Genomic DNA, 56071 nt, shown 5'->3' with positions numbered 1-56071 from the left:
AGACCGACTGGACGGTCTCGAAGACCGCGCGCTCGTCGTCGTCGGCGAAACCGAACACGGTCATCGAGTCCTCGCGGACGACGAGCGAGGTGAAGAGCGTGACCGTGGCGCCGTGCCGCAGCGTGCCGAGGGTGCCGGGGGTCGCGTGCACGAGGTACCCGACGCCGTTCACGTCGAGGACGGCGGAGTCGAGGCGGATCCCTGCGACGGTCCCGGTCAGGTGTGCGATCACCGCTGGCTGGCCCCTCTACGAACAGGTGTACGAACGGCCACCACCCTAACGTCCCTGGACCCCCGAGGGTGTCCGACGCGCCGCCTGCTCGGCGGCGGCCCAGGCGCGCTGGGCGGGGGTGAGCTCGTGCCGGTCGCCGCCCTGCAGGGCGCCGGCGGGTCGCCAGAGGTGGCAGATGGCGAGCGCGAGGGCGTCGGCGGCGTCGGCGGGCTTGGGCAGGTCCGCGAGGCCGAGGAGCCGCGCGACCATGCGCTGCACCTGCTCCTTGCCGGCTCGCCCGTTCCCGGTGACGGCGGCCTTGACCTCGCTGGGCGTGTGCAGGGCCACGGGCACCTTCCTGCGCGCAGCAGCCACCATGGCAAGACCGGCCACCTGGGCGGTCCCCATCACGGTGCCGACGTTGTGCTGCGCGAACACCCGCTCGATGGCCACCACGTCGGGCACATGCGTGTCCATCCACCGGTCGATCGAGTCGGCCACCTCAGCGAGCCTGAGATCGACGGTCACGGTGGGAGCGGTCGTGATGACCCCGACGTCGACCAGCACAGCCTTCCGCCCGGCGGCGGAGTCGACGACCCCGACCCCGCACCGGGTCAGCCCCGGATCGATCCCCAGCACGCGCACACGCCCACCCTCTCACTCGCCCACGCCGCGCCGTCGTCCGCCACACCGCGGCGCCCGAAGCAGGGTCACCCAGGCGCGCTCCAGGGGCTCGTCCACCGAGAGCGCCCCCAGGACTCGCCGACGACGTGGACGGAGGCGGACGTGGTGCACCAAGGCGCGCGGGACGGCCGGGCCCGACCACGAGCGAGTCAGGCGACGATCACTCCTCGTCGAGCTCAGCCATCACTTCGTCGCTGGCCGAGAAGTTCGCGTACACGTTCTGCACGTCGTCGCTGTCCTCGAGCGCGTCGATGAGGCGCAGGATCTTACGGGCGCCGTCGGCGTCGACCTCCACCTCCATGGACGGGTGCCAGATCGAGTCGGCGGAGTCGTACTCGATGCCGGCTTCCTGGATGGCGGTGCGCACGGCGACGAGGTCGGTCGCCTCGCAGAGGACCTCGATGACGTCGCCTTCGTCGGTGACCTCTTCGGCGCCGGCGTCGAGGGCGGCGAGCATGACGTCGTCCTCGGTGACGCCGTCGGCCTTGGGGACGACGACGAGGCCCTTGCGGGAGAACAGGTACGACACGGACCCGGGGTCGGCGAGGTTGCCGCCGTTGCGGGAGAACGCGAGGCGCACCTCGGAGGCGGCGCGGTTCTTGTTGTCGGTGAGGCACTCGACGAGGACGGCGATGCCGCCGACGCCGTAGCCCTCGTACATGATGGTCTGGTAGTCGACGGCGTCGGCGCCTTCACCGGAGCCACGCTTGACGGCGCGGTCGATGTTGTCGTTGGGGACCGAGGTCTTCTTGGCCTTCTGGATGGCGTCGAAGAGGGTCGGGTTGCCCGCGGGGTCACCGCCGCCGGTGCGTGCGGCGACCTCGATGTTCTTGATGAGCTTGGCGAAGAGCTTGCCGCGCTTCGCGTCGATCACGGCCTTCTTGTGCTTGGTCGTGGCCCACTTGGAGTGACCTGACATCGACTACGACTCCTTGACGATCTGGACGAAGTGTTCGTGCACGCGCCGGTCCCCCGAGATCTCGGGGTGGAACGACGTGGCGAGCAACGAGCCTTGGCGAACTGCGACGATCTTACCGGCGACGGGTTCCGGGTAGTCGCCGGGGATGCGGGCGAGCACGTCGACGTCGTCGCCGACGTCCTCGATCCAGGGCGCGCGGATGAAGACGGCGTGGACGGGTCCGCCGTCGAGGTGGGCGAACGGGAGGTCGGCCTCGAAGGAGTCGACCTGCCGCCCGAAGGCGTTGCGGCGGACCGTGGCGTGGAGCCCGCCGAGGGTCTGCTGGTCGTGGGTGCCGCCGAGCACGCGGTCCGCGAGCAGGATCATGCCGGCGCACGAGCCGTAGACGGGGAGGCCGTCGGCGATCCGGGCCTGGAGGGGTTCGTCGAGCTCGAAGATCCGCAGGAGCTTGTCGATGGTGGTGGACTCGCCGCCGGGGAGCACGAGGCCGTCGACGGCGGCGAGCTCGTCGGGCCGGCGCACGGCGACCGTGGTCGCGCCGGACGCCTCGAGCGCGGCGCGGTGCTCGCGGACGTCGCCCTGGAGCGCTAGGACGCCGATGGTGGGGATGCTGCTCACGGGCGGTGGTGCTCCTTGGGGATGGGCGTGCTCAGTCGTCGTGCTCGGTGCCGAGGTGGCGGACGGTGCCGTCCCAACCGCGGGCGAGCTGGTCGAGGACGTCGGGCAGGGCGGTCGGGAAGTACTCGAGGGGCTGGGTGCGCAGCTCGTCGGCCGTGAGCCAGGCGAGCTCGTCGAGGAGCTCGCGCTCGACGTCGGTCCAACCGGCCGTGTCGGGTCCGTCGACGTGCGGCACGACGGCCGCGTAGAAGACCTCGTCCTGCCGGCACGTCTCCTTGAAGAAGTCGAAGATGCCGACGCGGGTCAGCACGGGCCCGACGAGCTGCGCGGGCTCGAGGACGATGCCGGTCTCCTCGCGGACCTCGCGCAGCGCGGCCTCGGCGGGCGTCTCGTCACCGTCGATCCCGCCGCCGACGGTGAACCACCAGGACCGTTCGGGCTGGTCGGCGTCGTGCCCTCGCACGAGGAGGGCCCGCCCGGCGTCGTCGAGCAGGATGACGCGCGCCGCGCGGCGGGACCGGACGCCGTCGGGTCCGACGGTCCAGTCCGCACCCAGCGAGGAGGTGTGCGACGACTCGTCGGCCCGCTCTTCCTCCGGGGTCACCAGCCGCGCTCGGCCAGGCGGTGCGGGACGGGGATGTCGTCGACGTTGATGCCGACCATCGCCTCGCCGAGGCCACGCGACACCTTGGCGATGACGTCGGGGTCGTCGTGGAAGGTGGTGGCCTTGACGATCGCGGCCGCGCGCTGGGCCGGGTTGCCGGACTTGAAGATGCCGGAACCGACGAAGACGCCCTCGGCACCGAGCTGCATCATCATCGCGGCGTCGGCGGGGGTCGCGATGCCGCCCGCGGTGAACATGACGACAGGGAGCTTCCCGGTCGCGGCGACCTCCTTGACCAGCTCGTACGGCGCCTGGAGCTCCTTCGCGGCGACGAACAGCTCGTCCTCGGGCAGCGACGTGAGGCGCTTGATCTCGGCGCGGATGGTGCGCATGTGCGTGGTCGCGTTGGAGACGTCGCCCGTGCCCGCCTCGCCCTTGGAGCGGATCATGGCCGCGCCCTCGGTGATGCGACGCAGCGCCTCGCCGAGGTTGGTGGCGCCGCACACGAAGGGCACGGTGAACTGCCACTTGTCGATGTGGTTCGCGTAGTCGGCGGGCGTCAGCACCTCGGACTCGTCGACGTAGTCGACGCCGAGGCTCTGGAGCACCTGCGCCTCGACGAAGTGCCCGATGCGGGCCTTCGCCATGACCGGGATCGAGACGGCAGCGATGATGCCGTCGATCATGTCCGGGTCGCTCATGCGCGAGACGCCGCCCTGCGCACGGATGTCCGCGGGCACGCGCTCGAGCGCCATGACGGCGACGGCGCCGGCGTCCTCCGCGATCTTGGCCTGCTCGGGCGTGACGACGTCCATGATGACGCCGCCCTTGAGCATCTCCGCCATGCCGCGCTTGACGCGGGCCGTCCCGACGGTGGCCGCAGAGGCCGCCTGGCCGTTCAGCGGGGCGGACGACGGGGTGGAAGAGGACGGCGCAGACGACACGGTGGGACCTCGCGGGGTGGGTGGGATGCGGGCGGGACTGCCGCCTCTTACTCTACGCCGAGCACGCCTTCGCCCGACGCGGGCGTCTGCGTCTCGAGAGGACGCAACGACGCAGGTGAGGCGTCGTCGAGCTCCGCCGTCTGGGGCATCGCGGCGTGGCCTGCGAGGCGCAGGAGACGGACGTACCACCGGCGGCGACGGCGCTGGGTCTGGTCGACGGCCTCGTTGTGGAAGCGCCGGGCGAGCTGGGCCCGGTACCAGGCGCCGGCGAGCTCGCCGAGCACGACCTCACCGTCCGGCTCCTCGCACCAGCGGCGCACGTCCTCGGGGTCCTCGAGGACGGCACGCAGCGTCGCCGACAGGTCGCTCTCGGCACGCTCGCGCTCGAGATCAGGCAGCTCGGCCGCACCCAGCACCCGGTAGGCGGCGGTCGCGACGAGCACCGAGCTGGCCGGGTCGAGCAGGCCCGACGACGCCAGGTCCCGGGCAGCGGCGGCCCGGCGGACGAGCTGGGCGTCCAGGGCCAGGCGCGACGCGTACACCTTGCGGTGCAGCCGGTCGATGTGCGACGCGCCGGCCCACGCGAGCCACAGCACCAGGAACAGGACCAGGACGCCCATCACCACGACGTCGCTCCACCTCATCGGGCACCGCCCTCGCGTCGTGCGTCACCGACGAGCCGGGGCCACAGCCCCGGGCGACCGTCGTGCAGCGCACCCGGATCCTCGTGGACCCGTCCTGCGGCCGCCTGCGCGGCGAGGACCATGTCGTAGACCGCGAGGACCTGCCCGGTCACCGTCGACCAGTCGTACTGGCGCACCCACTCGTGCGCGTGGGCGACGAGCGTGGCCCGACGCTCCGGGTCCTCGAGGACGGCCACCACCGCCCGTCCGAGCCCCTCGGGGTCCTCGACCGGGAAGAGGACGCCGGCCCGGCCGTCGTCGAGCACGCGGCGGAACGCACCGAGGTCGCTCGCGACGACGCACGAGCCCGCGCTCATCGCCTCGACGAGGACGATCCCGAAGCTCTCGCCGCCGGTCTGCGGGGCGACGTACACGTCGGCCGACGACAGCAGCGCGGCCTTCTCCTCGTCCGAGACGCCGCCGAGGAACTCCAGGGCCGACGCCTGCGGTCCGAGCGTCTCGATCGCGTCGGCCTTGCCCTGGTCCCCGCGCCCGGCGACGAGGATCCGCGCGCCCGGGAACGACGCGAGGATCGTCGGGACGGCCTGCGCGAGGATCTGCAGGCCCTTGCGCGGCTCGTCGAGCCGGCCCAGGAACGCGATCGTCGGCGCCTCGGGCGTGCCGGTCCAGCGCGGGTCCGTGGGGGCCGACTCGAACGCGTCGACGTACACGCCGTTGGGGATGACGACGGCGTCCCCGCCCAGGTGCTCGGTGAGCGTGCGCCGCGCGTCCTCGGAGACCGCGATGCGGGCCGAGAGCTTCTCCAGGCTCTGCCGCACGAGCGGGTAGGCGGCCTGCAGCGCACGGGACCGCACGAGCGACGAGTGGAACGTCGCGACGATCGGCCCCTGGGCGAGCCACAGCGCGAGCATGCTGAGCGACGGGGTCACCGGCTCGTGCAGGTGCAGGACGTCGAACTCCCCCGCCGCGAGCCAGCGCCGCACCCGCGCCGCGGTCCGGGGGCCGAACGTCATCCGCGCGACCGAGCCGTTGTACGGGACGGGGACGGCCTTGCCGGCCGAGACGACGTAGTCGGGGACGGGCGTGTCGTCGTCGGCCGGGGCCAGCACCGAGACCTCGTGGCCCCGGACCATGAGCGCCTCGGCGAGGTCGCGCACGTGGAACTGCACGCCTCCCGGCGCGTCGAACGAGTACGGGCAGACGATCCCGACCCTCATCGCGTCCCTCCCTCGGCCGCCGCCTTCTCCCCCGCGACCGTCCGCGCATAGCGGTCGGCTTCGAGGTCGGACACGAAGACCTTCTGCAGCATGTGCCAGTCCTCCGGCCGGCGGCGGATCTCCGCGGCCAGGAAGTCCACCCAGCCCTGGGTGGCCTGCGCGATCCGCTCCCGCCGCGACAGCGACGGATCCGTCTCGACGAGCGGGCTGAACGTCGCCACGATCCCCCACGGTGTGCCGGCCGCCCTGCGGCGCTCGCCGTCCAGGCGCTCGTACGTGAGCGACGTGCCGAACAGGGGTGCGCCCGTCATGACCGAGAGCGCCGCAGGCCGGGTGCGACCCGCACGCGCTCCCCGAACATGTCCACCTCGACGCCCTGGGAGCTGAGGTCGCGGTCCGCGAGCAGCGGCACGAGCCGGCCGCCCTCCTGGGCGCCGCGGACGAGCGAGCGGAACACGCCGTCGTCCCCGAACGCGAGGATCGACATGCCGAGCGACTCCCGGAACGACACGAACTCGTCGAACACGCTCGCCGGTTCGAGGCGTTCCGCCACGGTGAGCACCGGCGCGAGGTTCCGGGTCCCCCACGCGCCCGCGAGGTCCCAGTTGCCCGTGTGCCCGAGCGCCAGCAGCACCGACCGCCCCTCGTCGATGTACGGCTGCACGACCTCACGGTTCGCGAGGCGCATGCGTGCCTGGATCTGGTCCGGCGTCGCGCCGCTGAGCGTGAACGCCTCGCGGAAGTACCGCATGTACGACCGCATCCCCGCGCGCGACAGCCGGCGCAGGTCCCGCCGCGCCAGCCCGGGCGCGACGCGCTCCAGGTTGCGCTCGAGCTGGTCGACGCCCCCTTGCGCAGCGCCCACGAGACGTCGGCGACGGCGGTGAACGCCCCGCGCAGCAACGGCTCCGGAACCTTCGGCGCGACGCGCCACGCGGTCGCGTACAGCCTGCCGGCGTCGATCCCCATGCGGCCTGTCACGCTCCTTCGTCGGGCTCGGCGGGCGCCGTCGGCTCGGTGACGTCACCCGACGACGCCTCGGCGCGCGTCTGACGGCGCACGGCCGCCATGCGCTGCACCACGGTCACCGCGCTGGCCGCAGCGAGCAGGTACAGCACGACGACGAGGACGACCTGCGGCAGGCCGAGCCCCACGAGCCCGGCCGTGGTCAGCGAGATGACGAGCCGCTCGCCGCGCTCGGCGATGCCGACGTTCGCGTCGTAACCGAGCGACTCGGCCTTGGCGCGGGCGTAGGGCACGACGCCGCCGATCGCGAGGCAGGCAAGGGCCGCCACGATGCCCCACATGGCAACCGACGCGTCGGCGTGCCGGACGAACCACACGGTCATCCCGAGGAAGATCGCGCCGTCGACGACGCGGTCGAGCGTCGAGTCGAGGAACGCGCCCCAGGGCCCGACCCGGTTCGCAAGACGTGCCATGGTCCCGTCGAGCGCGTCCGAGAGCGTGAGGATCCCGATGACGATGCCGGCCGCCACGAGGTGTCCCGTCGGATACAGCCAGAGCGCCGCGACCACGGCGCCGAGGGCGCCCACGATCGTGACGGCGTCGGGACTGACGCCGTGGTCGAGCAGGAACTGGGCGACCGGCCGGAACAGGCGTCCGAACCCGGCGCGGAGCTTGCTGATCACTCGGTGTCCCCTTCCTGGGGCTCGGTCGGGGGCACCGGCTGCGCGGGCCAGGCTGCGGCCAGGCGCGCTCGCGTGTCCGCGAGCAGCTCGGGCACGGCCTTGGTCTGCCCGACGATCGGCAGGAAGTTCGCGTCCCCGACCCATCGCGGCACGACGTGCTGGTGCAGGTGCGCGGCGATCCCCGCCCCCGCGGCGACCCCGAGGTTCGTCCCGAGGTTGAAGCCGCCCGGCCGGTAGACGGCGCGCAGCGTCTCGATCGCCGTGCGCGTCCATGCGGAGAGCTCGTCCTGCTCGTCGGCCGTGAGCTCCGTGTAGTCGGAGACGTGCCGGTACGGGAGCAGCATGAGGTGCCCGGCGTTGTACGGGTACAGGTTGAGGATCGCGAACACCGTCCGGCCGCGCGCGATGATCAGCCCGTCCTCGTCGCTGCCCTGCTGGGCGCGGCAGAACGGGCACTGCTCGCTCGTCGCGTCCGCCGGCTTGTCCTGGCCGCCGATGTACACCATGCGGTGCGGCGTCCACAGTCGCTGGAAGCCGTCGGGGTCGCCCGGGTGCGCGGCGAGGTCGTCGACGCGCGCCGCGTCGTCGGGGGCGTCCACGCGTCAGACCTGCGCGTGGTCGCGGATCGCGGTCAAAATCCGCTCGATCGCTTGGTCCACTGGGATGCCGTTCTCCTGGTGGCCGTCGCGGTACCGGAAGGACACCGCCCCGGCCTCCGCGTCCTCGCCCCCGGCGATGAGGACAAACGGCACCTTCTGCGTGCTCGCGGTTCGGATCTTCTTGGCGAAACGGTCGGACGAGTCGTCGAGCTCGGCCCGCACCCCGGTCCTTGAGCTCGCGGACCACGTCGGCCAGGTAGTCGTTGAACGGCTCTGCGACCGGGACGGCCAACACCTGAACCGGGGCGAGCCACGCCGGGAAGGCCCCCGCATAGTGTTCGAGCAGCACGGCGAAGAAGCGTTCGAAGGACCCGAACAGCGCGCGGTGGACCATCACAGGACGTTGGCGCGTCCCGTCGGCCGCCTGGTACTCGAGGTCGAACCGCTCAGGCAGGTTGAAGTCGAGCTGGACGGTCGACAGCTGCCAAGTCCGGCCGATCGCGTCCTTGGCCTGGACGGAGATCTTCGGGCCGTAGAACGCCGCGCCGCCGGGGTCAGGAACGAGGTCGAGGCCGGACGCCTCGGCGACCTCGCGCAGGGTCTCGGTCGCTTCCTCCCATGCGGCGTCCTCCCCCACCGACTTCTCCGGGTTGCGGGTCGACAGCTCCAGGTAGAAGTCGGTCAGCCCGTACTCGCGGAGCAGGTCGAGCATGAAGGTCAGAGCGTTCTGGATCTCTTCGCGCATCTGTTCACGCGTCGCGAAGATGTGCGCGTCGTCCTGAGTGAAGCCACGCGCACGGGTGAAGCCGTGCACGACCCCCGACTTCTCGTAGCGGTACACGGTCCCGAACTCGAACGCACGCAACGGAAGGTCACGGTAAGAGCGCCCCCGCGACTTGTACACGAGGATGTGCATCGGGCAGTTCATCGGCTTGAGGTAGTAGTCGTGTCCCGCTCGGCGGACGCTGCCGTCGTCGTCGAGCTCCTCGTCGACGTGCATGGGCGGGTACATGCCGTCGGAGTACCAGTCGAGGTGCCCCGAGATCTCGTACAACCGCCCCTTGGTGATGTGGGGCGTGCTCACGAAGTCGTACCCGGCGTCGATGTGGCGGCGCCGGGAGTGGGCTTCCATCTCGTTGCGGATGATGCCGCCCTTGGGGTGGAAGATCCCCAGGCCCGATCCGATCTCCTCAGGGAAGGAGAAGAGGTCGAGTTCCGCACCGAGCCGACGGTGGTCGCGGCGCTCCGCCTCGGCGAGCCGCTCGGTGTACGCGACGAGCTCGTCCTTGCTGGGCCAGGCGGTGCCGTAGACGCGCTGGAGCTGGGGGTTCTTCTCGCGGCCGCGCCAGTAGGCGGCCGCGGTGCGCATGAGCTTGAACGCGTTCGGGACGATCGAGCGCGTGCTCGGTACGTGCGGGCCGCGGCACAGGTCCTTCCACGCGACGGTGCCGTCGCGGCGGACGTTGTCGTAGATGGTGAGCTCGCCCTCACCGACCTCGACGGCCGCACCCTCGGCCGCGGCGGCGGTCGCCTCACCCTTGCCCTTGAGCCCGATGAGCTCGAGCTTGAACGGCTCGGTCGCGAGCTCGTCGCGGGCCTCCTCGTCGGTCACGACGCGACGGTGGAAGGTCTGGCCCTCCTTGATGATCCGCTGCATCGCCTTCTCGAGGGCCTTGAGGTCCTCGGGGGTGAACGGGGTGTCGACGTCGAAGTCGTAGTAGAAGCCGTCGGTGATGGGCGGCCCGATGCCGAGCTTCGCGTCGGGGTTGACCTGCTGGACCGCCTGCGCGAGCACGTGCGCGGTCGAGTGCCGCAGCACCGCGAGACCGTCGGGCTCGGAGACGCTCACGGCCTCGACGACGTCGCCGTCGGCGAGCGCGACGGCGAGGTCCTTGAGCGACCCGTTGACGCGCTGCACGACGACGTCCCTGCGGTCCCCGAACAGGTCGAGCCCCGTCGTGACCGTCGTGACCTCGCGCTGCTCCCCGTCGACGGTGATGGTCAGCTGCGACTCGGGCACGGAGGTCACGTCAGGTCTCCTCTAGGGATCGGGGGCCGCCGCCTGCTGGCAGCGACCCCCGATGGTACCGACAGACCGCGCCCGGCGGCCGACGCCTTCCCGGTCGTCAGTCGTTGAGCTTCTTGGCCTGCTCGGCAGCCTTGTCGACGAACGAGTCGACGGAGTCCGGCGTGAGTCCCTTGATCTTCTCCGCGGCGCTGTCGACGTTGTCGTCCGTCAGGAACCCCTTCGCCTTGTCGAGCAGCCCCTCGATGCCGTCCTTGGCCTTCTCGGCCGCGCCCTCGAGCCCTTCCTTCGCCTTGTCGGCGGCGCCCTGTGCCTGGCCCGCCTGGTCCTCGATCCCCATGTCACCCTCCTGCCGTGCAACCGGTCCTCGGGCGCGGAAGCGCCCACCACGATGCTACCGAGCGGCGACCACCGCGCAACCCCGACCGATCACACGGGCGCGTGTGGGAACGGAGCGTAGACAGGCCCGACGCCCGGACCTTCCAGTAGCCCGCTGGCGTGCCCCGGGCACAGGCGATCACCGCCTACGACCACGACGCCCGCACCTGCACGCTGGGGGACGACCTGCACGTGATCGGCTCCTGGTCCGTGCGGATGGACCGGTGGATCGACGTCAACCAGCCCGTGCTCGCCAAGCTGCGCCGCTGCGGGATACGCGGCGACCTGCAGGTCAGCATGAGCGCCGGCCACCCCGACGGCCCTGCCCGTGAGTGGCACGGGTCTTTGACCCTGCCCAGCCGGGGCCCGCTCGCCATCTCAGCCTCCGACGACGGCCTGGGGATCGGACGCGGCAGCGTCCACGAGTGGGTCCCGACTAACCGGGCGCACCCGGGAGCCGACCCCGAGGTCCTGGCCGCGCTCGAGCACGTGGTCATGGCGGGCGCCCTGCTCGGCCTCCGGGTCGACAGGGCGCGCACCCTCGTCCAACGCGGCTGGCTGTCCGCCTCCTCGGTGTCCCTCCGCGGCGACGCGTCCGACGACTGGGCCGACACCACGCTCGTCGTCGAGCCGAAGCCCGGCAAGGGCCGGACTGCCGTCTACATCGAGCGGGACTGCTGCACGGATAGGTGACACCTCACTTGTGGTGCCGTGAGGCGTCACTGGAAGGATGTGCCTTGTGCCCGCACCCCATCCCAAGGAGTTCCGCGACGATGTCGTGGCTGTCGCCCGTCGCGGCGAGGCCCCGGTCAAGCAGATCGCGAAGGACTTCGGCATCTCCGAGTCGTGCCTGCGCAACTGGATGCACGCCGCTGACGTCGAGGACGGCGCCAAGCCCGGCGTGACCGCGTCCGAGTCGGCCGAGCTGCGCGAAGCACGTCGCCGGGTGCGTCTGCTCGAGCAGGAGAACGAGGTGCTCCGCCGGGCTGCGGCGTACTTCGCCCAGGCGCACCTGCCGGGAAAATGAGCTACCCGCTCGACCTACGCGTCGTGCCCAGACGTCCCGTAAAGTCCAGCGGCTCTTCCCCGGGAACGACGAACAGGCACCCTCGCCGTGCAACTCCCGTCTCAGTACAAAAGGGCTCTTCCCAGATGAGGGTGTAGGTCGGGCTGGCGCGTCGGTCCGCGGGTAGGTGTCGAGGTCTCCCGAAGATGGAAGTTCTGACGCTCACCATCTGGAAGACCTCGACGTGCTTGACGCTACCCCGCCGGCTGGATTCGGCCACCCCGACCTGACGACCTTCGCCCGACTCGACGGCCTCGGCCTGGTTGTGGTCGGCCAGCGCCTTGAGCTCGACCGTGCCGTCCTCGCGTGCCGCGTTGTCGAGCCCGACCGCTGGTGCCGCCGCTGCGGCGGGGAAGGTCTTGCACGTGACAGCGTGGTTCGGCGACTCGCGCACGAGCCGCTGGGCTGGCGCCCGACCGTCCTCGAAGTCCTCGTGCGCCGCTACCGGTGCCGCGAGTGCGGACACGTGTGGCGACAAGACACCACCGCGGCGGCCGAACCGCGCGCGAAGTTGTCGCGAGCCGGGCTGCGGTGGGCGCTGGAAGGGATCGTCGTGCAGCACCTGACCGTGGCCCGTGTCGCCGAAGGTCTCGGAGTCGCGTGGGACACCGCGAACGACGCCGTTCTGGGCGAAGGGCAGCGTGTCCTGATCGATGACCCGGCCCGGTTCGAGGGTGTGGCCGTGATCGGCGTCGATGAGCACGTGTGGAGGCACACCAGGCGGGGTGACAAGTACGTGACCGTGGTCATCGACCTCACCCCGGTCCGCGACGGCACCGGGCCCGCGCGGTTGCTGGACATGGTCGCCGGCCGTTCCAAGTCCGCGTTCAAGACCTGGCTCGCGGCCAGGGCGAAGGCGTGGCGTGACGGCGTGGAGGTCGTTGCGATGGACGGGTTCACCGGGTTCAAGACAGCCGCCGCTGAGGAGGTCCCGGACGCGGTCGCAGTGATGGATCCCTTCCACGTCGTGCGGCTGGCCGGCGACGCCCTCGACCGGTGTCGGCGACGCGTCCAGCTGCGGATCCTTGGCCACCGCGGGTTCAAGGACGACCCGCTCTACAAGACCAGGCGGACCCTGCACACCGGCGCCGGCCTGCTCACCGACCGTCAGGTCGAGCGGATCACTGCCCTGTTCACCGACGACCAACACGTCGAGGTCGAAGCGACCTGGGGCATCTACCAACGCATGATCACCGCCTACCGCCACGAAGATCGTCGCCGTGGCCGCGAGCTGATGGACAAGCTCATCACCGACCTGAGCGCCGGCGTCCCGAAGACGCTGACCGAGTTGATCACGCTGGGCCGGACGCTGACCAAGCGCGCCGCCGACGTGCTGGCCTACTTCGACCGGCCCGGCACATCCAACGGCCCGACCGAGGCCCTGAACGGCCGGCTCGAACACCTCCGCGGGTCCGCCCTCGGATTCCGCAACCTGACCAACTACATCGCCAGATCCCTCCTGGAGACCGGCGGCTTCAGACCCCGACTACACCCTCGATTGGGATGAGCCTACAAAAGCCGCTCGTATGCCCCGAGATCGAACCCGCGCCAGGCGAGCGCAGACCACGGCTAGAGGTCGCGAGGCACCACGAGCCTTGTTCCATGACAACAGGGATGGCCCTAACTAGGCCCTTCGTGCGGCTGTCTGCAACCAGCGGTGGAACGCGTCTGTCTCGACCGCGCGTGCCCGGTGACGAGCTGCTACGGCGTTCACATCGAGCTCGACCCCACGTACGGTGACCGTTCCATACGTAGGCACCGATCCTCTACTCTCAACGACTCTGTGCCCATAAGTTGCAACGCTACCGTCGATGTCAAGATTTGTGTGGCGCTTGGGATCTTCTGTACTGAACCCCATAATCACGTGCCGCTGGAACGCATTGCTGGTCTTTCCCCAGACGAAAAACTCCCAATGCAGCTTGGGATGACGTTCGATCATAGTGTCGCCGAGGAAGAGCCCAATGTCGTGACAGACGGAGTACCACTCTCCGCCAAGACGGCCGGGCCGATCGGGGTCAGGTTCAAGGTGCTGGAGGAACCAGTCATTGAGTTCCTGAATTCCCGAGTCGGAAGCCGCGAGCGCAATCCCGCTGGACCCCAGCAGCCGTGCCAGCATCTCGCGCCGCTGGGGCCGGGACGCCATGCAGTGCTCGTAGACCCGGCGCGCCTCCTTGCGGGAGAGCGCCTTTGGCGGTTTGGTGCTGCCGGTACGGTACGGCTGGTAGCCAGCCCAGTCGATCGTCACGGGATCACGGTCCATGGTATCCGCGCCTCCGTCAAGGCGTTCTGGAGCGGCTTGGTCGGGCCGAGGCGCCCAGTCACGCCACTCCGCGTGAAGACCCATTCGATTCCGCCGACCTCGGGGTTATTCTCCATCAGCCAGGAGTCTTTGGCGATCTGAGACCGGGTCGACGCTGAGAGAGATGTTCGCCCCACCTTGGACTCGATCCCCGTGCCAGACCCGGTGAAGACGTCAATTCGACGAACCCCAAATTCGGTTTGGAATGATTGCTCAATTGCAGAGCCTGGGTGTACCGCGGCTATCGAGTCCCGAGCAGCGTCTCCGGCAGCCTTGTTGGCCAGGACGGTACTCGTCGCCTTCTTCGCTGCGGCCTTCTCCACGACCTTGGCGGCCGTCTTGGCGCCGACCTTCTCGACTGCCTTGGCACCGATACCCTCGAGTCCGCCGATCGGGACTGTCACGACCGACGCCATGGCCATCACGCAGGAGAAGTTGGAGCCCGCGTCACACTTCTCCATGTCGTCGAAGCCGAACGCATACCAGATCGCCCACTCGAAGACGTTCTGTGGACGGTCATGGAACTCGCGATTCGGGTCGTATGCGCCCGCGGCGGACGCGGGGTACGAGACCTGCACAGGCGCCGCCGAAGCGGGCTTGTTGCCGGCGCCGCCCAGGTACGAGTTCGTCACGGTGCTGGTCCCCACGCTCGCGTTTGCGCGGCGGGCGGTACTGGTCGGGGTGTCGGACTGGTGCGTCTTGGATGCGGTGTGCTGGTTTGCGGAGGCCGTCGGTACGGGCCGCCCCGGAATCAGGGCGTCGCCGTAGGCGTAGGGCACCGGGATCCGCCCGTCGGGATCGGAGTAGGTCAGCGGGTTGTTGCGCGCGTACGCGTACCCGTTCCAGTGCTGGGGGTCCGTCGGGCTCAGCAGCGGGTCGACCGAGATGAAGGTCCCAGTGGTCTCGTCGTAGTACCGGGCCCCGAGCAACGTCAGACCGGTCGACTCGTCCCGCGTCTTGCCCAGGAACTGCCGGTCCCCGGGAACGGTCTCGATCGTCGACGGACCGCGCACGGCCCCGAACGGGTCGGTGAAGAACCGCTCCACGCTCGTCGTCGTCCAGGTCGTGTTCGGGACCGCCGCCAACGTGGTGCCGTGCGGGTCAGTGACCAGCGACGTCACTCCGCCCAGGCCCCGGTCGGTGCGCACCGCGACCGTCTGGCCCGCGAAGCTGTAGTACCGGGTCGCGCTCACCCCGCCGTCAGAATCGACGTGGAACTCCTGCCCACCCGGCAGATACACCGTTGTCCCACCCGCATCCGTGCGAGAGACCCGGTTCCCGTCCGCGTCGTACACGAACGACGCCTCACCCTCATCCAGCCCTGGGTCGGACTCCTCACCCGCGCCCGTCGCCGCGATCTGCGTGAGCGAACCGCCAGCATCCCAGGACATGGTGAATGCCGACGCCCCCGGCACATGCCGCGACGTCTGTTGACCCGCCCCGTCATAGCCGAACATCGCACCAGCGACCGCCGTGCCGCCGTTCGTCGACACCGTGGTCGACGTGAGCGCATGCGGACCAGCGGACTGCCCATAGGTGGACCGGGTCATCGTTGTGCCAGTCGACCCGTCCGTGGCGTGGTCGGTCTTGACGGTCCGGTTACCCAACGGGTCGTAGGAGTACTCGGTCCAGTACGGCGCGGCTCCCCCGACCTTCGCCGCAGTCACCTGGCTCGGCGCAAGAGAACAGTCGCCCGCAGTCTTGGCCGTCCACGCTGTCGTCAGTCGTTGCAGCCCGTCGTACCTGAAACACTGGTTGTCCTGCCCGGCCGTGCCACCGAGGGCGCCGTTCGTGGGCTGGTCCGTGACGGACGTGACGTTGCCCGCGGCGTCGTACTTGTAGCTCACGGCGAGGTCGGTGCCGGTGATCTGCTCGCGCTTGAGCGCGACGCTGGTCAGGCGGCGGGTGACTTCGTCGTACCGGTAGGACGCGACAGCACCGTAGGTGTTGCCCAGGTCGATCGCGAGCGGCTGGCCGTAGGCGGAGAACCGGGACTCGGCGACGTAGGTGCCCCACCCGAAGCCGCCGCCCATCCACCGGGCCTGGGACGCGGTGTCGTAGTAGGTGGTGACCTTCTCCTGGCCCAGCACCGCGGAGCCGCCAGAGGAGCCTCCGGTGGTGATCTTCGGGAGCGTGGTCGAGGCGACCTGCCCGTCTGCGGTGTAGGTGTACTTCGTGGTGAACGAGCGCGCCGTGAGCTTCGCGAGGTCGCCGGTAGCGGGGAGCGTCACCGTGGTGGCGAGCGGCCGGTATGCGTCGTCGTAGGTCGGCACGGACGTCGTGTAGGCGGCGCTGTCGACGTACCTGGTCGAGGAGGCGACCTGCCCGAGCAGGACCTTGCCGGCCGTGTCCTTGGCGGTGTCGTACGTCCACTTGGACCGCACGGTGCTGCCCTCGCTGGCCGTGGTCGGGCGTCCGATCCCGTCGTAGGCGTAGGTGAGCTTCTTGCCCGTCGCGTCCGTGGTCGACGTGACCTGACCGGCCGCGTCGTAGGTCGTGGCGGCGACCCCGGCGTCAGGATCGTCGGCCTTGATCTGCTGCCCGGCGAAGTCGTAGCTGTAGGACCAGGTGTTGCCCTTCGGGTCCTTCATCGTGGTCAGCTGACCTGACGCGTCGAGGGTGTAGCTGGTGGCCTGGTACGACGACGCAGCGAGAGTGCGGGGTCGAACCCGCCCAGGGTGCTCGGCTTGGTGGGTGCCCCCTTGGTCACCGCAGGCCGTGCCAAGTGCTCCCACAGCCCGGTCGTGCGCCCGCGTGCGTCGGCCACCGTGGTGGTGGCGGTTCCTCCAGCGGGCGGGACGACGGTCGTGTAGCGGCCGTCGTAGTCGGTGACCGTTCGCCACTGCTCGTAGTCCGGGTTGGAGTCGGTCCCGTTCCACAGGATCTGGTCGGTGACTCGGCCGGCACCGTCATATACGTAGGTGGTGTGGGCGACCGGGACGACCGGTGGAGTCACGGCTGACGCGGAGGGCGCTCCCTTGGCCCACCACTGGTCGGTCTGGCTCTGGACCCGGCCGGCGGAGTCGTAGTAGGTGTGCTGCACGACCCGTCCACGCGTGGCCGCGGAGTCCTTCTGCGAGTCGCCCGCGTCGGCGGACTCCGTCTGCGTCTGGAACTGCCGCATCAGCCCGTCGTAGAGCACGCTCGAGGTGTGCTGGGTCTTCCCGTCCGCACCGATCGCCTTGGTGACGACCGAGTTGAGGCCGTTCTCGTGGACGGCGTACTCGTAGGCGGTCGAGGGCACCGAGGCACCCTGCCGGTCCGGGTTGCGCACGTCCTTGAGACGACCGAGCGCGTCGTAGGTCCCGGTCGTCTTCTTCCCGTTGGTGTCGCGGGTCTCAGTGACCGTCCCCGTCAACGGGTTGTAGACCGTGGTCGAGGTCATCCCGGTGAGGGCACCCGCGCCGTCCGGGTCGGGGCTGGTCGTGACGACCTGCTGAAGCAGCCCACCTCCGGACTGGGTGTAGGCGATGGCGGTCTGCCGGCCCAGAGCGTCCTTGGTCGCAGTCGGCCTACCCCGATCGTCGTAGGAGACCACGGTCTGGGTCATGGTGTAGCCGGCGTGGGTCGCGGGGTCGAGCGTGCCGGTCGACCGGTTCAGGTCGGCCTGGACACCCCAGGCCTCGAGGACCCGGCCCTTGGAGTCGTAGGTCGACAAGGAGTCGGAGATGACGTCCTTCGGGCGGCTCGGTGTGGTTCCGCACGCCACAGACACGACCTCGGTGCGCGCGGGCAGGGCGATCATGTTGGCGTCCGCCAGCGCGTCGTTGTCCACATGGGCGTAGGTGGTGCGGGTGCACTGGTCGTCTGACGTCGTGGTGACGTCGCCGGCGTCGTCGACGGCCGAGACCTGAGCGTGGGCATCGAAGCTAGTGACCGACTTCGTGCGCTGGTCGACCGCGCCGTCCTGCCCGAACGTGAAGCCATAGGTCGTGGACTTTGCGATCCTGGTGGCCTTGGTCCCGTCCTTGTCGGTCGCCGTGGTCGTGATCCCGCTGGGCACGGTCACGGTCTGGGACACGGTCTTGGTGCCATTGCGCTGACTGGTGGAGAACACCTGCCCCTCGAGGTTCGAGTCATCGGTCGCGTTCACCCCGTACCCGTCGGGTCCCGCCGCCACGTCGCCACCCAGCCCTCGGAAGTACTGGGTCTGCGTGCTCGTGGCGTCGCCGCCCTCACCCACGGTCGTGGTGACCGTCGGGTACCCGCGGAAGTCGGAGTACGTGAGCTGCTTCGGTTTCAGGAGCGCGCCCGTGGGCTTGGCCCATCCCGCGCCGCCCGAGTAGGAGTAGGTGGTCGTGATCTGGGCGCTGCCCGTGACGAGCGTGTTGCTGCCCTGGTTCGGCGCGGCGCCGTTCTCGACGATCGACTCGACCACGTACTTGTGGAACCACTCGGGAGCGTTCTTGGTCTCGCCGTCGGGGTCCCAGTTCACCGGGAAGCAGAGATTCGTGTTGGTCTTGGGGTCCGCCGGGAGAGTGGTGGGCGTGCAGTCGGTGCCGTCGCTGTAGTTGACCGAGGTCAGAGCCCCGGACTCGCTGCGGATCGACGACACGCGCGGTCGCCACATCGACGGCGGACCGGCCGTCACCGAGTTGACCCTGTTCTTCAGCATGACCTTGTCGAAGAGGACCGCCGGCAAGGTGATGTCATCGCTGGTACTCGCGGTGCCGCCAAGCCCGGTGTGGACGATGGACTTCAGCCACAAGATCTTGCCCGTGCCACCCTTTCCGGCAGAGCCGTCGTTCGGGCTCAGGTATGACTGGGTCAGGGTCCAGGAGTCCACCGGCTGGTAGGTCGATCCGTCGTAGCTCTTCGTGGTGATCTTGGTCAGCCGGTACCGGTCGAAGAACACCGGGCTGTACTGGGTCGGGCACGTGTCAGCGTCCGCAGCGCAGTACAGGTCGGTGGGCGCGTCCGGCCAGCTGGCCTTGTTCGAGAGCATCTTCGACGCAGAGCAGTCCACACCGGACTTCGCCTCGCACCGCGTGGCGGCGGTGAACTCGACCACGGCGGGGGCCGCTGCAGTCAGGTCGCCGCTGCGTGTGCCGTACTCGATCTTCATCAGCCGGCCGCCCGACGTGTACGTCGCCAGGTCGGGGCCCTGCACCTTCTGGTACGCGGCGGTCTCCGGCGCGTAACGGTAGGTCATCGTGTTGCCTGACGGGTCGACGACGTAGTCGAGGTTCCAGCGCCAGGTCTGCTTGCACGACGACGCCTTGAACGTGTCGGCATGGCACGGCTCGCCGGGGTGGTTGCCGTAAACGGGCACGGACCATGCTGACCCGAGGCTCGCGTCATCCGCTGACCGCTTGTCCCGGCCGAAGTAGTACTTCGTGCCGTCGCCGGCCGTCACGACCCAGTACTGGTGACCGACCTCGTCGTCGTTCCAGCCCCCGGTCTTGAGCTCGACCTTCGCCCCGTCCTCGGTCTTGGGGTGCCACTCGCCGGTGGAGGCGTCCTTGACGAGCTCGACCGCGGACCCGTTCAGGACCAGGGACGCGTTCTCCCCGCCCCAGCACAGGTCACCGGTCTCCAGGTCGGCGTTGTTCGGTGTCTCCTTGGCCGAGTCCCCCGTCGTGTCTGCGGGGTCGCGGTCGTCGAAGCACGGCACGTACTTGCGCTCCACGTAGCTCGACGTGAGGTCGAAGCCCTCGCCGACCCACGACGTTTGGTTGTTCGTGGAGGCCACTCGTCCGTCAGATGCGGCCGAGGAATACGACAGCGCGAGGTCAGGGCTCGGGCCCGCAGGGACCGCCGGGAAGCGCAGCGGATAGGACCACGTGAACGCACCCGTCGCACCGGAGGTACCCCATCACGCGGACGACGCGAGGCTCGTCGCACCCCAGTTGCCCGCCGAGCCCGAGGCGCCCGCGACCAGAGCGAGCGTCGTCGCACTGCTGGCCTGCGCCGTCTGGGCCGTCTGGACGTTGCTGAAGGACGCTGCGCTGAAAATCGCGTTGGAGCTGGTCGACGCGGAGGCCGGCTGCGTCCCGCTGGCAGCCGGTGAAAGAACCACCGTCGCCGTGACGGTCTCGTCGGTCAAGTCGTTCGTGGACCCCACCGGGACCACACGGCACGAGGGTCCGCCGGCGTGTCGTGTGCGCACGCCGGGATCTGGACCAGGTGAAGACGCGACGCCCAGTCGCCGCCGGCGAGGCCGGCGAACTTGCTGTAGTCGAGGGAGACCTGGATCCGTGTCGCCTCGGCCCGCGGCGCCTCGGAGGCGTCGGACAGGTCGAGCATCACACCCGTCACCCCTGCCGCGGCACTCTCGATCTGGTCCGCGACGCGAATGGTCACGGCGTCCGGTGTGGCCGCATCTGCGACCGGGGCGACCGTGAGCGGGAGCCCGCCCACCGTGACATCGACACCGTCGGACTCCTCGGCGTCCGCCACGGTCGCCGCGCGGAACACCGCTGGCTCGGTGGATTCCGTGCCAGCCGCGAGGGCGACCGTCTGCTGGCCGGCCTCGGGCAGGTCCGAAGGCAGGTCGGACTCGTCGTCATCAGGTGCCGGTACCCAGGCGTCCCCGGTGATCGGCGTGGCATCCACCCCGCTGCCGATGTCGAGACCTCCGACGACGTCCTTGAAGTTGTCCTCACGGGTCTGCAGGTCGTCGACCGCGCCCACGTCCTCGGTGACCAGACGGGTCACCGCGGACGCCAGCGACCCCGGATCCACCCCGAGCGCCAGCACCACTACGCCCGCCACGAGCGCCAGCCCTGCGGGACGCCGCACGAACCTTCTCCTCATCCCTGCCACCTTCACGTTCGCGCGGCGCGTCACTGGCCGGCCTTTGTCGTCGGGTCCAGCGCGGTCTCACCCGTGCTGAAGTCGTTGGCCTCGGCCCCCTGGCACATGCGACGCACCTTGGCCGCTGCGACGACCTCTCCCTTGAAGATCCGGACGTTGTCGATCTGTCCGTCCCACCAGTCCGACTTCGCGCCGTCGATCTGCCCGCGGCCCACCACGACCGGCCCTGCTGCACGCCACATCGGGTTCGGTGAGGCCGCCACGGCCTCAATGGCTTCGCCGGGAGCTGGGTCTTCAGGAGTGCCGATGTCGCACGTCCAGAGCCGGACCTTCTTCTCGGGCTGGTCGAACTCCGCCGTCAGGTGGGTCCACTGCCCGACCTTCGGATGGACCGTGGAGTACACGGCCTTCCACGTGCCGCCCTCGGTCGCGTACATCACGAATACCCAGCACCCGCCCGTCCAGCCCGCCGGCTCGTACGCCTCACACCCGCTGGGCCGGTACCCGACGCGCCACGCGTTCTTCCAGGCACCTTCCTGGATGATCGCGGTATGCCACTTCGTCCCCTCGTCGAGGCGCACGTGCGCGCTGACCACGAAGCTCTGAGTCGTGTCGAAGACCGGGGAGTCGGTGAATGCCTCGTCGTTGACGCCGTCGAAGTTGAGCGCCCAGTCCCCGTCCCGCGAGTCGAACAGCGTGTGGGGTCCGGTGACCCACGTGGCGCCTGCGACGGTCAGCTCGCCAGCCGGGTTCGCCTCGCCGGTGTCCTTGTGCGAGATGTCGGGGACCGGACTCTTCTTGGTGTCGAAGTTCCAGATCCCGTCTTCGCGTGCGGTCGCGACGACATACTCGTATCGGCGGGACGCCGAGATGTTGCCGGCCTTGTCCTCAGAGCGCGCCAGGACGAACTTCGGACCTTCCGTGGTGGGCGAGACACACACCTGCGCAGAACCATCACTGCCGGGCGTCACCGACGACGGGTATGTCTCCACGTCGAACCCGTACTCGAAGTGGTCCACATCCGACGACGACCCGCGGCTGATCTTGAAGCAGCCCTTCTGGCCTTTGCCACCGCGTTCGATGTCCGTGACGTAGACGGCACGAATCGACGAGTTAGCACCCGTCGGCTCAACCGGAGTGATGGTCGGGGCAGCGGGCTTGCTGGTGTCGATCGTGAACTCGCACCAGCCCGCCCAGGACGAGTATTTCGCGGAGTCCGCGTCGTTGTCATGGCCTCGCGCACGCCACTTGTACGTCGAACCGGAAGCCAGCTTCCCCGACGCCACCGAAACGGTGTGCGTCGCACCCGATGCCTGCCCCGTGGTCGTGGCCGACCATGTCAGCGCGTCCCCTTGTACACCTCGAACGTCACCGCGACGTTCTGGCCGTCGGGGTCCTTCGCGACGACCGACAGCTTGGGAGTGGTGCTGGTGAGCAGGGGACGTCCCGACCCCGTCGTGCACCCTTCGTTCGTCGCACCGACCAGCGTCTTCATGCTCGACGGCTTCGTCGGTGCACGGTTGTACTTGATCTCGAGCGACGCGTTGTAGAGGTAGTAGCGGCGCCACGACGACATCGTCGACTCGGTCGGGGACTTCAGCTCAAGGACCATGGTGTCCGAGCTGCCCGCGATCTCTTTCGCGCCGCTCGTCGCGTCCCAGCTCGTCCAGCCCGGCTTGCCGCACTGACCTTCGCGGATCACGGGGTACTGCGAGTCCAGGTAGAGCTTCGAGGAGGGCTGGTTGTTCCATGTCGTAGACGAGCTGATCCCCGCAGACATCAAGTGCAGCTGCAGGCTGTTTCCCGCACAGTCGTACGAGTGGGTTCCGTAAGCCTTGAATGTCGCCGAGATGATGTCGCCGGCCGCGAGCGATGCTGTGCTCAGCCCCGTGAACTCCCAGATCATCCGCTGCTTGTTGTCCAGGTTGCATGACGAGTCTGCCTGGACGTCACACAACCCCACGCCTTCCGACGCCGTGGACTTGTACTTCGTTGATGTCGGCCAACCCGACCGTACGACCGTCCACTCGTGTCGCGAGATTCCCGACATCGGCGGGTCGATCGCCACCGGCCACGTCGTGCCCCCGTCCCGGATCATCTCCTCATCGGGGAAAGCGTCAGGGATCGATCACTCAGCGTCGTCAGTTCCAGGTTCGCCTCCGTGTCCCCGGCCGACCGCTCCAGGCCCGGAGCAGCCTCGGCGCCGTCGACCAACGACGCGCCCGAATCGGGCACTGTCCCGGCCGCGGGCGGCACAGGCTCCGGCTCCTCCGCCGCGCCTGGCTCGGTCGCACCCGAGCTGTCCCACTGCAGCGCCCGCCCGCCCTCGAAAACCTTCTCGCCTACGCCGTCACGGACCTCGAAGCCTGCATCCGCCGAACCCGATGGCGCCACCGTGAGCCCGCTGGTCGTCGTCACCCTGAACGCGAGGCCGCCAGGACCGGCGGACTTCGCCACCTCGTCGTAGGCGTCACGGTTCGCGACCTCGACCACGGGAGTCACGCCCGTCGCGTCGGGCTGGACGTCAACACGCACAAGGGCCCCGTCGATCGCCTCCCCCGATGCATTCAGCACCGGCCAGGACACGCTCGCACCTTCAACGACGGACTCGCCCAGGTCGAGGGGCAGCCCCATCGAGACCGAGCCCGCATCCGTCGACATCGAGATCAGCTTCTCGGGCGAATCCGCGTCGAGGCTCACGTCGTAGACGGGCGACGCGATCTTCAGCTCGCCAGTCTGTGGGTCCTTCACGATGCTCGGGTCCACGGGCTCCCAGGCGCCGGAGAGGTCGGTGCGCACCGCGCCGGCGTTCTCCACCTGTCGGACGAAGCCGTCGGGCGTGGCCTGCAACGACGACCAGGGGTCGTAGCTCTCGATCGCTGCTACGTCATGACCACACGCAACGGCGAGCTCTGCAGCCTCGCCCATCGTCGCCACCTCGGTCGCGGAGCAGTCCGCGGCGGTGGCCGCAGCCGGATCCTCAGCGTCATCGGGAAGAACCGCCCACGCCGCACCGGCCGACAAGGCCACCACTGCCACCACACCCGTCACACGGACCAGCCGTCGCCGCCTCGCGCCCATGTCCCGCCTTCCGCCGCTGCCTTGCTCCGACACTGCCAAAGAGTTCTGTCAGGCAAGCCACAGCGCTTACCTCGGCAACGGTGGGCAGACTCTAGATTTGGGCGTTCTGCGCGTGACGGAAGATCTCAGCATATGAGACAGCGCCTTGGCTGGCTCGACCTTGGTCTGGCCGTGCTGTGGACCTGCAACTGCTGATGTGCGCCTGACCACAGGCGCGAGTCCGCAAGTGCCAGGGGTCCTTGGTCTACACGGCCTCGTCGTGGGAGGGCGGCTGGATCATCCTCACGTTCGAGATGCCGCCCTGATTCACGGCGTCCTGAGCGAAGTCGTGAATGTGCCAGAAGAAGTCCAACGCCGGTTCGACGGCATTCACAGTGGTCTCGACCGGTGTGTAGTGGTGCAACGGCGTCGAGACCTCGTCGTCGACGAGGCCCATGCTGTCCCTCGTCAGGATCGCCAGCGAACGTTCGCCGGTCCACTTGATCCCGAGGCGCACGTCGTACTCGTCGTTGTCGGTGGCCTCCGCCGTGGTCCTCACGAGTGCCATCAGATCGGCGATCGCGCACTCGATGGCCGCAGACTCGACCTGCCAGCCGTCGAAGTAATCGTCGATTCTCGTCCGGTGCCCGCCCACGGCCGTCGCGACGGTGACCGAGCCGTCATGGTGGACGCTCAGCCACGCCTCCTCCAGACTGAGCGTTCACCGGTCGCCGTGTTCACAGCGACCCAACGGCGCAGTCCCGGACGCGGATTGTTCCGGTCGACGTTCTCCAGCGGGTGGATGCCTGCGCGCCCCGCGTAGGTGAGGGCCAGCCCCATGGTCTTCGTCAGCACCGATCGAGCATCCTCACGAGTCAGACGGTCGCGGGAGCGAGGGATGCGCGGGTGCGCCACCGCGATCAGCCAGGCGCGCTTGTCAGAGTCCCGGCCCGCTGCGGCCTCGTCGTACAACGAGTCCAGTGCTTCGGTCGCGTGCCGGCGCTCCTCGAAGCGGGCCCGGTACATCGCCTCGATCTGGCGCTCTTTCATCCAGACGGTGTCCGAGTCGTTGCGCACCGGCGCCGCGAAGTAGTCGTTCTTGTAGATCAGGTGCGGCCCGTCGACGCTCGCAGGCACCTCTACGACGACCGCCCGGTTGCCTTCGTCACCGAGGCGATGCACGTTGAGCCTGAAGACCGGCGGCGTGATAGCGGTGATCGCCGCGCTGCGCAGAGAGCGCTCATAGGCTTCGGTCAGCTCCCCCACGTCGACCCGTTCGGTCGCCGCCTTCTGCGACTCCCGCACCCCGAACACGATGACGCCGCCACCACTGTTCGCCATCGCCGCGACGTCCTTGGGGAAGTCCGTCTGTGGCAAGCCCTTGGCCGGGGAGCTCCGACTTCCAGTCCAGGTCGTCTGTCTCCACGACCCCACCGCTTACCGCAGCATCCAGCATCTCGATCGTCAGTGGTCCGGGCGCGACCCCGAGGACGCGATGCAGAGCGGTGAACGTCACGGTGCCAGACTAGGGACCGCCTGCGACAGGTACTCCGGTCGACGGCGATCACGAGCTAGCTGTGATGTCCAGGGACGTTGTTTCGGCGACACGGCCGTGAAGAGCTGAGGGTGAGGGCCTCCGGTTGTGAAGTGGAGTTGTTGAGTTCAACCGCTTCACGAACCGGGAGGCCCTCGTGTCCCACGCTAACGCTGCTCTGACCCCGCGTGCCCGGCTGCGGCTGGCGCGCTTGATCGTCGAGGATCACTGGTCGCCGCAGGTCGCAGCGAAGATGTTCATGGTCTCGCCCGTCACTGCCCGCAAGTGGGCGGCCCGGCTGCGTTCGGAGGGACCCGCCGGGATGGCCGATCGTTCGAGCCGACCATGGTCGATGCCGACGAAGACACCACTGCCCGTGGTTAAGCAGATCGTGAAGAGGCGGTGGCGACGCCGACTGGGACCGATACAGATCGCCGGCGAGCTCGGCCTGCCCGCATCGACCGTTCACGCGGTCCTGGTGCGCTGCCGGATCAACAGGCTCAGCCATATCGACCGAGTTAGCGGTGAGTCGATCCGCCGTTACGAGCACGACCACCCCGGCTCGCTGATCCATGTCGACGTCACGAAGTTCGGCAACATCCCCGATGGTGGCGGCTGGCGATTCGTCGGACGCGTCCAAGGCGAGCGCAACCGGGAAGCCACCGCCAACCGCACGAAGAACAGGAACCACCGTCACGAGCCCAAGCTCGGCACTGCGTTCGTGCATACCGTGATCGACGACCACTCCCGCGTCGCCTACGCAGAGATCCATGCCGACGAGAAGGCAGACACCGCGATCGGTGTCCTGCGCCGCGCGGTGTCCTGGTTCGCTGCCCGCGGCGTCACCGTCGAGCGGGTTCTCTCGGACAACGGGTCTGCCTACAAGTCCCACGCCTGGCGCGACGCCTGCACGCAGCTCGGGATCACCGCGAAGAAGACCCGCCCCTACCGGCCGCAGACCAACGGGAAGATCGAGCGCTTCCACCGCACCCTCGCCGACGGCTGGGCCTACGCCCGCTTCTACGGATCCGAATCCGAGCGCCGATCCGCGCTACCCGGCTGGCTCCACTTCTACAATCACCACAGGCACCACTCCGCCATCGGAGCCCCACCCATCAGCAGGATCGACAACAACCTGCCTGGACATCACAGCTAGCCCGCCGGGGGCAGGCTGCCCGCGTGGACGCGGGCGAAGCAGGCACCGAGCCCGGCCGACAGGAGCGCTGCAGACGCCTTCGGCCCCCACGCCAGAAGCATCGACCCGGCACCTGGGGTGCCTGCGCGGTCGTTGGTGTTGCCGCGGAAGAACTTGATGCGACCCGACACGAAGCACGTGACGTCGGCGGTCGCTCCGTGCTCCTGGAACCACTTCGTGTCGGGCCGGGCGAAGACGAGGGCGATGCCGTCGCCGTGCTCAGCGATCTTGCGCATCCAGGCACCGGTCTCCAGCCCGTAGGGAGGATTCATCCAGACGGTGCCAAACCATGGGAACGTGAGGCCGTCATCGGCCTCGGTGTAGTGGTGCAGGGCTGGGACGAACGACTTCCCGGCGCCGGGCGAGCATGGGTCGAGGTCGAACTCGAGCCCTAGGGCCTGTTTCGGAATGGGTTAGCGCCGGCGGATCCAGGTGAGGATGTCTTCGGCGATGGTGTGGGGGTCGGCGGCGGTGGTGATGTCGTGGGCGCCGGCGGCGGGATCGAAGCGGTCGAGCTCGAAGCCGCCGAATGCGCTGATCTTCTTGGAGACGGCGTAGGACCACTCGAGGTCGTCGTCACGTGGGAAGACGATGAAGAACGTGTTGGTGTCGGTGTCGAGCTCGTTGACGAGGTCGATCAGGTCGCCCCGGTCGGGCTGATCAACGTCGTCGCGTCCTTCGGGGGCGGCGTAGTACTCCACGCCCGCAAGGATGCCAGCGCTCAGGCGGCCCGGACGATCGCGGCCACCCAGTCGTCGATCGCGGCAACGGTCACGGTGGTCTCGTAGCGGACCTGGAGCTTGTCGAACCGGGTGGCCACCGCCCGCCACCGCTTGAGGCGGTTGAACATGCACTCGACCGCGGACCGCAGCTTGTAGTCGGTGAAGTCGACCTTCGGCGGTCGCCCACCGGCCGAGCCCTTCTTCTTGCGGTTGGCCTGCTGATCGACCTTCTCCGGGATCGTCGCGGCGATCCCACGGGCACGCAGCAGGGCCCGGTTGGTGGCCGAGGTGTACGCCCGGTCGGCGCGGACTCGGTCCGGGCGGGTGCGCGGGCGACCGACCCCACCGGGACGGGCCACCTTGACGGTGGCGAGCACGGGCGCGAACTGCGGGCTGTCGCCGCGGTGCCCGGCCGTGACGACCATGCCCATCAGCTTCTGCCCCTGCTCGGCGGCCGCGTGCACCTTCGTGGTCCACCCGCCCCGGGAACGCCCCAGCCCGTGGTCGACCGGCTCGGCGCCCGGCGGCTCGGTCTGCGCCTGCGGGTCACGGCGAGCACCGGCGGCGTGCTGGTGAGCGCGAGCGATCGTGGAGTCGATGTTCAGGTCCCACCCGATCAGCCCGGCCCCGTCGCTGATCGTGCGCAACCGGTCGATCACCTGCCCCCAGGTCCCGTCGCGCTGCCAGTCCCGGAACCGGCGATAGCAGCTACCCCACGGCCCGTACCGGTCGCCAGGAACGTCCCGCCACGGGCACCCCGTGCGGACCCGGAACCGGATCCCGTCGATCTGCCGACGCAAGAACCGCGCCTTGCGTCCACGCGCCCTGACCGGCAGCAACGGCGCCAGCACCGCCCACGCCTCATCGCTCAGATCATGCCGCCCCGGCCCATCGCCCACGACCTCAATCATGACGAAACCGCAGGTCACATCACAATTCCGAAACAGGCCCTAGGGCCTCGAAGAGCTCCGGGGGCGTGTACCACTCGACCGACTGGTTGACGATGGACTGACTCGTGGGCGAAGCCCGAGTGTTGGGTGCTCATGGTGTTTCTATGCGGGCGAGCTCGCCTTGAGCACTCACCCGTCGAGCTCACAGGCGTCGCACACCCCGGAGTTGCTCAGCTGCGTGGAGTGCGTCGGACACAGCCGCACCGCCCGCTCACGGACCGCTTGCCGCGAGGCCGATCGCTGCTCGCCGGCACGCAGGACGGCGACCTGCAGCGTGTCGCCCAGGTGCGCGGACCCGGCGGCGATTCCGGCGGACAGGACAGCCTGGGTCTGGTTCGCCCAGGACTCCATGCAGTCTGCGCGCCGCCCCGCCGTCGCCGGCGACAACCCGTCGATCTCGAGCGCTGCCTGCAGCGCCATCTTGCCCTCGGCGTGGACCAGCTCGACGTCGTCGACGCGGCCCACGACGGTTCCCAGTGCGTCGGCGCTCCGCGAGGGCTCGCCGTGTGCTGGCGGTCCCGTCGGCGTGCCGAACGGCTGCGCGTCCTCGAACGCAGCTCCAGGAGCCAGTCGTCCACGTGGCTCGGACGCAGGCGATCGAGCGTGACCTCGCCGAGCCTGGTGGGCACGACGTGCCCCCGCAGGAGCGAGCGGCTCAGGTCCTTGGTGATGGGTCGCCGCGACGACGCCTCGAGAGTGGTCGCCATCCACTGCTCGCACCACGCCGCCACGGTGATCTTTGCGTCGGTCGCCGGTTGGCCGGCCCCGAGCCGCTCTAGCACCTTTCTTGAGCTTGGCCCGCACCTCAGCCTTGGTCGCTCCGTACACGCTGGGCGGGTCACGCGCCCCGTGATGTTGTCGGTGTACGCGATCCGCCCCTCCCAGCGGTTGTCTGGCCATTGCCGAACGCTACCCTCGCCGTTGGAGCGCCTTCCCGGCGGCATGTCAGGCGTCCTCGAATTGCTCGACGAACTGCGCGAGCGCCGCGGCCTTCACGAGCGCGGACCTGCCGATCTTCACCCGCTTGAGGCGGCCGCCGTCGATGAGCGTGCACAGGGTGCTGCGCGAGACCGAGAGCCTCTCTGCGGCTTCGGGGACGGTGAGCAGGAGCTTGTCGGCCGCCGACCCGGCCCGGAATTTGAGACTTGGTGTCCATGCAGGTTCCTATGCGGCTACCTGGTCGACGAGCACACACCCTCCCGCGCTCCTGAGCACCGGCGTGCGTGCACGGCCGCACAGGGCCGTCCGCGGCTGTCCGTCCGCGTCCGGCGACTCGGGTACGCCTCGGCGCGCAGCGGGCATTCCTGCCGCCAACTGGGGTACGAACTGGGGCACCTACCCCTGGACAGAACTCAGGGGCCACTCTCTCGCTGGGAGAAAATGGCCCCTGACCTGCAGTGATGCTGGTGGGCGATACTGGGTTCGAACCAGTGACCTCTTCGGTGTGAACGAAGCGCGCTACCACTGCGCCAATCGCCCGGGTCACACGCTGGACCTCACCGGAACGACCGGTGCACCAGGTGCGCGGTCAAGAATAGCGGCTCCGGCGCGTGGTGCGAAACCGACACCTCACGGGTCGACGTGCTGCGCCCGACGGCGCACGAACAGCTCCGCGGCTCGCTCGCTCAGCGACCCGGCTGCGACGGCGACGTCGTCGAGCCGCACGACCGGCGTGACGTTGCGGACGCTGCCCGTGACGAGGACGTGCGCACGACCTGCGGTGACGTCGTCGAGCACGGAGAACGGCAGCTCCCCGGGGTCCGCCTCCCGCACCGGAAGCCCCTCCGCGGCGCCCCACTCGAGCAGCAGCTCCCGCGTGATCCCGGCAAGGCAGCCGCTGCTGAGCGGCGGGGTCACGAGCTCTCCCCGCGCTCGACGAACACGTTCGCGCCCGTGCCCTCGCACAGCTCGCCGACCGTGTTCGCGAGCAGGGCCTCGTCGGCCCCGCGCTCGGACGCATGAGCGAGCGCGACGACGTTCTCGGCGTACGACGTCGTCTTGAGCCCGGCGACGGCGGAGCGCTCGTTGCGCACCCACGGCGACCGGACCACCGACGACGTCGCGTGGTGCAGACCCGGAGACGCCGCCACGACGACCGTCTGCGCGCCCGGCGTCCGCCCGGAGCCCAGCGGGCCTCGGCCGGCCGTCACCGTGATGCGCAGCCGCGCAGCCTCGGGGCCCGCAGCCGTCAGTACCCCGGCGACGGCCTCGCGGATCAGCGCCTCATCCGGAGCCTCGAGGCCGAGCCCCGCGGCCGAGCGCGCGAGCCGGCGCAGGTGCCGCGTCAGCGCGAAGGCCTGCCCGTCCTGAACGCCACAGGTCTCGAACACCCCGTCGCCCACCGTCAGCCCGTGGTCCAGCGCACCGATCGACGCCGCCTCCGGATCGACGATCCTGCCGTCCACCCACACCGTTGCCGTCATCCGTCCTCCTCGTCCGTCCTGCCCGACGACGCCAGCGCCACCAGGCGTCGCGCCTTCAGCTCCGTCTCGGCCCACTCGTGATCGGGGTCCGAGCCCCACGTGATGCCGGCGCCCGTGCCGAACCGGAGCGCGCCGTCGGACCACCAGAACGTGCGGATCCCGACAGCCAGCTCGGCGCGGCCACGCGCCGGGTCGACCCAGCCGACCGCACCGCAGTAGGGACCGCGCGGCACGGGCTCGAGCCTACGGATCGTCCGGAGCGCGGACGACTTGGGCGCGCCGGAGACCGACGCAGGCGGGAACGTGGCCGCCAGCACCTCGGCCCAGCCCAACCCGGGGCGCAGCCGCCCGGCGACGCGCGAGACCAGGTGCACGAGCCCGGGGTGCTCCTCCTCGGCAAGCAGGTCCACCACCTCCACGCTGCCCGGCACGCAGACCCGCTGCAGGTCGTTGCGGACGAGGTCCGTGATCATGACGTTCTCCGCGCGGTCCTTGTCGGTCAGCCCGCCCGCGCGTGCCGCGGTCCCCTTGATGGGCCCCGAGGTGAGCACTCCGTCCCGCAGCGACAGGAAGAGCTCCGGCGAGGCGCTGACGACCCAGACCGGGTCGACGCCGGCGCTCGCGGGCACGTGCACGTACCCGCCGTACGGGGCCGGGTTGCCCGACCCGAGGACGCCTGCCAGCGCCCGCGCGTCGGGCTCGCCGCCCGCGCCGGCGGCCAGCGGCGCCTCGAGGACCCGGCACACGTTGACCTGGTAGACCTCACCGGCGCGGATCTCGGCGCGGACGGCACGCACCGCGTCCCGGTAGGCCGCGCCGTCGAGCGACGTGCGCCACGCGTCGGGCGCTGGACCCACCCAGGCCGGGGCGCCGTCGTCGGGCGTACGGCGCGTCCCGGTCTCCCGGAAGCGCCAGGCCCGTCCCCCGCCCTCGAACGGCACGACGACGAACCACGGACCGCCGGCGTCGAGCGCGGCGGGGTGCTCGGCGAGGTCGACGCACTCCACCGCGTTGCGGGCGGTCAGCCCGGCGAAAGCGGCGCTCCCTCGGCCCTCACGGCTGTCGTCGGTCACCGCGCCACCGTAGCCACGGCCGACCCCGCCGGGTGCGACACGTCCAGGATCCGCACGATTCCGCGGCTCGGGCTCCTCCGCGTCGTTCACCTGCGGACACGTGGAGGGGCCGGTTTGGCTCCGGGCCCCAAAGTCGTCTAAAGTTCTGAACGCGCCGAGAGGCCGGGGAAAGCCCCGGAAGCTCAAGCAGCGTGCGGACGTGGCTCAGTTGGTAGAGCATCACCTTGCCAAGGTGAGGGTCGCGGGTTCGAGTCCCGTCGTCCGCTCGGAGGAACGAATCCTCGTGGCTTCAGGGCCTGTGGGTACGAGTCTCAAGGTGGAGTGGCCGAGAGGCGAGGCAGCGGCCTGCAAAGCCGTATACACGGGTTCGAATCCCGTCTCCACCTCGCAGCAATCGGATGCTCCGCATCCCTGGGCGATTGGCGCAGCGGTAGCGCGCTTCCCTGACACGGAAGAGGTCACTGGTTCGATCCCAGTATCGCCCACCAGCTTCATCACGAGAGGCGCTTCCCGGCAACGGGCGGCGCCTCTTGTGCTTTCCCCGGGGCTCGCCGACGGAGCGGCCTCCGGGGAGCGAGTCACAGGTCGTGCGCGGGGCGCGTCAGGTGGGCGACAGGTCCACCGACGAGCAAGGAGACGGACCATGACCTCCATCACGTCGCTCACGCTCAGCGCCTCCGACGGCGCCGCCAGCGACTTCTACCGCACAGCCCTCGGCCCCGGAACCCCGGTCCGCACGGGCGCAGGCGCGCCCGGCTCGGGCTTCCGCGGCTTCATCCTCGGCGTCGACGTCGCCACGTCCGCAGGTGTCGACCTGCTGCACGCCAACGCGCTCGCCCTCGGCGCCGACGACCTCAAGGCCCCGAAGAAGCAGCTCTGGGGCGGGTACTCGGGCGTGGTTCGCGGGCCGGACGGCACGATCGTGAAGCTCGCTGCGACCGGCAAGGCGACCGCCGACGACGACTCCGCCGTCACGCGCACCGTCCTGCTGCTCGGCGTCGCCGACGTCAAGGCGACCCAGCGGTTCTACGCCGAGCACGGACTGACCGTCGCGAAGAGCTTCGGCAGCAAGTACGTCGAGTTCGAGCCCCAGGACGGCGCCGTGACGCTCGCTCTGTACAAGCGGGCGGCGCTCGCCAAGGACGTGGGCGTGGCCCCGGAGGGCACGGGCGGGCACGGGCTCGTGATCGGCTGGGACGCTGCCCCCGCGACCGACCCGGACGGGTTCGAGCTGAGCCCGTCCCCGGTGCGCCAGCCCTGAACCATCGGCGACGCGGCCACCGGCTGTCGGCCGGGGCCGCGTCGCGGGGCCGTTCAGTCCACGACGAGCGACATCGTCGCGAGGACCTCAGGGTCGGCGATGAGCTCGATCTCGCGGACGTGGCCACCGACGACCTGGAACGCGAACGCGACCTTGACCTCGTCGCCCGCGACCCACGCGAGGCCCGGCTCGCCGTCGACCCACGTGAGCCTCGCCCCGCGCGCTCCCCACGGAAGCGGGCAGCGACGGCGCCCGCGCCGTCGTACACCGGGCGCGCGCCCATCCGCTGGCCGGCCCCGTCCGCCCACATCACGACGTCGGGCGCGAGCAGATCGAGCAGCTCCCCCAGCTCACCGCCGTGCGCAGCCGCGAGGAACGCGTCGACGACCTCCTTGCTCTCGGCACGCGCTCTCCGCTCGGCGTCGGGCTCGGGGGCACCGCGGAGCTTGCGGCGGGCGCGGCTGGCGAGCTGGCGGACGGCCGTCTGCGACCGGCCGAGGAACCCGGTGATCTCGTCGAACGAGTAGCCGAACACGTCGTGGAGGACGAAGGCGGCCCGCTCCGCGGGAGCCAGCGTGTCGAGCACGAGCTGCATCGCGCCGCCCACCTGGTCGGCGAGCAGCGCGTCGGCCTCGGGGTCGACGGGCACGGCCTCGGCGATCGACTTCCGACCCGCCGCACCCTCGGCCGCGGTGCGCGTCTGCCGACGTCGCAGCCGGTCGAGGCACAGCCGTGTGACGACGGTGGTCAACCAGGCAGGCGGGTCATCGACCCCTCCGCCTGGTCGAGGCGCAACCACGCCTCCTGGACCACGTCGTCCGCCTCGGCGCTCGCACCGAGGATCCTGGTCGCCACGGCGGTCAGCCGTGCCCGCTCGGTCTCGAACCCGGTCGCGTCCATCTCGTTCACAGTGCCCTGACGCGCGCCGACACCGCAACGTGACCGAGGCACAGAGGTGCTCGGCGCGTCCCGTACGCTCGGCGTGTGACGACCCCCGCTCTCCCGGACTCCACCCTCGCTCCCGAACGCACGAGCGACGGCGCAGTCGCGGTCTCCCCGGCGATGCGGCAGGCCAAGCAGGAGGCTCAGGCGTCGCACGTCACCATCGGGACCGCCGTCGAGCACGCAGACGGACGGATCACGATCGGGTGCTCGTGCGGCATGACCCTCACCAACGGGCCCGGTTGGTCGCTCGACGAGCACATCCGGCTGCACCGGGCAGAAGCACGGTACGTCGCCCTCAGCCACGCGGCCCCCGCTGGGATGCCGCGCCTGGTCCTGGTCGGCGCGGACCGCCTGCCGACCGACACACCCTGACTCCGACCCGGACGCTCAAGACGACGAGCGGGGCCTCACCACGTCGTGATGAGACCCCGCCGCCAGGAGCCGGTCAGGAGGAGGCGCCCGTCAGCCGACCTTGACGACCCGCACGGCGGACGTCTTCGCGGTGCGCGTGCTGCTGCCCGCGTACACGACGCGGTAGGACGTCGTCTTCGCGACCTTCACGGTCTTCGACCAGGTGCCCTTGCTGGTCACCTTGACGGTCGCGACCTTCGACCAGGACTTGGCGCCCTTGGCCTTCTTCTGGACCACGAGCTTCGTGCCCTTCGGCAGCTTCGTCTTCGTGTACCAGTGCTTCGAGTCGGCGCGCAGGTACGTCGCCTTGCCCGAGAGCTTCACGGTGTGGTTCTTCTTCACGTGCGTCGCCGACACCGACGGCTTGGTGAGCGACGTGGGCGTCTTGACGTAGTACGCCGCCGAGACGGTCTTCTTGACGTTGAGGTCGCCTGCGGCGCTGATCGTGTACCGGCTCGCGTACAGCTCGACCGACAGCTTGCACTTGCCGCTGGCCGAGTAGTAGCGGATCGAACCGGACTTCGTGTTCTTGAAGGTCGCGGGGAGGGTGAAGGTCCGCGACTTCGTGTAGAAGTCCGAGACGTAGCTGCCGGCGCAGGTCGCCGACCCCGTGCTCTTGACGTAGATCCAGTACTTCACCGGGACGGTGCCGGCGTCGCTGCCGTCCGAGTACGTGTCGTGGAACGGCGCCGGCACCGTGACGGTGACCTTGACCGCGTCCTTGATCGTGTACTTGCCGGGCTTGTTCGTCAGGTCCTTGACCGCCAGCTTGACGCTGACACCCTGGGACTTGGCGCTCGTCGTGTGGGTCGCGGCGTTCGCCGAGAGCGCCGGGGCGGAGACGAGTCCGACGGCGAGGGCCGTGGTGATGGCGCCTGCGACGGCGCGCTTCAACGTTCGCATGCAGAGAATCCCCTCGTGATGCACGTGCTGCCGACGACCTCGGTCGCCGGCGTGCGGCCCGGGCGGGCCGCGCACATCATGGCGCATCACGTCACGCGAACGTGCGGCGTCTCACCGCCGTGAGCAGATGAAACACAGGCTCGGGAGTCAGAGCTCGTCCGGGTCGTCCCACGACGTGCCGGACGAGGCGCCCTCGATCGGGTGCAGCTCGGTCGCAGACAGCGACTGGGGGCGCGGGAGGCGTCGCCTCCGGCGAGGAGCTCGCGCCGTCGCTCGCTCGACAGCTTGCTGTCGTCGTCGGTGGCCAGGGTCCCGTGAGCCGTCGTCCTCCGCTCGGTGGCGGTGGTGCGGCCGGCGGTCCGTTCGGTGCTCATACCTCGGGTCTACCAGGTCCGGCGACGGCCTGCGCGCATCCACCACGCCTGGGCCCGGACCGTCACGCAAGGTTCACCCGCACGTGACGCGGCCGACTCATCGCGCGCCAGTCGTGCCCCTGACCGTCCCCTTCCGAGTCGCCGCACCGGCAGGGGTGGCACGCTGGGCCCATGGATCTCTGGCCCGGTCACTCCTACCCGCTCGGCGCGACGTTCGACGGAACCGGCACGAACTTCGCCCTGTTCTCCGAGGTCGCCGACAAGGTCGAGCTCTGCCTGCTGAACGACGACGGGACGGAGGAGCGCCTCGCGCTGCGCGAGGTCGACGCCCACGTGTGGCACGGCTTCCTGCCGGGCGTGGGCCCGGGCACCCGCTACGGGTACCGGGTGCACGGGCCGTTCGACCCGGCGAAGGGGCTCCGGAGCGACCCCAGCAAGCTGTTGCTCGACCCCTACGCGAAGGCCGTCGACGGCATGATCGACGGCGACGAGTCGCTGTTCTCCTACCGGTTCGACGACCCGACCAAGCTCAACACCGCCGACTCCGCCGCTCACACCATGCACTCGGTGGTCATCAACCCGTACTTCGACTGGGGCCACGACAGGCCGCCGAACCGGGACTACCACGACAGCGTGATCTACGAGGCGCACGTGCGCGGCATGACGATGCAGCACCCGAAGGTGCCCGAGCACCTGCGCGGCACGTACGCGGGCATGGCGCACCCGGCGGTCCTGGAGCACCTCACGCGGCTCGGTGTCACGGCGGTCGAGCTCATGCCCGTGCACCAGTTCGTCGACGACCCCGTCCTGCGCGAGCGCGGGCTGTCGAACTACTGGGGCTACAACACGATCGGGTTCTTCGCCCCGCACAACGGCTACACGGCCTACGGGACCCGGGGCCAGCAGGTCCTCGAGTTCAAGGCCATGGTCAAGGCGTTGCACGAGGCGGGCATCGAGGTGCTGCTCGACGTCGTCTACAACCACACCGCCGAGGGCAACCACCAGGGACCGACCCTGAGCTTCCGGGGGATCGACAACGCGGCCTACTACCGCCTCGTCGACGGTGACGAGGCGCACTACTTCGACACCACGGGCACGGGCAACTCGCTCCTCATGCGGTCGCCACAGGTGCTTCAGATGATCATGGACTCCCTGCGCTACTGGGTGGAGGAGATGCACGTCGACGGGTTCCGGTTCGACCTCGCCGCGACCCTCGCCCGGCAGTTCCACGAGGTCGACCGCCTGTCGGCGTTCTTCGACCTGGTGCACCAGGACCCGGTGGTCTCCCAGGTCAAGCTCATCGCCGAGCCGTGGGACCTTGGCGACGGCGGCTACCAGGTCGGCGGGTTCCCTCCCCTGTGGACGGAGTGGAACGGGAAGTACCGCGACACCGTGCGGGACTTCTGGCGTGGGGAGCCGTCGACCCTGCCCGAGTTCGCGAGCCGTCTCACCGGGTCGTCGGACCTGTACGAGCACAGCGGCCGCAAGCCCATCGCGTCGATCAACTTCGTGACCGCCCACGACGGGTTCACGCTGCACGACCTCGTCACGTACGACGAGAAGCACAACGAGGCCAACGGCGAGGACAACAAGGACGGCGAGTCGTACAACCGGTCGTGGAACTGCGGGATCGAGGGCGAGACGACGGACAAGGACGTCGTCCGGCTCCGGCGGCGTCAGCAACGCAACTTCCTCGCCACCCTCATGCTCTCGCAGGGCGTGCCGATGATCGGTCACGGCGACGAGATCGGCCGCACCCAGGGCGGGAACAACAACGGCTACTGCCAGGACAACCCGACGACATGGGTCGACTGGGACCTGAACGACGACCGGCGTGCGCTGCTGGAGTTCGCACGGGAGGCCGTCGCCCTCCGCAGGGCGCACCCCCTCCTGCACCGGCGAGGGTTCTTCACGGGTCGCGCCGACATCGAGCCCGGGTCGGGCGACGTGGACGCGGACGGGGTCCTCGACGACGACATCGGGACGGAGGGGCGGGCGGCGACGTCGGGTGCCGACCCCGCCGACATCGAGTGGCTCGACCTCACCGGCGACCGGATGGACTCCACGGACTGGCAGCAGAGCTTCGCCCGGTCCGTCATGGTGTTCCTCAACGGCGACACGATCCCCGAGACGGACCGCCGGGGCGAGCGCATCGTCGACGACTCGTTCCTCATCCTCCTCAACGCCCACTCCGACGTGCTCGCCTTCCACCTGCCCGACGACTCCTTCGGCAAGGCGTGGACCGTGCGGCTCGACACCGACGGGTCGACGCGGCCCGGGTCACGCGTCCTCGCCGGCGCGACGCTGCGCGTCACGGGCCGGAGCGTCATCGTCCTGTCACGCCCGTCGGAGCTCGCATGACGGCACCGGGCGCCACCCGGCCCGCCGGGCCGGACGACGGCCCGGCCGGGGATGCGAGCCTCCACGCTGCCGGGGGCGGCCGTCGTCCGTAGGCTCGCATCAGTGTCAGGGTGAGGGCGCCGCGTTGCGGTGGTTGGATCCCTTGTCATCCGGTGACTGGCTCATAGGCTCGCTGCCGCCGGCGGGTTGGCCAGCATGCGTTTTGCCGTCACCGGGTGGGAAGGGACCGGCCGGCGTGACTTGATAGGAGCGTGGCATCACCCCCACTGAGGTGTGTCCGCCGACCGGTCCAACCGTCCAGTCACTGATCAGGTGAAGGAGGCAACCCCCATGGTTGTCGTGGTTGGCACTGATGTCCACAAGAGGTCCCACACGTTCGTCGCGGTCGACGAGGCCGGTAAGAAGCTCGGCGAGCTCACGGTCAAGGCCGTGCCCCGAGGCCATGACAAGGCCCTGCGGTGGGCCCAAGCCCGGTTCGGGACCGAGGTGGTGTGGGGGATCGAGGACTGCCGGCATCTGTCGGCGCGGCTGGAGCTGGACCTGCTGGCCGCGGGTGCGCGGGTGGTGCGGGTCGCACCGAAGATGATGGCCGTCCAGCGTCGGGTGGCGCGCACGCGGGGCAAGTCCGACCCGATCGACGCATTGGCGGTCGCGCACGCGGTGCTGCGCACCCCGGACCTGCCGGTCGCGTCCCATGACGAGGCGTCTAGGGAGGTCAAGCTGCTGGTGGACCACCGTGAGTCGTTGGTGCGTCAGCGCACCGCGATCGTGAACCGGTTGCGGTGGCATCTGCACCGGGTCGATCCCGAGATCGATCCGGCACCCAAGTCGTTGAACCTCAAGGGCACCCGCGCCCGCCTGCTCGCCCGGCTCTCGGACGTGGGCGGGATCGACGCACGGTTGGCCCGTGAGCTGCTCGAGGACGTCGCCTCTCTGACCGGGCGCGCGAACGAGCTGGAGCGGGAGATCGGCGCGCTGGTCCGTGCCCAGGCTCCCGCACTGCTCGAGGTTGCGGGGTGCGGGGAGCTGACCGCGGCCAAGCTCTACGGCGAGACCGCCGGGGTGGCGCGGTTCGCCGACGAGGCGAAGTTCGCGATGCACGCCGGGGTCGCACCGATCCCGGTCTGGTCTGGTTCCACTCGGGGCAGGGTGCGGCTGAACAAGGCAGGCAACCGGCAGCTGAACACCGCGCTGCACCGGATCGCGGTCACCCAGCTGCAGCGACCCGGGCTGGGCAGGGCCTACTACGACAAGCGCCTGGCCGCCGGCGACTCCAGGACAGAGGCCCTGCGCTGCCTCAAACGACGCCTCGCCCGCATCGTGTTCAACACCCTCAAGAACAACCCGTCAACCGCGACCGCGACTTGCCACGCGACCGCGGCTTGACATAGGAGAAACCCATGGGTCACGGCAAGCACGGACGCAAGGCCACGAGCAAGCACGATGGCTGGGACGTGACGCCGGCCGACGCCCTGCGCGTCGCACCCGGCTTCGACCTGGCGGGCTTCGACCACGCATCGACGCCCGGCTGGAAGCACGGGCGCAAGGCCGGCGAGGCGCTCGTCGCCCGCCACGCCGCCGAGCTCTCGGAGCTCCAGGAGCGCCTGTTCGCGGAGGGGCGGTCGGGCGGCGCCCGGTCGGTGCTCCTCGTGCTCCAGGGCATGGACACCGCCGGCAAGGGCGGCATCGTGCGCCACGTCGTCGGGCTCGTGGACCCCCAGGGGGTCGCGCACCGGTCGTTCGGCGTGCCCACGTCCGAGGAAGCGCGGCACCACTATCTGTGGCGGATCCGGCGCGCGCTGCCCCGACCCGGGTACATCGGGGTGTTCGACCGGTCGCACTACGAGGACGTCCTGGTGGTGCGGGTCGACGAGCTCGTCCCGGCCGACGTGTGGGAGAAGCGGTACGACGAGATCAACCGCTTCGAGGAGCGGCTCGTCGAGGCCGGGACTACGGTCGTGAAGGTCGCGCTGCTCGTCTCCCCGGAGGAGCAGAAGAAGCGCCTGCTCGAACGCCTCGACCGCCCCGACAAGTACTGGAAGTACAACCCGGGCGACGTCGACTCGCGGCTGAGGTGGCCCGCCTACCAGGAGGCATATCAGGCCGTCCTGGACCGGACGAACACCGAGGTCGCGCCCTGGTACGCCGTCCCGGCGGACCGCAAGTGGTTCGCGCGGCTCGCCGTCTCCGAGCTGCTCCTGGACGCGCTGCGCCGCCTCGACCTCGGCTGGCCGCCCGCGGACTTCGACGTCGACGCGGAGCGCGCGCGGCTGCTCGCGACCTGACGGCCCGGCGCGGCGCTAGGCCGCGAGCGCGGCGACGCGCGTCCGACCGTCCTCGGCGAGTGCGCCGAGGCGCGACAGCGCCCGGAAGTACTTCTTGCGGTATCCGCCCGCGAGCATCTCAGGGGTGAACAGCCCGCGGTCCCCGCCGCCCAGCAGCACCGGCACGTCGCGGTCGTAGAGGCGGTCGACGAGCACGACGAGGCGCAGCCCGACGTTCTGGTCGGTCACGGGGTGGACGCCGGTCAGCGCGAGGAGCTCGACGCCGTCGAGCAGCGCGCCGTAGCGGCTCGGGTGCACGTGCGCGAGGTGCGCGACGAGCGTGTCGAAATCGTCGAGCCGCGCCCCCTCGACCGACTCGGCCGCCGCACGGACGGCGTCGGCGGGCACGTCGGGCGCCTTCGTGACCGTGGGACGGTGCCGGTAGTCGGGGCCGTCGATGCGCAGCACGTCGAACCGGGACGACAGCGCCTGGATCTCACGCAGGAAGTCCTCGGCGGCGAACCGGCCCTCGCCCAGCGACTCCGGGAGCGTGTTGGACGTCGCGGCGAGCGCGACGCCGCGATCCGCGAGCTCGCGCAGCAGGCGGGACATGAGGACCGTGTCGCCCGGGTCGTCGAGCTCGAACTCGTCGATGCACACGAGCGTCTTCGTGGCGAGCGCGTCGACGGTCTGACGGAACCCGAGCGCGCCCACGAGGTTCGTGTACTCGACGAACGTCCCGAACGCCGTCCGCTCGAGCCCCACCTCGTGGGCGAGGGAGGCGAGCAGGTGCGTCTTGCCGACACCGAAGCCGCCGTCCAGGTACACCGCGGGCGGCGTCTGCTTCTTGGCCCGCTTGAACAGCCCGCCCGACCGGGGCTTCACGAGGACCTGAGCCACCTCCTGCAGGCGCGCCAGCGCAGCCTGCTGGGTCGGGAAGTCCGGGTTGGCCCGGTACGTGCCGAACCGTGCGGCGGCGAAGTGCCGCGGCGGGACGAGGTCGGCGAGCAGACGGTCCGGGGAGACCTGCGGGACGACGTCGCTCAGCGCGGGGACAGGAGTGGTCACGACCGTCCAGGGTACGTCGGGTCGGGTGGCGCTCGCTGTGACGCACGTCTCGACCGGCCCGACGAAGGCCATCATCGGCCGCGCGGCGCCACACGGACGAGCTGCGGCGAGCCAGGGTCGTCGAGCACACCGCGGACGGCGGCCGCGACCTCGTCGTGGCCGAGCTCCGCGTCGGGGTCGAGGTTGCGCTCGTCCCCCGCGACGGCGGCGAGGAAGGACACCTCGTGGAACCGCACCCCGGGCTGCTCCGCGGCGACCGCGCGCAGGAGCATCCGCTGCGCCGCGCCGGTCACGTTGATCGGCCCCGAGCCGGGCATCGGCTCGTCCGCGGCGGCGCCGTTCGTCGTGAGGTACACGGCGTCGTCCTGCCCGGCGATCAGCGGCACGTACACCTGCATGGCGCGCAGGTGCGCGGTGAGGTGGTCGTCGAGGGCGCGCTGCCAGGCGTCGGGGGGACGTCGAGCAACCGTGGCCCGATGCTCCAGCCCCCAGGGACGCCACGACCGCCGACGGCGCCGGGTCGAGCCGGGCCAGGGTGGGGGCGACGCCCGCGGGGCCGGACGGGTCGAGCGGGACGACGACGAGGCGACCGGTCGCGTCGGCGAGCGTCACGGCCAGGTCGTCGAGCGACCCGGGCCGACGGGTCGGGACGGCGACCGTCCAGCCGCGCCGCACCAGGTCCGTCACGACGATCCGTCCGAGGAAGCCCGCTCCCCCGGCCGCCACCACCGTCCGCGAGCCCGCACCCATGCCCCCACCCTAGGAGCCCGCCAGGCGGCGCGCCGCTAAGGTCGGGGCATGACCGAGAACGCCCCCGCCCCGCAGCCCGCCGCGTCCGCCTCCCGGACCGTCCTCGTCCTCGCCGAGGACGCGCTCGCCCCCGCCGACGTCCAGCACATCGTCGGCATGCACCCGGACGACGACCTGCGGTACGAGGTGCTCGTCCCCGCCGACTCGGAGCGGAACTTCGCGGTCGAGCTCATCGACCACCTCAGCGTGGGCGAGCTCAAGCAGGCGTGGCACGACCTGCGCCGCGACGTGCCCTCGAAGCCGCAGGCCGAGAAGACGGCGGAGCAGCAGGTCGCCGACACGGAGGCGTTGTTCGCGGCCGCCGGCCGCGACGCGTCGGGGGTCGTCACCGCGGACGACCCGCTGCCCACCGTGCGGGAGCGCGCCGCCCGGGGCGACGTCCTCGAGCTCGTCGTCGTGACGTACCCGCACGCGGTCGAGGACACGTTCCACCGCGACTGGGCCTCGCGGGCCCGCGAGGAGCTCGACGACCTGCCGGTCCTGCACCTCTACGCGGGCACGAGCGAGATCGGCTGAGCGGCGAGCCGATAGGGTGCACTTCGGGCGTCGCTCGGCGATGACCCACCCACCCCCGACGAACGGATTCCGCTCCGCATGGCCCCCTCGCGACCTCGCACGTACGGGAACGACGACTTCGTCCCGGTCATCCTGGGTACGGGCATCAACGCCTACAACATCGCCCGCTCTCTGCACCAGGCCTTCGGTGTGCGCTCCCTCGCGCTGGGCAGGTTCGCCCTGCGCGAGACGGCCCACTCGCGGATCCTCGACGTGCGCGCCTACCGGTCCTTCGAAGAGCCGGACTTCGTCGTCGCCACGCTCCAGGAGCTCGCGGCCGAGCTCGGAGACCGGACGCTCGTCCTCGTCCCGACCATCGAGTTCTACACGAACGTGGTGCTCGACCACCGGGCCGAGCTCGACGGGCTGTACCGGATCCCGCTCGTCGACAAGGCGCTCGCCCAGCGGCTCATCAACAAGACGGACTTCTACCGGACCCTCGCCGACCTGGGCGTGCCGCACCCGGCCACCGTGATCGTCACGCCCCAAACGGCCGGCGACTCGCGGCTCGGCGAGGACCTGCCGTTCCCGTACCCGGTGATCCTCAAGCCGTCGGACACGGACGTCTACCCGCGCCTGCACTTCGCGGGCAAGCAGAAGGTCTACCTCCTGCACGACGCCGCCGGGGTCCGCGAGACCACGCGGCGGATCTACGCGGCGGGCTACGACGACGACCTCGTGGTCCAGGAGTACATCACCGGTGACGAGTCGGTCATGCGGGTCGCCAACACGTACTCCGACCAGCACGGTCGCATGCAGTTCGTGTCCGTGGGCCAGGTGGCCCTGACCGAGTACAACCCTGCGCTCGTGGGCAACAACAACGCGATCGTCACGTTCGACGACCCCGAGCTGGCGTCGTCGATCCGCAACCTGCTCGACGCGATCGGGTACGTGGGGGCCGCGAACTTCGACGTGATGCACGACCGGCGCACGGGCACGAGCAAGATCCTCGAGCTCAACCTGCGCCAGGGCGCCACGAGCTACTACACGATGGCCGCCGGCGGGAACCTTGCCCGCTACTACGTGGACGACCTCGTGTACGGCCGCTCGCTCACCCCGGTGGCGACGACCGAGGAACGACTCTGGCTCAACGTGCCCTACCCGGTCGTGCGCCACTACGCACCGGCCTCGGTGCGTGGCGCCGTCCGCGCAGCGGCGCGTCGCGGGCGGGTGCACACCCTGCGGTACCGTCCCGACCGTTCGTTCGCCCGAGCGCTCGACATCGCCCGGGTCGACCTGCGGCACACCCTCGACTACGTGAAGTTCGCGAAGGTACGGCTCAACCGGTAGCGAGGACCCGGCGCACGAGGCCGGCCGCACGGCGTGCGTCTCCCGGGGCGACGTTCGTCGGCAGGTTCACGACCCTCGTCACGAGGTCCTCGGTGACCGCGAGCCGACCGTCCCCGGGCGTGTACCCGTACACGCCCGGGTCCTCGACGCCGGGGAACAGCGCGGGGCGGTACCAGCGACCGCCGTAGAACCCTCCGGAGGCCAGGGCGCGCAGGACGGCCTCGGCCGATGCGCCGTCGGGCGCGAAGAACGGGAACCGCACCAAGGGAGCCGGGGCTGCGACCGCCCCGGGGATCTCGACGACACCCGCGAGCTCGCGCAGGTAGACCTCGACCGCGGCGGACCGCCGGTCCTCGTTGGCAGCCAGACCCGGCAGGGCGGCCGCTATCTGCTCGACCATCCAGGCCGACGGCGCCATCGGCTCGTACGGCAGGCCGCCACGGCCCTCGACGGGTGCGATCGCCGGCTCGAAGGCGCCGGCCGCGGTCAGCGCGCCGCGCACCGCACCCGCGACCCCGCCGGGCAGCCGGTTCAGGACCCGGACCTCGGTGCGGTACGCCCGCGCGGCGACGTCGAGGCGCCTGCCCGCCGCCGGCAGGCCCGCCAGCCCGCTGGTGATCGCCGAGCGGAGCACACCGTCGCGCAGCGCCGGCGAGACCCACACCGCACCACCGAACCGGGTCGGGAGCATCTTCTCGACCCCGAACGAGTGCACCGACACGTCCGCGAGGGGCGCGCCGTCGGCCCGGCGCGCCATCCTGCCCACACAGTGTGCACTGTCCTCGACGAGCAGGGCGCCTGCCGCGTCGGCGCGCGCCCGCAGGCCCGCCGTGCCCGCGTCGTCGACGATCCCGAACGTGTGCTGGGCGACGACGGCCCGCGTCGCCGTCGTGACCACGAGCCGGGCAGGGTCGAGCGCGACGGACGCCGGCGACACCTCGCCGTGCGCGGGGCTCAGCCCCGCGGCGACGATCGGGTCGACGGCCGTCGAGCACGTGAAGACCTGGGTCGCCACCTCACCGCCGCCGCGCGCTGCCGCCAGGGCACGGAAGACCACGAGCATGCCGTACCGCGCCTTGAAGACCAGGTGCCAGTCGTCGGGGTCGGTCCCCGTCCGTTCTCCCAGGAGCGCGCGGACCGTCGCCGCGGCTGCGCTCACGCCGTGGTCTCGCTGCGGTCGCCCGACCACTCCGTGTGGAAAGTGCCCTCACGGTCGACCCGGCGGTACGTGTGCGCACCGAAGAAGTCACGCTGCGCCTGGATGAGCGCGGCGGGCAGACGCTCGGCACGCACGCCGTCGTAGTACGACAGCGACGACGCGAACGCCGGCGTCGGGACGCCGTTGAGCGCGGCCTGCGCCACGATCCGGCGCCACGCCGCGAGGCCCTTGCCGACGACGTCCGCGAAGTACGGGTCGGCGATCAGGAGCGGCAGGTTCTCGTCCCGCTCGTAGGCCTCGGTGATCCGGTTGAGGAACTTGGCGCGGATGATGCAGCCACCCCGCCAGATCCGGGCCATGGCACCGCGGTCGATGCCCCAGCCGTACTCGGCGCTCGCGGCGGCGATCTGGTCGAAGCCCTGGGAGTACGCGACGAGCTTCGAGGCGTAGAGCGCGAGACGGACGTCCTCGACAAAGGCGTCGCGGTCCTCGATCTGCCAGGTGCCGGCGTCGCCGGGGAGCGCCGCGCGCGCGGCCTCGCGCTGCGGGACGGACCCGGACAGCGCGCGGGCGAACGTCGCCTCGGCGATGCCGGTGATCGGCACGCCGAGGTCGAGGGCGTTCTGCACGGTCCAGCGGCCGGTGCCCTTCTGCTCGGCCTGGTCGAGGACGACGTCGACGAACGCCTTGCCGGTCTCGGCGTCGACGTGCTGGAGGACGTCGGCGGTGATCTCGATGAGGAACGACTCGAGGTCGCCCTTGTTCCACTGCTCGAAGATCTTGCCGATCCCCGCCGCGGACTCACCGAGCCCGTGCTTGAGGAGGTCGTACGCCTCGGCGATGAGCTGCATGTCGGCGTACTCGATGCCGTTGTGGACCATCTTCACGAAGTGGCCTGCGCCGTCGGGCCCGACCCAGGTGCAGCACGGCGTGCCGTCGACCTTGGCGGAGATGTCCTCGAGGATCGGGCCGAGGGTCGTGTACGACTCCTTGGGGCCGCCGGGCATGATGCTGGGGCCGTTGAGCGCGCCCTCCTCGCCGCCGGACACGCCCATGCCGACGAAGTGGAGGCCGAGCTCGGAGAGCTTGTGCTCCCGGCGGATGGTGTCGGGGAAGTGCGCGTTGCCGCCGTCGATGACGACGTCGCCCTCCTCGAGGTGCGGGATGAGCTCGTCGATGACGGCGTCGGTCGCGGCGCCGGCCTTGACCATGATGACGATCTTGCGGGGGCGCTCGATGGAGGCCACGAAGTCCGCGGTGGACTCCGACGGGACGAAGTCGCCGTCGGTGCCGTGGTCCGCGATGAGCGACTCGGTCTTGGCGTAGGAGCGGTTGTGCACCGCGACGGTGTACCCGTGCCGGGCGAAGTTCCGTGCGAGGTTGCGGCCCATCACAGCGAGGCCAGTGACACCGATCTGTGCGCGTGCGGACATGCTGAAGACTCCTAGGCGTGGTCGGAAGGGAACATCGGGGATGCTCTGAGGCTTCGCTGTCAGGGTAGTCCAGACACGCTCGACGGCGGCACGCCGTCCACCTCCACGAGAACGGCCCCACCTGCACCTACAGTGCCCGTGTGAGTCCGGCCGGCGAGGTGCACGTGCCCGAGGAGTTCCAGCGCGCGCTCCGCTCCTTGCGGGACGTCAGGGTGCGCGCGGACGTCTCCTTGCACGAGATCCCGGCCCCGACACGGGTGGCTCCGTTCGCGCTCGCGCTCACGGGTGAGCTCGCCGGGCACGGCGCCCACGCGACCGATGCCGCTTCGGGGAGGTTCGTCGTCCTGTACGACCCGGACGGCCAGGAGGTCTGGCAGGGGCGGTTCCGCGCGGTGACGATGGTGCGTGCCCCGCTCGAGCGGGACCTGGTGCGCGACCCCTCCTGTCGGAGGTCGCGTGGACGTGGCTGCGTGAGGCCCTGGTCTCGGCGGGTGCGGGGTCGCGCGCGCACGGCGGTACCGTGACACGCGTGATCTCCGAGAGCTTTGGTTCGCTCGCCGACACCCCGGAGGCGGACGAGATCGAGATCCGTGCGTCGTGGACCCCCACGACCCCGGACCTCGCACCCCACCTGCACGCCTGGGCCCACCTCATGGGGTCGGTCGCGGGCCGGCCCGCCCTTCCCGAGGGCGTGACCCCGCTGCGCGCTCGCCGCGCGGGGAGCGGCTCGTGACCCAGGGCACCACCGACGACGCCGTTCCCGCCCCCGAGCCCGACGTCACCCCCTCCGTGAGCCCGCGGGCGGTGTGCCGCGCGTCGTGGCGACGCCGGCCGCCTACCGCGACGCCGTCGACCGGCTGGCGGCGGGCACCGGCCCGGTCGCGGTCGACGCGGAGCGCGCGTCCGGGTACCGGTACGGGCAGCGGACCTACCTGGTGCAGGTGCGCCGCGAGGACGTGGGCACGTTCCTGGTCGACCCCGTCCCGTTCGAGGACCTGCGCGACCTCGGCGGGGCGATCGGCGACGCCGAGTGGGTGCTGCACGCGGCGACGCAGGACCTGCCGGGTCTCGCCGACCTGGGGATGCGCCCGGCGCACGTGTTCGACACCGAGCTCGCTGCCCGGCTGCTCGGGTACGAGCGCGTGGGGCTCGGGGCGGTGGTGGCGCGCGTGCTGGGCCTGGGCCTCGCGAAGGAGCACTCGGCGCAGGACTGGTCGACGCGGCCGCTCCCGGAGGACTGGCTCCGGTACGCGGCCCTCGACGTCGAGCTGCTGGTGCCGCTGCGCGAGCACCTGCTCGCGGAGCTCGCCGAGCAGGGCAAGGCCGACTGGGCGGCGCAGGAGTTCGAGGCGGAGCGCCTCGCACCGCCGGCGCCCCCGCGCGTCGACCCGTGGCGCCGCACGTCGGGCTCGCACACGCTGCGCGACCGGCGGCGGCTCGCCGTCGTCCGCGCGCTGTGGGAGGCCCGGGACGCGAACGCGCGCCTGCGCGACCTGTCCCCCGGCCGGGTCTTGCCGGACCGTGCGATCGTCGCCGCCGCCCAGGCCCTGCCGCGCACCGTGGCGGACCTGACACGCCTGCCCGAGTTCGCGAGCAAGGGCACGAAGCGGCGCGCCCCCGTCTGGCAGCGGGCGATCTCCGAGGCCATGGCGCTCCCTGCGGACGACCTGCCGTCGCTCCGCGGCCCCGGCACGGATGCGCCGCCGCCGGCCCGGGCGTGGGCGGACCGGGACCCCGCCGCGTGGGCACGGCTCGAGGTCGCGCGGCCGCTCGTCGCGCAGATCGCCGAGGACCACCACCTGCCCACCGAGAACCTGCTCCAGCCCGACGCCCTGCGGCGCCTGTGCTGGACGCCGCCCGACCCGTTCACGGTTGACAGCGTCAGCGACTTCCTCCGGGGTCGCGGGGCGCGCGCGTGGCAGATCGAGCTCGTGGCGCAGCCGCTCGTGGACGCGCTGGGCGGCGTCTGAGGGGCGACCCGCGCGGCCACGGGTGGCCCTCCGCGCCGGGTAAGGTTCAGGCCATGCCCGGTTCCTCCCCTCTCGTGACCGTGATCGACGACCAGGCCCTCTGGGACTCCGAGGTCGACCGGCTCGGCGGTCACCCGCTCCAGCTCTGGGGCTGGGGCCAGGTCAAGGCCGACGGCGCCTGGACCTCCCACCACGTCGAGATCTCGCGCGGCGACGAGACGATCGGCCTCGCGCAGGTCCTCGTCCGCCAGCTCCCCGCACCGTTCCGCTCGCTCGCGCACGTCCCCCGCGGCCCCGTGGTCACCGACCCCGCACTGCGGGGCGTGGTGTGCGACGCCGTCGCGAACTGGTGCCGCAAGGAGATCGGCGGCATCTCGGTGACGTTCGAGCCCGACTGGGACGCGTCCGACCCGCTCGAGGTCGCCGGCGCCGTGCCCTCGCCGAACCCGATCCTCTACCCGAAGACGCTCGTCCTCGACCTGGCGAAGACCGAGGACGAGCTGCTGGCCGCGATGTCGCGCACCACGCGCTACGACATCCGCAAGGGGATCCGCACCGGCCTCGACGTCCGCCGCGTCGAGACGGAGGACGAGGTCCGCGGCGTCCTGGACGTCTATCACGAGACCGCCGCGCGCGCCGGGTTCGCCCTGCACGACGACGAGTACTACCTCGCGATCCACCGGTACCTCGGCGACCGCTCGCTCCTGGTCGCCGCGTTCGACGCCGAGGGCAAGCCGTGCTCGTTCGTGTGGGACGTCGTCTCCGCCACGACCGCCTTCGAGCTGTACGGCGGCCAGAACGACGCGGGCCGCTCGCTGCGCGCCAACGCGCCCGTGAAGTGGAAGGCCGTCACGATCTCCCGCGACGCCGGGTTGCGCCGCTACGACATGAACGGCCTGCTCAACGACGGGATCTCCGAGTTCAAGAAGTCGTTCGCGCAGCACGAGGACGAGCTGACCGCGTCGTTCGACGTCCCGTTCTCGCCGCTGTACAGCATGTGGAACAAGGCGCTCCCCCTCGCGAAGAAGGCGGTCCGCAAGGTCCGCGGCTGAGGCCCACCCGCACCACGCCCGACGGCGGCGCTCCCCACCCGCACCACGCCCGACGGCGGCGCTCCCCACCCGGGTGCGCCGCCGTCGCCGTACTACCGCTCGTCGGCCAGGACGGCGTCCAGCTTGCCGAACGTGCGGCGCCACCCCGGGCCGTAGTCGTGCGCCGAGACCCCGACCAGCTCGCCGTGCACGAACCGCATCACGGTGGCGTCGCCGTCGCCCGCCAGTTCCACCGTAACCCGCGACTCGGCGCCCGGCTCGGACTCCCACGACCACGTGAAGTCCAGGACGCTCGGCTCGTCGACGCGGAGGTACGCGCCGCGGGAGGTGTGCGCTTCCCCGCTCGGGTCCCGGAACGAGATCTCGAACCGACCGCCGACGCGGACGTCGAGCTCGGCGGACGTGACGACGCCGTCGGGATCCGATCCCCACCACCTGCTCACGCGCTCGGGATCCGTCCACGCACGCCAGACGACGTCGAGCGGAGCGTCGAACCTGTGGTCGATCTCCACCGAGGAGACGGACGGCGCCGAGGGCTGCGGTCGGACGGTCATGCACCCACCGTAGGGCGCGGCACCGACAGCACCGTGGCGCACGTCACCCCGGCGCGAGGCGGAGTGCGTGGACTTTCCTAGGACTCGCGGTATCGTGTTTCTCGCGTCGACGGACCGCCCAGGACATCGCAGTCCAGATTCAGGAGAAGCAATGACCACCGCCTCCACCCGCCCGACCGTGCGTGACGTCGTCTTCGTCGACGGCGTACGCACCCCGTTCGGCAAGGCCCGCCCCGACGGCCTGTACGCCGGCACCCGCGCCGACGACCTCGCCGTCAAGACCGTGCGCGAGCTGCTGCGCCGCCACCCCGAGCTCCCGCCCGAGCGCATCGACGAGGTCGCGATCGCCGCGACCACGCAGCAGGGCGACCAGGGCCTCACGCTCGGCCGTTCCGTGGCCGTGCTCTCCGGCCTCCCCAAGACCGTCCCCGGCTACGCGATCGACCGCATGTGCGCCGGCGCGATGACCGCCGTCACCACCACCGCCTCCGGGATCATGGCCGGCATGCAGGACGTCGCCCTCGCCGGCGGCGTCGAGCACATGGGTCACCACCCCATGGGCTTCGACGCGGACCCCAACCCCCGGTTCCTCACCGAGCGCCTCGTCGAGGGCGACGCCCTCGTCATGGGCGCCACCGCCGAGAACCTCCACGACCGCTTCCCCCACCTGACCAAGGAGCGCGCCGACGCGTACGGCGTGCAGTCCCAGGCCCGGTACGCGAAGGCGCTCGCGGACGGCAACATCACGCCGGACCTGGTGCCGGTCGCGGTCCGCTCGGAACTCGGCTGGGGCCTGGCCACGGCCGACGAGCTCCCCGCCCCGGCACGACGGCCGAGGCCATCGCGAACCTCAAGACCCCGTTCCGGCCGGGCGGTCGCGTGACCGCCGGCAACGCGTCCCCGCTGACCGACGGCGCGACCATGTCGCTCGTCGCGTCCGGCGAGGTCGCGGACGAGCTCGGCCTCACGCCCCGCATGCGGATGGTGTCGTTCGCGTTCGCCGGGGTCGACCCGGAGATCATGGGCTTCGGCCCGATCCCCTCCACGGAGAAGGCACTCGCCAAGGCGTCCCTGACGATCGACGACATCGGCCTGTTCGAGATCAACGAGGCGTTCGCCGTCCAGGTGCTCGCGTTCCTCGACCACTTCAAGATCGACGACGACGACCCGCGCGTGAACCCGTACGGCGGCGCGATCGCCGTCGGCCACCCGCTCGCGTCGTCGGGCGTGCGGCTCATGACGCAGCTCGCCCGCGAGTTCGAGCAGCACCCCGACGTCCGGTACGGCATCACGACCATGTGCGTCGGCCTCGGCATGGGCGGCACGGTGATCTGGGAGAACCCGAACCACGCCGACTACTCCGGCCACTCCGACGCCACGCGCCGCTGAGTCGACGCCGCCCGCGCACCCAAGAACTCGAACCCAGGGACGGATCACCGATGACCGACACCACCCCCACCCCGCGCGCCGAGCGGGTCACCCACTTCCTCGTGCGCGACGTCGCGCTCCCGGACGACCTCGGCACGCTCGCCCTCGTCACCCTCGACAACGGGCTCGACCACACCAAGCCCACGACCCTCGGCCCGCAGGGCATCGCGGAGCTGCAGGCCGTCGTCGAGCGCCTGCACGAGCGCGCGTCCGCCGGCGAGATCGTCGCCGTCGGCGTGACCGGGAAGCCGTACTTCCTGGCCGCGGGCGCCGACCTCACCCAGGTCGCCGCAGTCACCTCGCGCGGCGACGCCCTCACCCTCGGCCAGGGCGGCCACGCCGCGTACCGGGCGCTGTCGGAGGTCGGCGTCCCGACCTTCGCGTACATCAACGGCGTCGCGCTCGGCGGCGGCCTCGAGATCGCGCTCAACTGCGACTACCGGACCGTCGCGTCCGACGCCGGCGCTCTCGCCCTCCCCGAGACCGGCCTCGGCCTCGTCCCCGGCTGGGGCGGCGCCTACCTCGTGCCGCGGCTCATCGGCGTCCAGAAGGCCCTCGACGTCATCCTCACCCGCCCCGCGCAGAACAAGCCGTTCAAGGCCGCCGAGGCGTACGAGCTCGGCCTCGCCGACGCGATCTTCGACGCCGCCGACTTCCTCGAGGAGTCGATCCGCTGGACCGCGGCGATCCTGCGCGGCGAGATCGTCGTCGAACGCCGGCCCCTCGACGACGAGGCCACCTGGAAGGCGGTCACCGACGCCGCCCGCCAGCGCCTCGACGCCACCGTCCACGGCTCACGCCCCGCCCCCTACCGGGCGCTCGACCTCGTCGCCGCCGCCCGCGACTCCGACAGGACCACGGCGTTCGCCGCCGAGGACGAGGCGCTCGCGGACCTCATCATGACCGACGAGATGCGGGCGAGCGTCTACGCGTTCCAGCTCGTCTCGCACGGCAAGAAGCCCGTCGGCGCGCCGGACCCGTCGCTCGCCCGCCCCGTCACGCGGGTCGGGATCGTCGGTGCGGGGCTCATGGCCGCCCAGATCGCGCTGCTGTTCGCCCAGCGCCTCCAGGTGCCGGTCGTCATGCGCGACATCGACCAGGAGCGCGTCGACAAGGGCCTCGGGTTCGTCCAGTCCCAGCTCGCCCGGCTCGTCTCGACGGGCCGCATGTCCAAGGACACCGCCGCCCGCATCACAGCGCAGGTGCACGGCACGACCGACGTCCAGGACTTCGCGAGCTGCGACTTCGTCATCGAGGCGGTGACCGAGGTGCTGGGGCTCAAGAAGAAGGTCTTCGCGGAGCTGGAGGGCATCGTCTCCCCCGAGACCATCCTCGCGACCAACACCTCGGCCCTGTCGATCACCGAGATGGCCGCTGACCTGCAGCACCCCGAGCGGGTCGTCGGGATCCACTTCTTCAACCCCGTCGCCGCGATGCCGCTCGTCGAGGTCATCCACGCGGAGAAGACGTCCGACGAGGCCCTCGCGACCGCGTTCGCCGTCACCAAGAAGCTCCGCAAGACGTCCGTGCTCGTGAAGGACCGGCCCGGGTTCGTCGTCAACCGGCTCCTCGTGCTCGTCATGGGCAAGATCGTCGAGGCGGTCGAGAACGGGACCTCCGTCGAGGTCGCCGACCACGCCACCGACCCGCTCGGCTTCCCCATGCCGACGTTCGAGCTGTTCGACCTCGTCGGCCCCGCCGTCGGCCTGCACGTGCTGCAGTCCCTGCGCGAGGACCTCGGCGACCGCTTCCCCGCCTCCCCGGGCCTCGAGAAGCTCGTCGCCGACGGGACGCGCGTCGTCCTCGACGCCCCCGCCAAGGGGCTGCCCAAGCCGGTGAACCCGGAGATCCAGGCCGTGTTCGACGGCGACGGTCACGCCCGGACCGGCGAGGTGCTCGACGCCGCCGGCGTGCTCGACGCGACCCTCACCGCCCTCACCCGCGAGATCGGGCTCATGCTCGACGAGGGCGTCGTCGCCACACCGCAGCAGATCGACCTCTGCATGATCCTCGGCGCCGGGTGGCCCTTCCACCTCGGCGGGATCACGCCCTACCTGGACCGCTCGGGCTACTCCGAGCGCATCCTCGGCAAGCGCTTCCTGCCCGACGGCGTCGCCAACGTCCCGCGCGGCTGACGCACCCCGCGCGGAGCACGACGACGGCGCCCGCACCCGCTCCCGGGTGCGGGCGCCGTCGTCGTCGGGCCAGAATCCGACCATGCGACTCGACGAGGCGACCTGCCGCGAACGGCTCGCCCGCGTCCGCCATGCCCACCTCGCGACGACCGGCGCCGACGCGCACCCGCACGTCGTGCCGGTCACGTTCGCGCTCGTCGGCGACGACCTCGTCACCGCCGTCGACCACAAGCCCAAGACCACCACGCGTCTTCGGCGCCTGACGAACATCACCGAGAACCCGCGCGTCGCCGTCCTCGCCGACCGGTACGACGACGACTGGACCCACCTGTGGTGGGTCCGCGCCGACGGCGTCGCCCACATCGAGCACGACGGCCCCGCCTTCGACGCGGCGCTCGCGGCCCTCGCCGAGCGCTACCCGCAGTACCGCGCCGACCCGCCCCGCGGCCCGGTCATCCGGATGCGTATCGAGCGCTGGTCGGGCTGGGCCTACGCCGAGGACGGCGCACGCTGACCCGCCGACCCCTCCCCCGCGAAGGACCCCGCCCGGGGCCCACTTCGCGAAGTGGGCCCGCGGGAGGCCTACCTCGTGGGGTCTGTGGGTGGTCGAGGCCGAGGAACTCGCGGACCGGCTCGACACCGTGCAGCTCGACGTCGGGCCGGTCGGTCTGTGCCTCCCACGCCTCGCGCGTCAGGCGGTACCGGTTCTCGGTCGTCGCCTTCCCCTCCCGCGCGACGACCGCGGTTCCGTTCGGTTCATAGCCCAGCCGCCGGGTCACGCCGTTCGAGGGGGCGTTGTCGGCGAACGCCACCGTCGTGACCTCGCCCGCGCCCAGCCCCTCGAACAGCAGGTGCAGCACGGCCCGTCGCATGCGGGTGCCGACACCGTGGCCGTGGAACCGCAGGCCGAGCCACGACCCGGTCTCCGCGGTGCGGGTCACCGCGAACTTGCCGGCGTAGAAACCCTGGGTGCCGAGCACCTCGCCGTCGCGGACGACAGCGAGCTCGACGCTCAACTTGTCCGCAGACGCCTCCGCCCGGTTGCGCCAGTGGTAGGCGACGACGGAGCGCGCGACCTCGAGCGGGGTGCCGCGCGTCCAGGGCGTGAGGAACGGCATCGCGTCAGGCTCGTGGACGCCCTGCCCGGCCAGTGCCGCGAGGCGCAGCAGGAGCTCGTCGTCGAGGTAGCGGAGTTCGAGATCGTCGCTCACGACGCGCAGGCCTGCGAACGGCCAGATCTCCTCGGCGGTCGGAACGACGGGCGTCTCGGGGGCGGCAGGCGGTGCGGGTGGCGTCGTCATGGGCCGACGCTGCCAGGCCGACCCGCGGCGAGGCAAGCAGAATGCGCGGTTCGGACCGGTGTCAGCGCACCCAGGGTGAAAGGGTCGACGCGACGGTTGCGACGTCGTCCTCGCTCCCGTCGGCGATCGAGATGACGAGGTCGTACGCCTCGTCCTCTCGCATCGCGAGCGTGCAGCCGTTGAGCCCGTAGAAGAGCCGCACACCGACCCAGCCGAGCCGCTTGTTCCCGTCGATCAGCGGGTGGTTCTTCGTCAGCGAGAGGAGCAGAGCCGCAGCCTTCTCGTGCAACGTCGGATACGCCTCGACCCCGTACATCGAGGCCGACGGCCAGGCGCAGGCCGACGACAGCAGGCCGAGGTCGCGCACCTCGGGCGGGTGCCCGAGGTAGACGGAGGCGGCGGCGAGAAGGTCGTCCTCATCGAGGTAGACGAACCGGGTCATGGCGCGGGCGCTACTGCGCGAGCCGCTCGAGCAGCGCGGCGTCCTCCTGGACGATCTGTGCGATGAGCCGGTCCCGTAGCTCCCGGCGCTTGGCGTCGTACTCGAGGACGGCCTCGGAGATCGCGGCCGTCGCCGAGACGCCCTCGGTGCGGGTGATGCGGTCGAGCGCAGCCTGGGTCTCGTCGTCGAGACGGAGTGTCATGGCCATGGGGACCTCCTGGGCCGGACCTCTGGGCGGTGATACCACGACGGTACCACCGCCCCGTCGTCGGCCCGGAGCTCAATACGTGGCGAGCCCGTGGGCTCGGAACTGTTCCCGCACACGCTCGGTGAGCTCCGCCGTCGGCGGCTGCGTGTCCTCCAGCTCGTAGCTCCGCCCGAGCGCGTGCCACTTCTCGCGCCCCATCTGGTGGAAGGGCAGCACCTCGACCCGTTCGACGGTCCCGGGACGGATCTGCTCGAGCTCGGCCGCGTACGCGGCGACCTTCTCGACGTTGTCGACGGCGTCGGTGAGCCCGGGCACGAGGACGAACCGCAGCCAGACACGCCTGCCGCGCGCCGCGAGGCGCCGCCCGAACACGAGGGTCGGCTCGAGGTCCCGGCCGGTCACCCGCCGGTACGTCTCGGGGTCGCCGGACTTCACGTCGAGCAGCACGAGGTCGGTGTCGTCGAGCATCGCGTCCGTCGCGTGCGCGCCGAGGAAGCCGGACGTGTCGAGCGTCGTGTGGACGCCCAGCTCCTTGGCTCCCCGCAGGACGCGCGCCGCGAACGCCGGCTGCATCAG

General features: G+C 70.7%; 52 protein-coding genes, 4 tRNA genes and 9 pseudogenes (2 of these 65 only partly in view). 20 read left to right on the top strand and 45 right to left on the bottom strand.

The annotated features are described in order from the left end of the window. The 14 genes and pseudogenes from ruvA to QQK45_RS17355 form a co-directional block, all read right to left on the bottom strand. Positions 1 to 232: pseudogene (gene ruvA / locus QQK45_RS23420) on the bottom strand (Holliday junction branch migration protein RuvA); it reaches 406 nt to the left of the window's first position. Positions 233 to 277: 45 nt separating this feature from the next. Next, a complete protein-coding gene (ruvC, locus tag QQK45_RS17410) occupies positions 278 to 856 on the bottom strand; it encodes a crossover junction endodeoxyribonuclease RuvC (RefSeq protein WP_284294323.1) in 579 nt (192 codons plus the stop codon). 199 nt (positions 857 to 1055) lie between these two features. Then, positions 1056 to 1814, bottom strand: coding sequence for a YebC/PmpR family DNA-binding transcriptional regulator (locus QQK45_RS17405; protein WP_284294322.1), 759 nt, complete (start codon positions 1812 to 1814; stop codon positions 1056 to 1058). 3 nt (positions 1815 to 1817) lie between these two features. Beyond that, on the bottom strand, positions 1818 to 2432 hold the full coding sequence (gene pdxT / locus QQK45_RS17400) for a pyridoxal 5'-phosphate synthase glutaminase subunit PdxT (RefSeq protein WP_284294321.1): 615 nt from the start codon (positions 2430 to 2432) through the stop codon (positions 1818 to 1820). 31 nt (positions 2433 to 2463) lie between these two features. Then, positions 2464 to 3036, bottom strand: a complete 573-nt coding sequence (locus QQK45_RS17395; protein WP_284294320.1) for an NUDIX hydrolase — start codon at positions 3034 to 3036, stop codon at positions 2464 to 2466. Beyond that, positions 3033 to 3938: a pyridoxal 5'-phosphate synthase lyase subunit PdxS gene (gene pdxS, locus QQK45_RS17390; RefSeq protein ID WP_284295094.1), complete on the bottom strand. Its 906-nt coding sequence runs from the start codon at positions 3936 to 3938 to the stop codon at positions 3033 to 3035. Before pdxS ends, QQK45_RS17395 begins: the two co-directional genes overlap by 4 nt. Positions 3939 to 4027: 89 nt before the next feature. Beyond that, positions 4028 to 4600, bottom strand: a complete 573-nt coding sequence (locus tag QQK45_RS17385; protein WP_348525373.1) for a hypothetical protein — start codon at positions 4598 to 4600, stop codon at positions 4028 to 4030. 20 nt (positions 4601 to 4620) lie between these two features. After that, positions 4621 to 5841, bottom strand: a complete 1221-nt coding sequence (locus QQK45_RS17380; RefSeq protein WP_284294318.1) for a glycosyltransferase family 4 protein — start codon at positions 5839 to 5841, stop codon at positions 4621 to 4623. Beyond that, positions 5838 to 6152: a lysophospholipid acyltransferase family protein gene (locus tag QQK45_RS22530; RefSeq protein ID WP_348525273.1), complete on the bottom strand. Its 315-nt coding sequence runs from the start codon at positions 6150 to 6152 to the stop codon at positions 5838 to 5840. The genes QQK45_RS17380 and QQK45_RS22530 overlap by 4 nt, the downstream gene beginning before the upstream one ends. Further along, positions 6149 to 6706 (bottom strand): phosphatidylinositol mannoside acyltransferase, encoded by a 558-nt coding sequence (locus QQK45_RS22525; RefSeq protein ID WP_348525272.1) that lies wholly within the window; start codon positions 6704 to 6706, stop codon positions 6149 to 6151. Before QQK45_RS22525 ends, QQK45_RS22530 begins: the two co-directional genes overlap by 4 nt. Before the next feature lie 112 nt (positions 6707 to 6818). Continuing rightward, positions 6819 to 7490, bottom strand: coding sequence for a phosphatidylinositol phosphate synthase (gene pgsA, locus QQK45_RS17370; protein WP_284294317.1), 672 nt, complete (start codon positions 7488 to 7490; stop codon positions 6819 to 6821). After that, complete coding sequence (locus tag QQK45_RS17365) at positions 7487 to 8089, bottom strand: HIT family protein (protein WP_284294316.1); 603 nt, start codon at positions 8087 to 8089, stop codon at positions 7487 to 7489. The genes pgsA and QQK45_RS17365 overlap by 4 nt, the downstream gene beginning before the upstream one ends. A 3-nt stretch (positions 8090 to 8092) precedes the next feature. Then, positions 8093 to 10094: pseudogene (thrS, locus tag QQK45_RS17360) on the bottom strand (threonine--tRNA ligase). 121 nt (positions 10095 to 10215) lie between these two features. Beyond that, positions 10216 to 10455: a hypothetical protein gene (locus QQK45_RS17355; RefSeq protein ID WP_284294315.1), complete on the bottom strand. Its 240-nt coding sequence runs from the start codon at positions 10453 to 10455 to the stop codon at positions 10216 to 10218. Between the two features lie 158 nt (positions 10456 to 10613). Here QQK45_RS17355 and QQK45_RS17350 point away from each other — a divergent pair, with 158 nt between their 5' ends. The 3 genes and pseudogenes from QQK45_RS17350 to QQK45_RS17340 all read left to right on the top strand — a co-directional run bounded on the left by QQK45_RS17350 (position 10614) and on the right by QQK45_RS17340 (position 13066). Beyond that, on the top strand, positions 10614 to 11186 hold the full coding sequence (locus QQK45_RS17350) for a hypothetical protein (RefSeq protein WP_284294314.1): 573 nt from the start codon (positions 10614 to 10616) through the stop codon (positions 11184 to 11186). 46 nt (positions 11187 to 11232) lie between these two features. Next, positions 11233 to 11537, top strand: a pseudogene (locus tag QQK45_RS17345) (transposase); the annotation flags it as partial. Between the two features lie 206 nt (positions 11538 to 11743). Beyond that, on the top strand, positions 11744 to 13066 hold the full coding sequence (locus tag QQK45_RS17340; RefSeq protein WP_284292202.1) for an ISL3 family transposase: 1323 nt from the start codon (positions 11744 to 11746) through the stop codon (positions 13064 to 13066). 117 nt (positions 13067 to 13183) lie between these two features. On the opposite strand, the gene QQK45_RS17335 is transcribed toward QQK45_RS17340, so the two are convergent. The 10 genes and pseudogenes from QQK45_RS17335 to QQK45_RS17285 all read right to left on the bottom strand — a co-directional run bounded on the left by QQK45_RS17335 (position 13184) and on the right by QQK45_RS17285 (position 25015). After that, positions 13184 to 13804 carry a hypothetical protein gene (locus tag QQK45_RS17335; protein ID WP_284294313.1) on the bottom strand — a complete coding sequence of 207 codons (621 nt, stop codon included), beginning with the start codon at positions 13802 to 13804 and terminating at the stop codon, positions 13184 to 13186. Further along, complete coding sequence (locus QQK45_RS17330) at positions 13801 to 16449, bottom strand: RHS repeat-associated core domain-containing protein (RefSeq protein WP_284294312.1); 2649 nt, start codon at positions 16447 to 16449, stop codon at positions 13801 to 13803. The genes QQK45_RS17335 and QQK45_RS17330 overlap by 4 nt, the downstream gene beginning before the upstream one ends. A gap of 5 nt (positions 16450 to 16454) precedes the next feature. After that, positions 16455 to 19649 (bottom strand): annotated as a pseudogene (locus QQK45_RS23415) (hypothetical protein); the annotation flags it as partial. Positions 19650 to 19673: 24 nt separating this feature from the next. Next, the gene (locus tag QQK45_RS17315) at positions 19674 to 19904 is read right to left on the bottom strand and encodes a hypothetical protein (protein ID WP_284294311.1); all 231 of its coding nucleotides are present in this window, start codon (positions 19902 to 19904) and stop codon (positions 19674 to 19676) included. Next, positions 19901 to 20599 carry a hypothetical protein gene (locus QQK45_RS17310; protein ID WP_284294310.1) on the bottom strand — a complete coding sequence of 233 codons (699 nt, stop codon included), beginning with the start codon at positions 20597 to 20599 and terminating at the stop codon, positions 19901 to 19903. The genes QQK45_RS17315 and QQK45_RS17310 overlap by 4 nt, the downstream gene beginning before the upstream one ends. A 44-nt stretch (positions 20600 to 20643) precedes the next feature. Further along, entirely contained in the window at positions 20644 to 21900 is a 1257-nt protein-coding gene (locus QQK45_RS17305; protein ID WP_284294309.1) for a LamG domain-containing protein, read from the bottom strand. 53 nt (positions 21901 to 21953) lie between these two features. After that, complete coding sequence (locus tag QQK45_RS17300; RefSeq protein ID WP_284294308.1) at positions 21954 to 22712, bottom strand: DNRLRE domain-containing protein; 759 nt, start codon at positions 22710 to 22712, stop codon at positions 21954 to 21956. After that, entirely contained in the window at positions 22709 to 23665 is a 957-nt protein-coding gene (locus QQK45_RS17295) for a hypothetical protein (protein ID WP_284294307.1), read from the bottom strand. Before QQK45_RS17295 ends, QQK45_RS17300 begins: the two co-directional genes overlap by 4 nt. Before the next feature lie 274 nt (positions 23666 to 23939). Continuing rightward, complete coding sequence (locus tag QQK45_RS17290; RefSeq protein ID WP_284294306.1) at positions 23940 to 24329, bottom strand: hypothetical protein; 390 nt, start codon at positions 24327 to 24329, stop codon at positions 23940 to 23942. A 38-nt stretch (positions 24330 to 24367) separates the two neighbouring features. Next, a complete protein-coding gene (locus QQK45_RS17285; RefSeq protein ID WP_284294305.1) occupies positions 24368 to 25015 on the bottom strand; it encodes an AlbA family DNA-binding domain-containing protein in 648 nt (215 codons plus the stop codon). 350 nt (positions 25016 to 25365) lie between these two features. Here QQK45_RS17285 and QQK45_RS17280 point away from each other — a divergent pair, with 350 nt between their 5' ends. Next, the gene (locus QQK45_RS17280; protein WP_284294191.1) at positions 25366 to 26364 is read left to right on the top strand and encodes an IS481 family transposase; all 999 of its coding nucleotides are present in this window, start codon (positions 25366 to 25368) and stop codon (positions 26362 to 26364) included. Here QQK45_RS17280 and QQK45_RS17275 read toward each other — a convergent pair. From QQK45_RS17275 to QQK45_RS17245, 8 genes and pseudogenes are all read right to left on the bottom strand, one after another. Continuing rightward, positions 26361 to 26813 carry a DNA N-6-adenine-methyltransferase gene (locus QQK45_RS17275; RefSeq protein ID WP_284295091.1) on the bottom strand — a complete coding sequence of 151 codons (453 nt, stop codon included), beginning with the start codon at positions 26811 to 26813 and terminating at the stop codon, positions 26361 to 26363. The genes QQK45_RS17280 and QQK45_RS17275 overlap by 4 nt on opposite strands. Positions 26814 to 26816: 3 nt before the next feature. Next, positions 26817 to 27104, bottom strand: a complete 288-nt coding sequence (locus tag QQK45_RS17270) for a hypothetical protein (protein ID WP_284291717.1) — start codon at positions 27102 to 27104, stop codon at positions 26817 to 26819. A 20-nt stretch (positions 27105 to 27124) separates the two neighbouring features. Next, positions 27125 to 28036, bottom strand: coding sequence for an IS5 family transposase (locus QQK45_RS17265; protein WP_284291714.1), 912 nt, complete (start codon positions 28034 to 28036; stop codon positions 27125 to 27127). Between the two features lie 168 nt (positions 28037 to 28204). After that, a complete protein-coding gene (locus QQK45_RS17260; RefSeq protein ID WP_284294304.1) occupies positions 28205 to 28540 on the bottom strand; it encodes a hypothetical protein in 336 nt (111 codons plus the stop codon). A 480-nt stretch (positions 28541 to 29020) separates the two neighbouring features. Then, positions 29021 to 29182 (bottom strand): helix-turn-helix domain-containing protein, encoded by a 162-nt coding sequence (locus QQK45_RS23410; protein ID WP_431310348.1) that lies wholly within the window; start codon positions 29180 to 29182, stop codon positions 29021 to 29023. A gap of 297 nt (positions 29183 to 29479) precedes the next feature. Next, positions 29480 to 29554: transfer RNA gene (locus QQK45_RS17255), tRNA-Val, on the bottom strand. 90 nt (positions 29555 to 29644) lie between these two features. Then, positions 29645 to 30498, bottom strand: a pseudogene (locus QQK45_RS17250) (aminotransferase class IV). Next, positions 30495 to 31571, bottom strand: coding sequence for a chorismate-binding protein (locus QQK45_RS17245; protein ID WP_284294303.1), 1077 nt, complete (start codon positions 31569 to 31571; stop codon positions 30495 to 30497). Before QQK45_RS17245 ends, QQK45_RS17250 begins: the two are co-directional and overlap by 4 nt. Before the next feature lie 193 nt (positions 31572 to 31764). On the opposite strand from QQK45_RS17245, the gene QQK45_RS17240 reads away from it, so the two are divergent. The 4 genes from QQK45_RS17240 (at position 31765) to QQK45_RS17225 (ending at position 32832) form a co-directional block, all read left to right on the top strand. Further along, positions 31765 to 31837 (top strand) — tRNA-Gly (locus QQK45_RS17240). 49 nt (positions 31838 to 31886) lie between these two features. Next, positions 31887 to 31957 (top strand) — tRNA-Cys (locus QQK45_RS17235). A gap of 27 nt (positions 31958 to 31984) precedes the next feature. Further along, a tRNA-Val gene (locus tag QQK45_RS17230) sits at positions 31985 to 32059 on the top strand. A gap of 155 nt (positions 32060 to 32214) precedes the next feature. Further along, positions 32215 to 32832 carry a VOC family protein gene (locus QQK45_RS17225; RefSeq protein ID WP_284294302.1) on the top strand — a complete coding sequence of 206 codons (618 nt, stop codon included), beginning with the start codon at positions 32215 to 32217 and terminating at the stop codon, positions 32830 to 32832. 53 nt (positions 32833 to 32885) lie between these two features. On the opposite strand, the gene QQK45_RS17220 is transcribed toward QQK45_RS17225, so the two are convergent. From QQK45_RS17220 to QQK45_RS17215, 3 genes and pseudogenes are all read right to left on the bottom strand, one after another. Then, entirely contained in the window at positions 32886 to 33140 is a 255-nt protein-coding gene (locus QQK45_RS17220) for a hypothetical protein (protein ID WP_284294301.1), read from the bottom strand. 191 nt (positions 33141 to 33331) lie between these two features. Continuing rightward, positions 33332 to 33427 (bottom strand): annotated as a pseudogene (locus QQK45_RS23405) (sigma factor-like helix-turn-helix DNA-binding protein); the annotation flags it as partial. A gap of 152 nt (positions 33428 to 33579) precedes the next feature. Next, positions 33580 to 33732: a sigma factor gene (locus QQK45_RS17215; RefSeq protein ID WP_284294300.1), complete on the bottom strand. Its 153-nt coding sequence runs from the start codon at positions 33730 to 33732 to the stop codon at positions 33580 to 33582. A gap of 84 nt (positions 33733 to 33816) precedes the next feature. Here QQK45_RS17215 and QQK45_RS17210 point away from each other — a divergent pair, with 84 nt between their 5' ends. Next, positions 33817 to 34149 (top strand): hypothetical protein, encoded by a 333-nt coding sequence (locus tag QQK45_RS17210; RefSeq protein ID WP_284294299.1) that lies wholly within the window; start codon positions 33817 to 33819, stop codon positions 34147 to 34149. A gap of 90 nt (positions 34150 to 34239) precedes the next feature. Here the strand turns inward: QQK45_RS17210 and QQK45_RS17205 are convergent, their stop codons facing one another. Continuing rightward, positions 34240 to 35091 carry a hypothetical protein gene (locus QQK45_RS17205; protein WP_284294298.1) on the bottom strand — a complete coding sequence of 284 codons (852 nt, stop codon included), beginning with the start codon at positions 35089 to 35091 and terminating at the stop codon, positions 34240 to 34242. Between the two features lie 545 nt (positions 35092 to 35636). Here QQK45_RS17205 and glgX point away from each other — a divergent pair. The 3 genes from glgX to QQK45_RS17190 all read left to right on the top strand — a co-directional run bounded on the left by glgX (position 35637) and on the right by QQK45_RS17190 (position 40111). Further along, positions 35637 to 37826, top strand: a complete 2190-nt coding sequence (gene glgX, locus QQK45_RS17200; RefSeq protein ID WP_284294297.1) for a glycogen debranching protein GlgX — start codon at positions 35637 to 35639, stop codon at positions 37824 to 37826. Positions 37827 to 38138: 312 nt separating this feature from the next. After that, a complete protein-coding gene (locus QQK45_RS17195) occupies positions 38139 to 39212 on the top strand; it encodes an IS110 family RNA-guided transposase (RefSeq protein WP_284294232.1) in 1074 nt (357 codons plus the stop codon). A 14-nt stretch (positions 39213 to 39226) separates the two neighbouring features. Beyond that, positions 39227 to 40111: a PPK2 family polyphosphate kinase gene (locus QQK45_RS17190; protein WP_284294296.1), complete on the top strand. Its 885-nt coding sequence runs from the start codon at positions 39227 to 39229 to the stop codon at positions 40109 to 40111. Positions 40112 to 40126: 15 nt separating this feature from the next. Here QQK45_RS17190 and zapE read toward each other — a convergent pair whose 3' ends face one another. Together zapE and QQK45_RS17180 are read right to left on the bottom strand one after the other, a co-directional pair. Then, positions 40127 to 41230, bottom strand: coding sequence for a cell division protein ZapE (zapE, locus tag QQK45_RS17185; RefSeq protein ID WP_431310347.1), 1104 nt, complete (start codon positions 41228 to 41230; stop codon positions 40127 to 40129). Next, positions 41230 to 41556, bottom strand: coding sequence for a hypothetical protein (locus QQK45_RS17180; protein ID WP_284294294.1), 327 nt, complete (start codon positions 41554 to 41556; stop codon positions 41230 to 41232). Before QQK45_RS17180 ends, zapE begins: the two co-directional genes overlap by 1 nt. A 400-nt stretch (positions 41557 to 41956) precedes the next feature. Here QQK45_RS17180 and QQK45_RS17175 point away from each other — a divergent pair, with 400 nt between their 5' ends. Together QQK45_RS17175 and QQK45_RS17170 are read left to right on the top strand one after the other, a co-directional pair. Continuing rightward, positions 41957 to 42484 carry a hypothetical protein gene (locus QQK45_RS17175; protein WP_284294293.1) on the top strand — a complete coding sequence of 176 codons (528 nt, stop codon included), beginning with the start codon at positions 41957 to 41959 and terminating at the stop codon, positions 42482 to 42484. 78 nt (positions 42485 to 42562) lie between these two features. After that, positions 42563 to 43813, top strand: a complete 1251-nt coding sequence (locus tag QQK45_RS17170; RefSeq protein WP_284294292.1) for a carboxylate--amine ligase — start codon at positions 42563 to 42565, stop codon at positions 43811 to 43813. Here QQK45_RS17170 and QQK45_RS17165 read toward each other — a convergent pair. Both QQK45_RS17165 and gndA read right to left on the bottom strand, forming a co-directional pair. Beyond that, positions 43803 to 44972, bottom strand: a complete 1170-nt coding sequence (locus QQK45_RS17165; RefSeq protein ID WP_284294291.1) for a DegT/DnrJ/EryC1/StrS family aminotransferase — start codon at positions 44970 to 44972, stop codon at positions 43803 to 43805. The genes QQK45_RS17170 and QQK45_RS17165 overlap by 11 nt on opposite strands. Next, a complete protein-coding gene (gndA, locus tag QQK45_RS17160; protein ID WP_284294290.1) occupies positions 44969 to 46405 on the bottom strand; it encodes an NADP-dependent phosphogluconate dehydrogenase in 1437 nt (478 codons plus the stop codon). Before gndA ends, QQK45_RS17165 begins: the two co-directional genes overlap by 4 nt. A 140-nt stretch (positions 46406 to 46545) precedes the next feature. On the opposite strand from gndA, the pseudogene QQK45_RS23400 reads away from it, so the two are divergent. From QQK45_RS23400 to QQK45_RS17145, 3 genes and pseudogenes are all read left to right on the top strand, one after another. After that, positions 46546 to 47138, top strand: a pseudogene (locus QQK45_RS23400) (DUF3000 domain-containing protein). A gap of 85 nt (positions 47139 to 47223) precedes the next feature. Then, the gene (locus QQK45_RS17150) at positions 47224 to 48375 is read left to right on the top strand and encodes an HRDC domain-containing protein (RefSeq protein ID WP_348525270.1); all 1152 of its coding nucleotides are present in this window, start codon (positions 47224 to 47226) and stop codon (positions 48373 to 48375) included. Between the two features lie 53 nt (positions 48376 to 48428). After that, positions 48429 to 49427 carry a lipid II:glycine glycyltransferase FemX gene (locus QQK45_RS17145; protein ID WP_284294289.1) on the top strand — a complete coding sequence of 333 codons (999 nt, stop codon included), beginning with the start codon at positions 48429 to 48431 and terminating at the stop codon, positions 49425 to 49427. A gap of 92 nt (positions 49428 to 49519) precedes the next feature. Here QQK45_RS17145 and QQK45_RS17140 read toward each other — a convergent pair whose 3' ends face one another. Then, positions 49520 to 49981: an SRPBCC family protein gene (locus QQK45_RS17140; RefSeq protein WP_284294288.1), complete on the bottom strand. Its 462-nt coding sequence runs from the start codon at positions 49979 to 49981 to the stop codon at positions 49520 to 49522. Positions 49982 to 50132: 151 nt separating this feature from the next. Between QQK45_RS17140 and QQK45_RS17135 the strand changes: the two are divergent. The 3 genes and pseudogenes from QQK45_RS17135 (at position 50133) to QQK45_RS17125 (ending at position 54058) form a co-directional block, all read left to right on the top strand. Further along, a pseudogene (locus QQK45_RS17135) lies at positions 50133 to 51370 on the top strand (thiolase family protein). 50 nt (positions 51371 to 51420) lie between these two features. After that, positions 51421 to 53544 (top strand): 3-hydroxyacyl-CoA dehydrogenase NAD-binding domain-containing protein, encoded by a 2124-nt coding sequence (locus QQK45_RS17130; RefSeq protein ID WP_284294287.1) that lies wholly within the window; start codon positions 51421 to 51423, stop codon positions 53542 to 53544. Between the two features lie 82 nt (positions 53545 to 53626). Continuing rightward, on the top strand, positions 53627 to 54058 hold the full coding sequence (locus QQK45_RS17125) for a TIGR03668 family PPOX class F420-dependent oxidoreductase (protein ID WP_284294286.1): 432 nt from the start codon (positions 53627 to 53629) through the stop codon (positions 54056 to 54058). Here the strand turns inward: QQK45_RS17125 and QQK45_RS17120 are convergent. From QQK45_RS17120 to pflA, 4 genes and pseudogenes are all read right to left on the bottom strand, one after another. Next, entirely contained in the window at positions 53997 to 54845 is an 849-nt protein-coding gene (locus QQK45_RS17120; RefSeq protein ID WP_348525269.1) for a GNAT family N-acetyltransferase, read from the bottom strand. The genes QQK45_RS17125 and QQK45_RS17120 overlap by 62 nt on opposite strands. Before the next feature lie 61 nt (positions 54846 to 54906). Then, entirely contained in the window at positions 54907 to 55287 is a 381-nt protein-coding gene (locus QQK45_RS17115; RefSeq protein ID WP_284294285.1) for a type II toxin-antitoxin system death-on-curing family toxin, read from the bottom strand. Between the two features lie 10 nt (positions 55288 to 55297). Continuing rightward, on the bottom strand, positions 55298 to 55495 hold the full coding sequence (locus tag QQK45_RS17110) for a CopG family transcriptional regulator (protein ID WP_284294284.1): 198 nt from the start codon (positions 55493 to 55495) through the stop codon (positions 55298 to 55300). A gap of 72 nt (positions 55496 to 55567) precedes the next feature. Beyond that, a pseudogene (gene pflA, locus QQK45_RS17105) lies at positions 55568 to 56071 on the bottom strand (pyruvate formate-lyase-activating protein); it runs 311 nt beyond the window's last position.

Source organism: Luteimicrobium album, from assembly GCF_030161555.1.
Taxonomy (GTDB): Bacteria; Actinomycetota; Actinomycetes; order Actinomycetales; family Cellulomonadaceae; genus Luteimicrobium; species Luteimicrobium album.
Note: the sequence above shows the minus strand (reverse complement) of the source record. Positions and strands in the feature narration are given on the sequence as shown.

What these genes read in the sequence shown, in the direction of transcription:
- QQK45_RS17405 (WP_284294322.1), bottom strand. Translation starts at nt 1,814, where the DNA reads ATGTCAGGTCACTCCAAGTGGGCCACGACCAAGCACAAGAAGGCCGTG.
- QQK45_RS17385 (WP_348525373.1), bottom strand. Translation starts at nt 4,600, where the DNA reads ATGGGCGTCCTGGTCCTGTTCCTGGTGCTGTGGCTCGCGTGGGCCGGC.
- QQK45_RS17380 (WP_284294318.1), bottom strand. Translation starts at nt 5,841, where the DNA reads ATGAGGGTCGGGATCGTCTGCCCGTACTCGTTCGACGCGCCGGGAGGC.
- QQK45_RS22530 (WP_348525273.1), bottom strand. Translation starts at nt 6,152, where the DNA reads ATGACGGGCGCACCCCTGTTCGGCACGTCGCTCACGTACGAGCGCCTG.
- QQK45_RS17355 (WP_284294315.1), bottom strand. Translation starts at nt 10,455, where the DNA reads ATGGGGATCGAGGACCAGGCGGGCCAGGCACAGGGCGCCGCCGACAAG.
- QQK45_RS17330 (WP_284294312.1), bottom strand. Translation starts at nt 16,449, where the DNA reads ATGAAGGACCCGAAGGGCAACACCTGGTCCTACAGCTACGACTTCGCC.
- QQK45_RS17300 (WP_284294308.1), bottom strand. Translation starts at nt 22,712, where the DNA reads ATGATCCGGGACGGGGGCACGACGTGGCCGGTGGCGATCGACCCGCCG.
- QQK45_RS17285 (WP_284294305.1), bottom strand. Translation starts at nt 25,015, where the DNA reads ATGGCGAACAGTGGTGGCGGCGTCATCGTGTTCGGGGTGCGGGAGTCG.
- QQK45_RS17265 (WP_284291714.1), bottom strand. Translation starts at nt 28,036, where the DNA reads ATGATTGAGGTCGTGGGCGATGGGCCGGGGCGGCATGATCTGAGCGAT.
- QQK45_RS17225 (WP_284294302.1), top strand. Translation starts at nt 32,215, where the DNA reads ATGACCTCCATCACGTCGCTCACGCTCAGCGCCTCCGACGGCGCCGCC.
- QQK45_RS17215 (WP_284294300.1), bottom strand. Translation starts at nt 33,732, where the DNA reads ATGGACGCGACCGGGTTCGAGACCGAGCGGGCACGGCTGACCGCCGTG.
- QQK45_RS17205 (WP_284294298.1), bottom strand. Translation starts at nt 35,091, where the DNA reads ATGCGAACGTTGAAGCGCGCCGTCGCAGGCGCCATCACCACGGCCCTC.
- glgX (WP_284294297.1), top strand. Translation starts at nt 35,637, where the DNA reads ATGGATCTCTGGCCCGGTCACTCCTACCCGCTCGGCGCGACGTTCGAC.
- QQK45_RS17190 (WP_284294296.1), top strand. Translation starts at nt 39,227, where the DNA reads ATGGGTCACGGCAAGCACGGACGCAAGGCCACGAGCAAGCACGATGGC.
- zapE (WP_431310347.1), bottom strand. Translation starts at nt 41,230, where the DNA reads ATGGCCTTCGTCGGGCCGGTCGAGACGTGCGTCACAGCGAGCGCCACC.
- QQK45_RS17180 (WP_284294294.1), bottom strand. Translation starts at nt 41,556, where the DNA reads ATGCAGGTGTACGTGCCGCTGATCGCCGGGCAGGACGACGCCGTGTAC.
- QQK45_RS17175 (WP_284294293.1), top strand. Translation starts at nt 41,957, where the DNA reads ATGACCGAGAACGCCCCCGCCCCGCAGCCCGCCGCGTCCGCCTCCCGG.
- QQK45_RS17170 (WP_284294292.1), top strand. Translation starts at nt 42,563, where the DNA reads ATGGCCCCCTCGCGACCTCGCACGTACGGGAACGACGACTTCGTCCCG.
- gndA (WP_284294290.1), bottom strand. Translation starts at nt 46,405, where the DNA reads ATGTCCGCACGCGCACAGATCGGTGTCACTGGCCTCGCTGTGATGGGC.
- QQK45_RS17145 (WP_284294289.1), top strand. Translation starts at nt 48,429, where the DNA reads ATGCCCGGTTCCTCCCCTCTCGTGACCGTGATCGACGACCAGGCCCTC.
- QQK45_RS17140 (WP_284294288.1), bottom strand. Translation starts at nt 49,981, where the DNA reads ATGACCGTCCGACCGCAGCCCTCGGCGCCGTCCGTCTCCTCGGTGGAG.
- QQK45_RS17130 (WP_284294287.1), top strand. Translation starts at nt 51,421, where the DNA reads ATGACCGACACCACCCCCACCCCGCGCGCCGAGCGGGTCACCCACTTC.
- QQK45_RS17125 (WP_284294286.1), top strand. Translation starts at nt 53,627, where the DNA reads ATGCGACTCGACGAGGCGACCTGCCGCGAACGGCTCGCCCGCGTCCGC.
- QQK45_RS17120 (WP_348525269.1), bottom strand. Translation starts at nt 54,845, where the DNA reads ATGACGACGCCACCCGCACCGCCTGCCGCCCCCGAGACGCCCGTCGTT.
- QQK45_RS17115 (WP_284294285.1), bottom strand. Translation starts at nt 55,287, where the DNA reads ATGACCCGGTTCGTCTACCTCGATGAGGACGACCTTCTCGCCGCCGCC.
- QQK45_RS17110 (WP_284294284.1), bottom strand. Translation starts at nt 55,495, where the DNA reads ATGGCCATGACACTCCGTCTCGACGACGAGACCCAGGCTGCGCTCGAC.